Source organism: Brevibacterium sp. FME37 (assembly GCF_014897485.1).
Classification (GTDB): domain Bacteria; phylum Actinomycetota; class Actinomycetes; order Actinomycetales; family Brevibacteriaceae; genus Brevibacterium.
This window is the reverse complement of the sequence record NZ_JABUYE010000009.1, coordinates 57,062-114,732: the sequence shown is the minus strand read 5'-3', so window position 1 is coordinate 114,732 and position 57,671 is coordinate 57,062. Positions and strand designations below refer to the sequence as shown.

The window sequence follows — 57,671 nt, the reverse complement described above, 5'->3', positions numbered from 1 at the left end:
TCGTATCGGCTTTCCCCGCCGCGTTCCGTCTGCGAAGAGTTCATCCGCGCGCTCACCTGCCCACCTGTCGTTCCACAAGGAATTCTGCACTCCGACCAGCACCTTCACGACCATCTCCCTGACCACCCCGGCGTCTCATATTCGCGTCTGAGCAGCCGTGCGGCTGGACTGGCGACGGGCACCGGAACCGTAGAGTTAAGAGAGCTGACAGTGAAGAAATCCACCACAATTGTTCAGCGGTTCGGCCGCTCGACGCGTTCAGCGCCACGGTGCGAGGCGCGCAGTTGATCGCCTATGACGCGCTATGACATCATATTTCGCCGGAAGCGAACATGGATTGTTGAGCAACCATCTCGGGAACAACAGCAGGTGGCGGGTGGTTATGATGGTGTCGAACCGTCTCGGTCCACGAGATGAGATCAGCAGCTGAAGCCTTTGGGTGGTGGTTGAGTGACGTCTTCGTCACAGCCCTCACTGCCGGGCGAACAATTAAGCGTGAAAGGACATGTCTTGACCATCTTCAACAATGTTTCCGAACTGGTCGGCCGCACACCGCTGATTCGTGTGAACAAGGCCAGCGAACGCTCCGGTGCGGAGATCGTCGCCAAGCTGGAATCCTACAATCCTGCGAACTCGGTCAAGGACCGCATCGGCGTCGCGATGATCGATGCCGCCGAAGCTTCGGGAAAGCTCAAGCCGGGCGGAACGGTCGTCGAGGCTACGTCGGGCAACACCGGTATCGCATTGGCGATGGTGGGCACTTCGCGCGGATACAAGGTTCTGCTGACTATGCCGGAGTCCATGTCGAAGGAACGCCGCGCCCTGCTGCGTGCCTTCGGTGCCGAGCTCGTCCTCACCGACAAGGCCCAGGGCATGAAGGGTGCTGTCGACAAGGCTGAAGAGATCGCAGCAGATGGTGCCGTCCTCGTCCGCCAGTTCGAGAACCAGGCCAACGCTGACATCCATCGCACCACCACCGGCCCCGAGATCCTCGCCGACACTGACGGCAAGGTCGACATCTTCGTCTCGGGCATCGGAACCGGCGGAACCATCACCGGTGCCGGAGCCGCACTGCGCGAGGCGAACCCTGACGTCAAGATCGTTGCCGTCGAACCCGCTGCATCGGCACTGCTCTCCGGTGGTAAAGCCGGCCCGCACACCATTCAGGGACTGGGCGCGAACTTCGTCCCCGGCGTGCTCGACACGAAGATCTACGACGAAGTCGTGACCATTGAGAACGATGACGCCTTCACCCGCGCCCGCGAGGTTGCGAAGGAAGAGGGGCTGCTCGTCGGAATCTCCTCCGGTGCCGCACTCGTGGCAGCCGAAGAGCTGGGTGCACGCCCGGAGAACGCAGGCAAGCGCATCGTCGTGATTCTGCCCGACTTCGGTGAGCGCTACCTGACCACACCGCTGTTCGCCGAGTACATGGACTGAACAGAGGAATTTGGACTGGGCACTGCCTGAGGCGGATGCCGATTCCGCGGTGTGAGGGCGTCAAACACATGTTTGGCGCCCTCACGGCATAGAGGATTGACGATCACGAGCACGAAGGACTGTTGAGATGAAGGCACTGTGGACTGCAGCTGCTGCGGCGATCGGCGCGGTCGCCTATGGGCTGAGCCGCCCGGGGGTGCGCGCAACTCTGCGCGAAGACCTCGATACCGTGCGCAGGCGTGACCCTGCGGCCACCAGCGATTTCGTCTCGCTGGTCTCCTATCCGGGCATGCATGCGATCTGGGCGCACCGCGGTTTGCACCGACTGTGGCAGAACGACACCACGAAGGTGCCGGCCAGGCTGATGTCTCAGGCAGTGCGGACCCTGACGGGAGTGGAGATCCACCCCGGCGCGCAGATCGGGCGACGCTTCTTCATCGACCACGCCAACGGAGTCGTCATCGGCGAGACCTCGGAGATAGGCGACGACGTGATGCTCTACCATCAGGTCACCCTGGGCGGGACGTCGATGGAGCAGGCGAAGCGGCACCCGACCATCGGCAATCACGTCCTCGTGGGAGCCGGTGCGAAGATCCTGGGCCCTGTCGTCGTGGGCGACAATTCCTCGGTCGGCGCGAATGCTGTCGTCGTCAAAGACGTCGCCGCCGACTCGAGTGCGGTCGGAATCCCCGCGAAGGTCAGGCCGTATAAGAAGTCCACCGGCGCCGAGGCGGTCGCCACGGAATCCGGTGACACCGGTTCCAGGCACGCCGACTTCGAACTGATCGACCCCGCCATCTGGATCTGAGCCAGAGGCCCACTCACCGAGGCCACCCGTCACCACTGCCACCCGCAGCAGCAGTCATCGCCGGGTCCACCCAGCCGACATCCCTGGAGGATTTCGACTGGGAGGGCCTGGCGGTTTTCGACTCTGAAGGGTCGGCGATTGCTGTGTCTCGGCTTCCCCGAATCTTGTGTGACAGGGCTCGGGAATACTTCACGCATACTGTCTGTTAAACTTTCAACTAGTTACTTCAAAACTGAAGCAATTCAGTTCGACGAGGGTTCGCGAGCGGCGAGAAGAAGGAGCAGACATGGAATTAGGAATCTTCACCATCGGAGATGTCACCACCGATCCCACCAATGGGTCCACGGTGTCTGAGAATCAGCGGATCAAGAACACTGTCGAGATCGCCAAGAAGGCCGAGGAAGTCGGCCTCGACGTCTTCGCCACCGGTCAGCACCACAACCCGCCGTTCGTCGCCCCCGCGAACCCGCCGGTCCTGCTCTCACACATCGCGGCACAGACGGAGAAGCTGCGTCTGTCGACAGCCACCACGTTGATCACCACCACCGACCCGGTGCGCATCGCAGAGGATTACGCCTATGCTCAGCACCTTTCCGATGGCCGCATCAGCCTGGTCATGGGACGCGGCAACACGGGTCCAGTCTACCCCTGGTTCGGCAAGGACATCCGTTCGGGCATTCCACTGGCGGTCGAGAACTACAACCTGCTCTACCGCCTCTGGCGTGAGAAGAACATCGATTGGGAAGGCAAATTCCGCACGCCTCTGGGCGGTTTCACCGTGACACCGACACCACTCGATGACGTTCCACCCTTCGTGTGGCATGGCTCGATCCGCAGCCCCGAGATCGCTGAACAGGCCGCGTACTACGGTGACGGATACTTCCACAACAATATCTTCTGGCCCGTGTCGCACACTGCCCGCATGGTCCAGCTCTACCGCCAGCGCTACGAATACTACGGACACGGCGCGGCGCACCAGGCGATCGTCGGACTCGGCGGTCAGGTGTTCATGCGCAAGAACTCGCAGGACGCCGTCAACGAGTTCCGTCCCTACTTCGACAACGCACCGGTCTACGGGCATGGACCCAGCCTCGAAGACTTCTCGACGCAGACCCCGCTGACCGTGGGATCGCCGCAGCAGGTCATCGAACGCACACTGAGCTTCCGCGACTGGGCCGGGGACTACCAGCGTCAGCTCTTCCTCATCGACCATGCGGGACTGCCGCAGAAGACGGTGCTGGAACAGCTCGACCTCCTCGGCGAGGAAGTCGTGCCGGTCTTGCGGAAGGAATTTGCGAAGGACCGTCCGGCCGATGTCCCCGATGCGCCGACACACGAATCACTCGTCATCCGCCACCGCGAGGGTCGGGATCCTATCCCCGGCGGTGGCCCCGGATCGCGTGCCTATGCCGATCGTCAGGCCAGGGCAGCGGAGCAGACTGCTACGGAAGGAGCTGATCGCTGATGCGGATTCTCAGCATCACGACCTCGTTGAGCGAGGACTCAACCACGCTGAAACTGTCGAACAAGATCATCGCAGCGGCCACTTCGGCGGCAGACGATGCGGGATTGAGCGCGGAGACCGAGCACATCAACGTGCGCAATCTGAGCTCGGACCTCACCGACATGGCGCTGACCGGATTCCGCTCGGAGAACCTCGAAGAGGCATTCGCCAAGGTTGCCGAGGCGGATGTGATCGTCACCGTCGCACCCGTGTATAAGGTCGCGCCGGTGGGACTGCACACCCTGTTCTGGCAGCTCATCGACGAAAAGGCCCTGGCGAACAAGCCCGTGCTCATCGGCTCCACCGGTGGCACACCGCGGCACTCGATGGCGGGGGAGACCGTGCTGCGCCCGATGCTGTCCTACCTCAAGGGCATCGTCGTGCCGACGACCATCTTCGCCGCGACCGATGACTGGGGCAGCATCGAGGGCGGCCGCAACCTCAACGCTCGGATCGCCCAGGCCAGCGACGAACTGATCGGTTTGGCCGCGAGCCTGCACAGTGTCGCTGCTGATTCGGCTGCCGACAACGCAGACAAGCCCGACGACGCCGGTGCAGCGTCGGCGACGACCGGTGAGTTCGGAAGCCGCGGCGCGCGGCGGGATCCGAGTATCAATGATGAGTTCGATCCCGAGCTCATCACGCCGTTCGCCCAGTTGTTTGAGGGCTGACGATGGTCGACATCAAGCTCGGCCGGGACAGTGACGCACTCGCGCAGGAGTCGTGGCGTGCCTACTTCGAGACCTCACAGCGCATCCGGCAGAACTTGGAGGGCAACCTCAAGGACAGGGCGGGTCTGACCGTCAGCGACTACAACACATTGCTGCTCCTGTGGGAGGAGCCGACCCATCTGCTGACGATGAGCGTGCTGGCCAAGAAGCTCGTGTTCTCGCCATCACGGCTGAACTACCGGATCAAGGTGCTTGTAGACGCCGGCCTGGTGACGAAGACAGAATGTGCGGACGACAAACGGGCACACAACGTCGGCCTCACCGAGGTCGGTGCTCAGGTTTTCCTCAACGCGGGACGCCAGCACCGGGAGAACATCGACGATGTCTTCCTCTCCCACGTCAGCGATGAGGAACTCGAAGTCATCGGGGCTGTGTTCGCACGAATCGGCCGCGCCCTGCCGGAGTGAGACTGTCGCCCTGTCCGAGTGAGACTGTCGGAATAGGTCTGGCGGACAGCCCTGCCCGAGTGGGACAGTTCGTGGGACAATGTGGCTATGTCGATCAAGACCATTGCCTTCCCGGATTCTGAACTCCGCAACCGCGTCATCGCCCGGATTCCGGCGCATCAACGCGCCAACGTCGACCTCGTCGTTTACTCGGATGCCGAGAAGTCGGCGAAGCTGAGCCGAGACGATGTCGATGTCGTCGTGCTCCCGTACCTCAATTCGGGACCGACTATCGAGTTGCTCGACGATCTGCCGAACCTGGGTTTGGTCATCACCCAGACCACCGGCTACGATCCGGTTGCGCACCTGCCTGAGCGTGGCATCGAGGTGGCCACCGCCTCGGGCGTGCACACCGGCGGAACCGCAGAACTTGCGCTGACGCTGACCCTGGCCAGCTTGCGCGGCATCGACGATGCCGTGCGTGCCCAGAGTGCACGCATCTGGAACCACAAACGCAACCGCTCCCTGCAGGACCGTCGCGTCATGATCATCGGCGCCGGTGAGATCGGGTCGGCTATCGCCGATCGGTTCGCACCCTTCGAAGTCGACCTCACGCGGGTCGCGACGAAGGCACGTGAGGACGATCGTGGCCACATCCACGGCGTCGATGATCTGCCGAAGCTGCTTCCTCACACCGAGGTGGTCGTGCTCATCACACCGCTGACCGAGTCCACGAACAAGCTCGTCGACAAGGACTTCTTGGCCCAGCTGCCCGACAACGCTCTCATTGTCAACGTCGCTCGGGGCAAGGTCGTCGACACCGAGGCACTCGTCGCCGAACTGAGCACGGGCCGTCTCCATGCCGCTCTCGACGTCATGGATCCCGAGCCGCTGCCGGAGAACCATCCGCTGTGGGGGACACCGAATACCCTCATCACACCTCATGAGGGAGGCGACACCTCAGCGTTCGAACCACGGGTGGTGCAGATTCTGGCCGAGCAGGTCCGCCGCCTCAACGATGGCGAAGCGCCGCTCAACCTCGTCTCGACGGAGTGATCGCAGCAGTTCTCGATCTATCGCTCAGCGGTTCTTCTCGAACCGCTGGGCGGTTCTCGTTGCACTGCCTCATCAGTTCTAGCTGACCGGTTCAAAACTAGTTCCAACATGCGAGAACTTGGCCTATACATGGTGGACTCCGGCGTAGAGTGCCTGCATGAGCATTGATACGAATTCCACCACCCCAGACATCAAACCACGTTCTCGCGACGTCACCGACGGTCTCGAAGCCACTGCCGCACGCGGCATGCTCCGGGCCGTCGGCATGGGCGACGACGACTGGGTCAAGCCACAGATCGCCATTGCGACCTCGTGGAACGAGATCACCCCGTGCAACATGTCCCTGCAGCGCCTCGGCGCGGCCGCCAAAGAAGGCGTGCACGAATCAGGCGGATTCCCCCTGGAGTTCGGCACCATCTCCGTCTCCGACGGCATCTCCATGGGCCACGAGGGCATGCACTACTCGCTGGTCTCACGCGAGGTCATCACCGACTCCGTGGAAACCGTGATGAGCGCCGAACGACTCGACGGATCCGTCCTCATGGCCGGCTGTGACAAATCGATCCCGGGTATGCTCATGGCATCGGCCCGCCTCGGCCTCTCCAGCGTCTTCCTCTACAACGGTTCGATCATGCCGGGCACCGCGAAGATGTCGGACGGGTCGGAGAAGGAAGTCACCCTCATCGATGCATTCGAAGCCGTCGGTGCCTGCCGCGCCGGAACCATCACCCAGAATGACGTCGACGCCATCGAACGCGCCGTCTGCCCAGGTGAAGGCGCCTGCGGTGGCATGTATACCGCTAACACCATGGCCTCGGCCGCCGAGGCGATGGGCATGTCCCTGCCCGGTTCGGCCGCACCGCCGGCCATCCACCGCGATCGCACGATGTTCGCGCGCAAATCCGGTGACGCCGTCGTCAACCTGCTGCGCCAGGGAATCACGACGAAGGACATCATCACAAAGGAATCGCTGCACAACGCGATTGCCGTGGTCATGGCCTTCGGCGGATCGACCAATGCGGTCCTCCACTTGCTGGCCATCGCCCACGAAGCCGGAGTCGAACTCGCCCTCGATGACTTCAACCGCATCGGTGACAAGGTTCCGCACCTGGGCAACGTCAAGCCCTTCGGACAGTACGTGATGAACGATGTTTTCAAGATCGGCGGCGTGCCCGTGGTCATGAAGGCTCTGCTCGACAACGGCCTGATCAACGGTGACTGCATGACCGTGACCGGCAAGACCGTGGCCGAGAACCTCGAGCACATCAATCCGCCGGACCCCGACGGCAAGATCCTTCGTGCGATGGACAACCCGATCCACGCAACCGGCGGTCTCACCGTACTCAAGGGCTCAATGGCTCCCGAAGGTGCGGTCGTGAAGTCCGCAGGCTTCGATGCCGATGTCTTCGAAGGCACGGCCCGCGTGTTCAACCAGGAGAAGCCGGCCATGGACGCCGTCCTCAACGGTGAACTGAAGAAGGGCGACGTCGTCGTCATCCGCTATGAGGGGCCCAAGGGCGGGCCAGGAATGCGCGAGATGCTCGCCATCACCGGGGCGATCAAGGGCGCAGGGATCGGCAAGGACGTCCTGCTGCTCACCGACGGTCGCTTCTCCGGCGGATCGACCGGTCTGTGCATCGGTCACATTGCACCCGAAGCGGTCGACGGCGGCCCCATCGCGCTCGTCGAAGACGGGGATAAGATCACCGTCGACATTGCGTCCCGTTCGATCGAGCTCGATGTCTCCGAGGAGGTCCTCGCGGAGCGTCGCAAGACCTGGACGATCCCCGACAACCACCGCCTGACCGGTGTGCTCGGCAAGTACGCGAAGCTCGTGCAGTCGGCCTCCACCGGAGCGGTCTGCTTCTGAGCAGAGAACACTCGATGATCTGATCATCGAGGAGCTGACCCACCTCTGCGTGGGGGAGTGAGCCATCGCCGAGGCGATGCGGACAAATGTCCGCACCGCCTCGGCGTTTCTATGCCTGAACAGGCGAAATACCACCTGTTGTTACCTAACTGTAACCACGGCGTGTCGCCCGAGAATCTGCGGTCCGAGCGAGTCAATGAAAAGAAATTGAGCAAGGTTCTTTGTGCGGAGGATCACACGTGGATACAGTTCAACTTACGTTCAGTTGTTTGTGACGGTTCATGGAGGAACTGTGCAAAGTCGCTGAACTGACAACACTTGACGCAAAGGAACTTTGATTGCAGATGACTCGTAACCCCCTCGAGATTCGCAAAGAGATCTACTCCCTCATCCCCGGGCCGATGCATCAGTCAGAGACCGATCACGGAAGCTCTCGCGCCGCGGCTATTTAGGTCTGGGCATGGGCAAATACGTTCTTCGACGCTTCGTCAACTATTTCATCCTGGCGTTCATCGCCACGGTCACCGCCTACATCACCTCGAGTGCGTTCATGGATCCGGCCGCCCGATATCGGGGCCAGAACCCTCCGCTGTCGGACGCCTCGATCAAATCCATTCTCAATGGGCATGGGACCAATCCGGATGTTCCGATCATCGAACGCACGTGGTCATGGCTGACGAATATCTTCCTCCACGGAGACTTCTCGACGACGGTCCACAACAATCCTGTCTTCCAGGAGATCATGACTCGGGCAGGTGTCAGCCTCAAGCTTCTACTCATCGGTTCCATCCTCGGCGCCATCCTGGGTGTCGTCCTCGGCGTGTGGGGTGCCGTTAGGCAATACAAGGCCTCCGACCAGGCCGTGACTTATGCGTCCTATCTGATCATCGCCACACCGACATTTGTCATCGGTGTGGTACTAATGATCATCGCCACTGCTTTCAACGGTCTCATCGGCACAAGTCTTATTCGCTTCTCGGGCGAATACACGGCGGACATACCGCCTGGCGTCTTCCCGTGGTTCACCGATCAGCTCTCTCATATGCTGTTGCCGACTTTGGCATTGGTGATGATGGGCGCTGCCACATACTCGCGCTATCAGCGGTCGGTCATGCTCGATGTGTTGGCCTCCGACTTCATCCGCACCGCACGCTCGAAGGGACGCACCCGCAAGACCGCCTTGGTCAAACACGGTGTTCGCGTGGCTCTCATCCCGATGTCTACTTACTTCGCTTACGCCTTCGGCACACTTGTCGCGGGTTCGGCGATGCTCGAGGTGGTGTTCTCCTGGCACGGCATGGGTGAGTTCACCATCAACTCGATCCTGCAGTCCGATATCAATGCTGCTGCCGGGTCCGTTCTTTTCATCGCAGTGCTGACTCTGATCTCTTCGACTCTTTCGGAGGTTCTCTACGCTGCCCTCGACCCGAGAGTGAGGATCTGACATGGCCACCGATCTTCCGATCTCTACGACTCCCGACACCGAGGTTGTGCCTCGTCGTTCGAAACCCACCTCCCGTCTGGCCCTGGTCTGGCGCCGACTGCGCTCGACTCCGCGCTTCTGGGTCGGCGGCATCATGCTCGCCTTCTTCGTTCTCTTCGCGCTCTTCGGCAATTCGATCAACATTTACACGCCCACCGACCAGGACATCTACGCACTCAACAAAGCGCCGAGCGCACAGCACTGGTTCGGCACGAACACCATCGGCCAGGACATCTATGCCCAGACTGTTGCAGGCCTGCAAAAATCTCTGCTCATCGGCATCATCGCCGGGCCTGCAGCGAGTCTTCTGGCAGCGATCATCGGTTCGACAGCAGGCTACTTCGGCGGCCGCATCGAAGTCGTCATCGTGTGGTTCATCAACCTGCTTCTCGTCCTGCCCTCGTTCTTCATCCTCGTTCTCCTGGCGCCGATGCTGCGCCAACTGTCGTGGATGGCGATCGTCGTCTTCCTCGCCCTGTTCGGATGGATGATCATGGCCCAGGTCGTGAGGAACCAGACGAAGGCCATCAAGGACCGTGACTTCGTCAAGGCGGCACGGTACATGGGGGTCTCCACTCCACGGATCCTGAGTCGGCACATCATTCCGAACGTTGCGTCGATCCTCATTGTCGATGCCACTTTGGGCGTGGTCTCGGCGATCCTGACTGAAACCTCCCTGAGCTACTTCAACCTCGGAATCCAGAAGCCCGATGTCTCCATCGGCACACTCTTGGCCGAGGGGTCCGGGGCGGCTGTGACCCGACCGTGGCTCTTCGTCTTTCCCGCCGGCGTCCTCGTTCTCATGCTCTTCGCCATCAGCTTGATGGCTGATGCACTCCGTGACGCCATCGATCCCACCTCAGGAGCCAATCGTGACTGAGACTCTCAGCACCAACCGATCCACACCACCTGCACAGGCCCCGATCCTCGAGGTCCGGGACCTGGCCGTCACCTTTCCCAATCCGAAGGGGGATGTGCAGGCGGTTCGCGGAGTCAACTACGAAGTCATGCCGGGTGAATTCCTGGGCATCGTCGGAGAATCAGGCTCCGGCAAATCCGTGTCGTCGATGGCTGTGATGGGGCTGCTTCCCTCCACCGCCCAAGTCAATGGCTCTATCCGATACCGCGGACGATCACTGTTGGACATGGACGACCATGCGATGTCGAAGTTGCGCGGTTCCGAGATCGCCATGGTGTTCCAGGACCCGCTGTCGGCACTGACTCCGGTCTATTCGATCGGCGAACAGATCTCAGAGGGTCTACTCCTCCACGATCCGAGCCTGTCGAAGGAGGCAGCGCACAGCAGGGCGATCGAACTTCTGCGTGTGGTCGGCATTCCAGGACCCGAACGAAGGGTCAGGGCATACCCTCACGAGTTCTCCGGAGGAATGCGCCAACGAGCCATGATCGCGATCGCGATCGCCAACGATCCTGACCTCATCATCGCCGATGAGCCGACCACCGCACTCGACGTCACGATCCAAGCCCAGATCCTCGACGTCCTGCAGAAGGCGCGTGAGATCACTGGAGCAGCTATTGTGCTCATCACGCACGACCTCGGCGTGGTGGCAGGCAATGCAGACCGCATCGCCGTCATGTACGCCGGTCGCCTCGTCGAGACGGGGCCGGTCGAACAGGTCTTCGCTCGACCACAGATGCCCTATACGACCGGGCTGCTGCGTTCGGTGCCGAACCTGGCGACGGCCGGAACCCAGCGACTCGTTCCCCTCGAAGGGAAGCCGCCTTCGCTGTCGAATATGATCCCGGGCTGTCCCTTCGCTCCGCGGTGCCCGATCGCCCTCGACATCTGCCATGAGGTCGAACCCGAACTCGTCTCACACGGCACACCCGATGTTTCCGCCGCCTGCCACCGGGCCGATGAGATCGCCTCGGGAAGCCTGACCGCCGGCACGATCTTCCCCCGACCCGAGCCGGTCGAGAAGCGGGTGAAGAACAGCGAAGCCGAACGGGTCCTCGAAGTCACCGGGCTGCAGAAGCACTTCCCGCTGCTCAAGGGAGCAGTCTTCAAACGGCAGATCGGAACCGTGCGAGCCGTCGACGGCATCGATCTGGAGATCAGAGAAGGACAGACACTCGGTCTCGTCGGAGAGTCCGGCTGCGGCAAGTCCACGACCATCGGTGAGGTCCTGGAGATGGTGGCGCCTCAGAAGGGACAGATCGTCATCAACGGCGTTGACGTTTCTGAGCTGTCAAAACGAGAGCGTTTGGCGATGCGCAAGGATGTCCAAGTCGTGTTCCAGGATCCGATGGCCGCGATCGATCCGCGGTTGCCGATCGGCGAGGTGATCGCGGAACCACTGACCGTTCACAAGGTCCCGGCCAAGCAGCGTCATGACACCGTCGCAGAGATGCTCGAACTGGTGGGCCTCGACGCGAACATGGCAGATCGGTATCCGCACGAATTCTCCGGAGGCCAGCGCCAGCGCATCGGCATCGCCCGGGCACTCGTGACCAACCCGAAGCTGTTGGTGCTCGACGAACCGGTCTCCGCCCTTGACGTGTCCGTACAGGCTGGTGTCATCAACCTGTTGGAGGACCTGCGCGACTCACTCGGGCTGTCCTACCTGTTTGTCGCCCATGACCTGGCGGTCGTGAGACAGATCGCCGATCACGTTGCGGTGATGTACTTGGGCCGTATCGTCGAATTCGGCTCCTCTGAAGATCTCTACGACAACCCCCAGCACCCCTACACCAGGGCGCTGATGTCGGCGATTCCGGTGCCCGATCCGAAGATCGAACGATCGCGTGAGCGAGTGCTGCTCTCCGGTGACCTCCCGAGCCCGACCGACGAGATCTCCGGGTGCAGTTTCCGCACTCGGTGCCCGCTCTTCTCGCTGCTGCCCGAGAGCGAGCAGCACAGATGCACGCACGAGGATCCCCAGCCTCGGCGGGCGGAGGCGACCCTGGTGGCCTGCCATTTCTCCGAACGTATCGGCGAACTCGAACGCTCGGACTGAGCGAGCCCGACCCAGCACTCACCCATCGATTCCCACACAGAGAACAGGAAAGAGGAACTCATGAAGATGAGGAACAAGGCGACAATGGTTGTCGCCGCGACCGCGGCATTGGGGCTCGCCCTCTCCGGCTGCCAACAGGACAACAAAGACTCAGCAGGAGTCGACAGCGACAAAGCGAACGAGGAGATCGCGGGATTGCCGTCTGTCGATTACCAGAAGGCAGACTATGACGAGATTGACGATGGTGGAACCCTCACCTATCCGATGACCGAGATCCCGGCCAGCCTCAATTATTACCATGCTGACGGTGCACACGTGGACAATAACAATCTCTACAGCACCTCGCTGGGCGGACCGGTCAAGATCAAGGAAGATGGTAGCTGGGAAGTCGACAAAGACTATGCAGAGAGCGTGGAGATCGCCAGCGAAGATCCTCTCGTCATCAACGTCAAGCTCAACAAAGACGCAGTCTGGGAAGACGGCACCCCGATCGACGTCGAGGACTATGAGGCGTTCTGGAAGACGCAAAGCGGTGAGAACAAGAAGTTCGAGGTCGCCTCGACCAAGGGCTTCGAGGACATCAAGAGCATCAAGTCCGGTAAGGACAAGTATGACGTCAATGTCACGTTCAAGACCCCGAACATCGACTGGCCTAACTACATCGGTGCCTTCATCCCGAACGAGATCGCGGAAGATCCCAAGACATTCAACAAGGACTACGTCAAGAAGGTGCTGCCCTCGAACGGGCCGTTCAAAGCCAAGAAGGTCGATAACAAGTCTGGCGTCATCACCATGGTCAGGAACGACAAGTGGTGGGGTCAGGAACCCAAACTGGATAAGGTCGTCTTCAAGGTCGTCTCGCAGGCGCAGCAGGCCCAGGCCTATGCGAACAAGGAGATCGACCTCGTTGACATCGGCACCGACGGCGACGCATATGAGACGGCTGGCAAGCGCAAAGACGGCGAGATCTTCAAGACCCAGGGCATGCAGTGGACGCACGTGACCATGAACGCAGAGAAGGGCGCCCTCAAGGAGCAGGAAGTCCGGGACGCGATCGGTCACGCCATCAATCGCGAGGCCATCGCCCAGGCAGCCATCGGCCCCGTCGAAGCACCGGTGACACTGGTCAACAATGTCACCTTCATGCCGGGCCAGGACGGTTATCAGGACAATACTGACGGCAGTCTCGACTTCGATCAGGATGCCGCGAAGAAGATCCTCGACGATGCAGGCTGGAAGGCCGGCGATGACGGGGTGCGTGAGAAGGACGGTGAGAAGCTCAAGTTCAATATCGTCGTCCCCGCAGACACCGCCTCCAACGCCCAGCGCGCGGAGCAGATCATGAAGGATCTCAACGAGGTCGGCTTCAAGATCAAGATAGAGACCGTCCCGGTGGCTGCGTATTTCGCCGATCACGTGCTCAACGGCAACTTCGACATGGCCACGTTCACCTGGGAAGGCACAGCTTTCCCGATCTCGTCGGGGTCGAACCTGTTCTACCCGGCCGATTCCGAGCAGAACCATTCGAAGATCTCCAGCGATGCGATCGGTGAGAAGTTCAAGGCCGCAACGAAGACCCTCGACCCGGACGAGGCGAAGAAGCTGGCGAACGAGGGTGATGCCGAAGTGCTCAAACTCAAGCCTCTGATCCCGTTCTATCCGACCCCATACGTTTGGGGCGTCAAGGACGACATTATGAATCTCGGGCCGCGTCAGCTCGAGACTCCCGATTGGACGAGCATCGGCTTCAAGAAGTGATTGTGAGGCTCACCATCTGATCAATCCACGTGATCAAAACGATCACCCTCAATCGCCGGCCCCGTGTACTCACGTTCTCCCACGGGGCCGGCTCCATTGACCCACACGTCTACAGGCTGCCGAAGACGACAAGCAGGATGAGGACGAGGCAGACTCCCAGGACGCCGAGGTTCCACACCGTTGTGGTGGTGCCGGGGGTGTTGGTAGGTTTCGCGAGATTCGAACCCTGGTGATTGTTCTCCCAGCGGCGGAGCAGTTCGAAGGCAGGGTGGTTGTCGACGGACTCAGGGCGTGTGCCGCCGGTGAGCCCCGAGTCGATCTTGCGGCGGGGCATCCCGGGCGCATTCCACGGGCGGTATGTGCGGGTGGTCCCATTCGGTGCGATGGCCATGATGGAGACGACCGTGCTCAGCCGGATGTCAGTGATGTCGGCAAAGGGCACAGTGGTGGTGCGCAGGATTTCACGAATCACGACATGCTCGGATTCGACGATGACTGCTGGCCGCCACAGGAGCATGAAGACGAGCCACCCTACCAGAGCTAGGGGTGGAAGGAACGTTCCCACGGTGTCCCAGGAGCCGCGCACGATCGCATCAACCAGAAGCAGGGCAAGGAACGCCCATACGATGATGGTGATGATGGGGCCGCTGCGTTGTCTGAGGATGATCGGTGCGCTCACGGGCCCAGCCTATCGGTTATACGATGAAAGACAGGGTCGTTTGCAAAACCCCGCAACCTCCGAGGAAGGACAGACATGCACATCGTTGTGCTCGATGACTACCAGAATGTGGCGGCCGGCTATGCGGATTGGCAGGCGTTGGGGGCTGAGATCACATTCGTCTCCCGCCCGATCCGCGACACCGAGGATTTGGTGCAGGTTGTAGCTGGCGCCGAGGTTGTCGTTGCCATGCGTGAGCGCACCCTTTTCTCCGCCCACCGACTTTCGCAGCTGCGGGATCTCAAACTCCTGGTAACAACCGGCAGAGTCAACGCATCGATCGATTTGGATGCGGCCCGAGGGCAGGGGATCACGGTCTGCGGAACCGAATCGACAACCTCGGCGACTCCAGAGCTGACCTGGGGACTCATTCTCTCAGTGCTGCGCAGCATCCCGGTCGAAGACGCCGCCGTGCACTCCGATGGTTGGCAGTCCACTGTGGGCGGTGACCTCTTCGGTCACAGGCTCGGTGTGATCGGACTGGGCAGGCTGGGCACCCAGGTTACTCGTGTCGGGGCGGCATTCGGCATGGACGTCGTGGCCTGGAGTCAGAACCTCGATGAGGCGCGGGCCGCTGATGTGGGGGCACACGCTGTGAGCAAGGAAGAACTCTTCGCGACCTCCGACGTCGTGACCCTGCACTACAAGCTCAGCGAACGAAGCCGCCGGATCGTCGCTGCTGAGGAACTGTCATTGATGAAGCCGAGCAGTATCTTCATCAACACTTCTCGGGCGGGTCTCGTCGACATGGAAGCACTGCAGGACGCGTTGGTGGAAGGTCGCATTCGCGGCGCGGGAATCGATGTGTATGACAGCGAACCGCTGCCGGTTGATCACCGCCTGCGCAGCACGCCGAGGACCGTGCTGACCCCGCATCTGGGCTACGTCACCGATGACACGTATCGGATCTTCTTCATTCAGGCAGTCGAAGACATTGCCGCATGGATGGCGGGGGAGCCGGTTCGTCAGCTGACGTGAGGTCAGAGGCAAGTCGGGAGATGAGGAAAAGGCCCGCCCGGAGCGAAGAAGCTCCGAGCGGGCCTTCACCGTCGTGTTTCGGCGTGAAGCCGACGCGACTCAGGTAGTGCTTAAGGCTCAGTTCACCTCGGCGGGGTCACCGGAGACACGACCGCCGTTTTCCAGCGAATCGATGGATGCCACCTCGGCGGTGGTGAGTTCGAAGTCGAAGACATCGAAGTTCTGGGCCATGCGATCCCGGTTGTTTGACTTCGGGAAGACGACATGTCCGCGCTGCAGGTGCCAGCGGATGATGGTCTGCGCCCAGGACTTGCCGTGGGTTGACGCGATCTCACCGATGACTGTGTCCGCGTAGTCGACCTTGCCCTGCCCGAGGGGGCCCCAGGCTTCGACCTTGATGTCGTGCTCGGTCAGCAGCGGACGAGTCTCGATCTGCTGGAACTGCGGGTGGCACTCGATCTGGTCGACGGCCGGGATGATCCCGGTGTCGAGAATCTGGGGCAGGTAGCGGTGGTCGAAGTTCGAGACACCGATCGAAGTGGTCAGACCCTGATCACGGTAGGAGGGGAAAGCCTCCCAGGTCTCGACCGAGTTGTTGTTCTCAGGTGTCGGCCAGTGGATGAGGTAGAGGTCGACGTGGTCGAGGCCCAGTTTCTCGAGGCTCTCGCCCAGGGCGCGTTTCGATTCCTCGGCACCGTGGCGATCGTTCCACAGCTTGGTGGTCACGAAGAGTTCATCTCGGGCGATGCCGGAGTTCGCAATGGCGCGGCCCACGCCCTCTTCATTGCCGTAGACGGCAGCCGTGTCGATGTGGCGGTAGCCGACCTCGAGCGCATCGGTGACGATGCGCTCGGTCTCCTCGGGGTCGACCTTGAAGACGCCGAAGCCCAGCTGGGGAATGGTCTTGCCGTCATTGAGTGTGAGTGTGGGAACCGTCAAGGTGCCGCCTTTCGTCACGGGTAATGGTCTGATGTGGTGCAAACGCAGGGCACCGCGGTGGCGGTGCCTGTCCGAGCCTATAACGCGCCGACCGCTGAGTTGTATTCCCAGTTGCCAGGCACAGCTTTCAGACTGGAAGCGCGATCGTTGACTCAACAAGTGCACCGACCGCGGGTCCTGGACCGGGTGTGACGGAACTGCCACAGTCCGGATGCGTCGATTAGGAGAAGCCCGGTTAAGTTGAGAATATGCGCACCACTACTCCGGCATACAGGGTCACTCTGGTCATGATCGCCCTCGCAGCGTTGACCATCGGATTGTCGGGCTGCATCGGTCGGCCGGATCTCAGCGATCGTGCAGACGAGATCGAGGGTGCGCTCTCTGCACTGCCTGGAGTAGAGAGTGTCAGTGGCGAATATCAGAACAGTTTCGAAATAGGGCGGCGGCTGGTCTATAGGGTAGATATGGCGCCAGGAGCGACCGACGATGACCTGGTCAATGTGGCCGAGACTTTGAACAGCGAGGCCGGGGACGATTTCGTCGACTATGGGCGAGATCTGACGTTGAGGTTGCCGCACATTTCTATTGCCCTCAACGGCAAACCGGACCTCGACGAGTTGAGACAGCAACTCCCGCGACTCAGGAGCCTGGCGTCAACGCTGAACGCAAAGACGCTGAGCTGGGAGGCCAACAACGACAATGATCTCGATGATTCGCTGTCGATTTGGGATACCGACGGAAACGCATTCACCGTGATGTCTGCTGTCAGAGATGTGTTCGGGTCGCAAGAGATGCGAGTGAGTTTCGGAAACTCTGGGACCACGGAATGGAAGGTGGCATTTCCCTATTCTCTGCAGGCACAGGACAAACTGGCTACCGCGTTTCATCCGGGCACCCGGGAGCTGGACAGGATCGAGATCCACGATGACCAGGTGACATTTGCCTCCGCACATCTCACCGACGAGGTGAATGCCACGACGAAGCTCACGACGCTCATCGATCAGATCAACGACGGCACGTCAGAGCCATGGAGATTCACCTGGTGGGCGGATCAGCCCGAAGGACGTCAGCACAATAAGACGGCAGGAGGAACGGTGAGCGTTGGTGCCTGCACCTATAACAAGAACAGCAACGGGGAACGGGAACCGGCTGAATATCGGACCTCGGCGGCGCTGAAGATCCAAGACACCTTGCGCGCGAAATACGATACCTGCCCGTAGCTGACTGCTGCTGGCCCAGACTGACTACTCCTGGCCAGTGAGGTGTTTCAGTCTGTGAAGACGGTGTGCACATCACCGGTGATAGCTCGTCCGCCGAGCGCCTCGAGCTCAAGGACGACTGCCGAGCCGACCACCTCCGCGCCGAGTTCCTTCACAAGAGCCTGCGCAGCGGACAGGGTGCCGCCAGTGGCGAGGATGTCATCGACGAGCAGAACGCGCTCGCCCTCTTGGAGCACATCGGGGCCCTCGATCGTTGCAGTCCCGTATTCGAGTGAGTATGACACCGCTGCAGCCGGGCGGGGGAGTTTGCCTGCTTTGCGGATCGGCAGAATGCCCACACCAGTCATTGCCGCGATCGTTCCCGCGAAGAGGAAACCGCGAGCCTCCAGGCCACCGACGATGTCGAACTGTCCTTCAAAGGGTGCGATGAGCGCCTCGGTGACTGCACGCAGCGCGGGACCATCGGCGATGAGCGGTGAGATATCGCGGAAGCTGACTCCCGGCTGGGGGTAATCAGGGATCGAGGTGATCAGGGTCTGCGCGCGTTCGAGGTCGGTATTCGTCACGGGTCAACGATACTCGGTTGGCGGTAGCGATATCGGGTGGGGGAGTAGCGTAGATGTCACAGCATTGGAGGATTCTATGGCATCCGATCGACAAGCTGACTCACTCGCCGAAGCCTTCGCCCAGGTTCCTCGCGAGCTGTTCCTGCCTGCTAAGGAACGAGGCTTCGCTTCCAGCAATGTGCCGCTGCAGATCGGCGATGGGCAGACTAACTCACAGCCGAGCACGGTCGCCGACATGCTGACGCTCCTGGGCCCACGTGAGGGTGACCGGGTGCTCGATCTTGGGTCCGGCTCGGGATGGACGACGGCTCTCCTCGGCGTGCTGGTCGGAGGACGCGGTCGAGTGAGCGGAGTGGAGCGCTACCGTCGGCTCATCGACGGCGCGCGGGCGTCCCTGAGCGAAATTGATCCGGACGCCGTCGACCTGGGTAGTGTCGAGATCATCGCAGCGACCGAGGGAGTGCTTGGTTTGCCGGAAGCCGGCCCTTTCGACCGAATTCTCGTTTCGGCCGGGTCTGAATCGCTTCCGTATGAGCTTGTCGAACAGCTCAGCATCGGAGGTGTTATGGTCATCCCCGTCGGTGGGGAAATGCTGAGAGTTGTGCGCATCGGATCCGCAGACTCGGGAGCTGACGCAGACGCGGGCATCACCGTCACTCGGCATGGCAGCTATCGCTTCGTCCCCCTCATTCGCGATTGACCTGAATCGCGACTGTGCCAGCAGTGTGGCCCGCGCCGCGACTGAGCAATGCTGATCTGAGTCATGTTCAAGGTACTCCGTGATGGGGGCGATGCTGACCAGGTCGAGATCGCTCGTCGCAGTCTGTTCGGCTTTGTAACGCTGATCAGCGTTGGACGGCATCCTTGTGCTGCCGGTTCAGTCTTCTGCGTCGAACGAACCATGCGATTGTGATGACCAGGCCGACGACGGCGAGCGGCATGATCATGTATAGATCATCTGCCTGGTGTTGCGGGGCCTTCCAAGACCACGGCAGCAGAGGATGCCCGAGCTTTGCTTCGACGACGATGAGTACACAGATAGCCGGGAAGAATACGACCGGGATCAACAGGCCTGACAGAGATGTTTTCTCAACCTCGTTGAGGGAAGGCGCGTTCAATCGGACCCCACGCTTGCGAGCATAGCGCTGAGTCGCGACGCGGGGCAGATCGAATGTCGTCACAACGACGACGAGGATGCCTGCCCACCACAATCCTGAAGCGATGAACAGCAGTCCGATGATCATCGCGGTCCATCTAGTCACCTGCTGCCCCCGAGCGATGGCGTCGCCGATGATCCGTCGCTCCTCGGCTATGGTGACGAGCTCGGTCCTGACCGTGGAACCGGCTCCAGCTCCGGCTTGAGTTTCGAGTTCTGGGCCGCCTTCGCTGCCAGCTTCGGCTGCGGCCGCAGGACCGACTCCGTTCTCCGTCTCCGCGTCCATCGGCCTCCTCCTCGTCGAGTCGAACAGTCTGCTTCACAACAATACACGTTGTCGTATGGATTAGCAGTTGAGGATCTTCAGCTCGGTGAACCGGCACCAGCCCGGTACATGAACCGAGCTGGTGCCGGTTCACCGAGCTGAAGAGCGGCAGGTCGTTTGAGCTACCCGAGATCGTTGGGGACGGTCGTATACAAAGTATTGCTGTTTGATGGCGTTTGATGGATTATAGTGTCATGTATCAAGTCTTTGCGACGACGGATCTGATGCGTCTCGGCTACTCGGACCGCGACATTCGTGCCGCGATCGGGTGTTGCCTCGAGCGCGTTGCGCGCGGTCGGTTCGCTGTCACGAGCACGTGTGCGAATCCTCGGCATGTGAAGATCTGGGCAGCTCTCGCGGACGGGGATGCCGACGAACTCGTGCGACTGGGAGATAAGCGTGATGCCATCGAGCGGGTGAAAGTGCTGATCCGAGCTCGCGCCGACAGGATCAACAGGAAGACTACGAAGGGCCCACAAGCGACGAGCGATGTCTTCTCCCACCTGTCTGCCGCATTGCTGTGGCAGCTCGAGGTGGTGCAGATCGAGCATTCCCGGGTGGAAGTCATCAGGCCGAATTCCAGTGCGCGGTTCGCTCAACTGATCGTTCGTAGGCGAGAGCTCGGCACTGTACATGTCGAGCTGCTCGGCGGTATGATGCTGACCTCGAAGCCGCGGACGCTCATCGACGTCGCCCGTGACTACGAGCTTGAGGTCAGTATTCCGATGCTCGATGATGCTCTGCGGAGACAGCTGGTCACCAAGGAGGAGCTCCGCACCTTGCTTGCAACCTGCAAGGAGGCCCGGAACTGTCATCGAGTCGATGCGGCACTCGCCCTGGCCGATGCCCGGCACGAGTCACCGGGAGAATCTATCGTCGCGATCCGTCTGCATGAACTCGGCCTGGATGATATCGAGCCGCAGTTCGAGATCTTTGATGAGAACGGGTTCTTCGTGGCGCGCACAGACTTCATCCATCGGCCGTCGAAGACGATCATCGAATTCGACGGCCGTGCCAAATACACGCTCAACGGTCGTGACCTGCGAAGGGAATTCGACCGCGAGCGTGAACGCGAACGGCGCCTGCGTGCACTCGGGTACCACGTGATCCGTGTCTATTGGAAGGATCTGTGGCATCGGCAGGCGTTTGTCGACATCGAAAGGCTAGTGCGGACACGAACTCCACGGCAGAGAACTCCTCGCGCAGCACCACCAGCTCGGTGAACCGACAGTAGCCAGGTCCATGGGCCTAGCTGGTGTCGGTCCACCGGGCTGATATCGAATGAGGCTGGGTTGGCTGGGTTGGCTGGGTGGCTGGGTTGGCTGGGGCGAGCGAACGCTTCCAGCTACACCAGCGAGTCCCGCCACGCCTTGTGCAGCTGCGCGAACTTGCCTGCCCCTGAGATCAGCTCATCGGGAGTGCCGTCTTCGATGATGCGTCCGGAGTCCATGACGAGGACACGGTCGGCGATCTCCACGGTGGAGAGCCGGTGGGCGATGATGATCGCGGTGCGTCCCTCGAGCACCGTCGCCAACGCTGTCTGGACGAGGCGTTCGGAGGGGATGTCGAGGTGCGCGGTCGCCTCGTCGAGGACGACGATGTCCGGGTTCGCCAGGAACACGCGAGCAAAGGACACCAGCTGCCGTTGTCCCGAGCTGAGCCGACCGCCGCGCTTCTTCACATCGGTCTCGTAGCCCTCGGGCAGATTGCGGATATAGGGATCCAGGCCGACGGCCGTGGCCGCGGCAAGAACCTCGTCATCGCCGGCATCGGGGTTGCCGATGCGAATATTGTCGGCAATCGTGCCCGCGAACAGGAACGACTCCTGGGTCACCATGACCACGCTCTTACGCAGCTGCGCATCATCGAGATCACGCAGGTCCACCTCGTCGATGGTGATTCGGCCTTCACTGGGATCGTAGAAACGCGTGACCAGCTTGACCAAGGTCGACTTGCCCGCACCCGTGGCACCCACGAGCGCCACGATCTCTCCCGCGGGGATGCGCAGGTCGAACCGGGGGAGGACATCGGGGCCGTCGCCGTAGGAGAAGCGGACATGGTTGAGGTCGATCGAACGCCCACTGGGCGCTTGGCCGGACCCTTCCGCCGAGGTGGCACCGGAGTTCCGGTCGGTACTGTGCGCAGGCAGGACCTTCGGGTGGGCCGGTGCGACCACCTCAGGATCGGTGTCGAGGACGGCAGCCATCTTCTCCAGTGCCGCCGAGGCTGATTGGTAGAGGTTGAAGGACTGAACAAGTTCATCAAGGGGACCGTAGAAGCGGCGCAGGTAGAGGATGAACGCCGCGAGAACGCCGATCTGCGTCCAGCCTTCGATGACGAGCCACGCACCGACGATGATGATGACCGTCTGCGTGACATTGCCGACCAGCCTCGTCCAGCCCGCGAACCAGGCGACTCCGCGCAGGGCATCGGTGTTGGCGTCGCGGTACGCAGTGTCCTCGTCCTTGAGCGTGCCCCGGCGATCGGGCTGCCGGCGGTAGGCCTGAACAGCACGGATCCCGCCCATGGTCTCGACGAAGTGGACGATGACCTTGGCGATCGAGGTCCGTGTGCGACGGTAGGCGTTCCTCTGCGAACTGTGCGCAGACTTCGTGATGAAGAACAGCGGAATGAACCCCAGGAAGACCACGAGTGCCAGGGGCACGTCGAGGACGATGAGGGTCACGGCGATGAAGGTCATCTCGAACAGCGCCAGAGCCGTGTCGAAGAGTGAGTAGGTGAGGAACTGCTGCACCGACTCCATGTCCGAGGTCTGCCGCGACACCAACCGGCCCGAGGTCGAGCGCTCGTGATAACCCAGGTCGAGACGCTGGATGTGTCCGAACAGTCGCGAACGGAGACTGTAGACGACCTTCTGCGCGGTGATGCCGACGAGCCTCGTCGAGGCGAAAGCGAGCACCGCCGAGGCAATCGCGGAGATGACGAAGGCAGAGACCGCCCGAATCAGTGGCCCCGGATCACCGGCGACTGCCTGCGGAACACCATTGTCGAGCGCATCGGCGATGAAGATCGGACCGATGACGAGGAACAGCGCGGTGAGCACGACGATGACGAGCAGGAAGATCGCCATCGGCAGGTGCGGGCGGACCAGGGAGAACAGCAGCGCACGGGCCTTCTTCGCGATGTCCGGCGGAAGCTGTTCGACCTCATCCTCTTCAACACGCGGAATGCTCATTGCCCACCTCCTTCAGTGAATTGCTCGGCCGTCGCTTGCCCAGGCGTCGAGTGCTCCGCCGCTGCGGAGGCGCCCATGAGTTCGCGATAGAGCGCTGAGGATCCCAGCAGCTCATCGTGGGTGCCCAGCGCGACGATGCGTCCTTCGTCGAGGACGGCGACCGCATCGGCCAGTGCCGAGGTGGAGGGGCGGTGGGCGATGATCAGCGTCGTCGAATCGGGCAGGATCTCCCGCAGCGCCCGTTGCACCCGATCTTCCGTGTCGACGTCGACCGCGGAGAGCGGATCGTCGAGGACGAGGATCCGGGGTGCGCCGATCACGGCACGGGCCAGGGCCAGGCGCTGCCGCTGTCCACCGGACAAGGACAATCCCTGCTCACCGACCTGGGTATCGAGACCCTCTGGCAGCCGCTCGACGAAGTCCTTCGCCGCCGTGATCTCCAGGGCGTGCCAGATCGCGTCATCGTCGACCCCGGGCGCACCCATGCTCACGTTCTCGGCCACCGAGGTGGAGAACAGGATCGGGTCCTCGAACGACACCGACACCAGGTTGCGCACCTCATTGACGGGCAGCTCACGAATATCAGTGCCATCGACGCGTACGGATCCGCCGGTGACATCCTGCAGCCGCGGAACAAGAGAGGCCAAGGTCGTCTTGCCCGATCCGGTGGCCCCGACGATGGCCAGGGTCTGGCCCGGAGCGATATGCAGATTGAGGTTCTTCAACGTATCGCGGTCGGTGTCGGCGAAATGGAAGTCGACATTGTCGAAGTCCAGTTCACCTTTATAGCGCCCCACATCGGGAGCATCGGCGATCCGACCGTCGGCGTCGGTGATGTCGTGCCTGATGTCGATGACCTCCCAGTACCTGGCAGCTGCGGTCAGAGCCATGAGGGCATCGGCGAGGAGGAAGCCGAGCATTTCGATCGGCATCCGCATCACCATGGAGATCGTCACGCCGGCGACGACGGTGCCGATGGTCATCCAGCCCTGCACGACGCCCCAGGTGCCCACGGCCACGATGGCGGCCTGGGCGAGTGTGGGCAGGAGGATGAGCACACTCCAGAACCACGAGTCGAGCTTCGCCTTGCGCACCTCGAGCCCCTGGAACTTCCGCGACAGGTGGGAGAAGCGCTGCGCGGCCCAGGGGGAGCGGCCGAAGGACTTGAGGATCCTGATCCCCTGAATCGACTCCTCGACCTCGGTGGTGATCTCACCGACCGTGTCCTGAGAGCGTCTGGAGGCTTCCCGGTACCTCTTCTCGAATACCGTGACCGTCGCAATCGTCGGTACGGCCATGATCAGCATGATGAGGCCGAACACCGGATGCAGGAACGTGAGAATGATGGTGCCGATGATGATGATCAGCGGGGTGGTCACAAGGAAGGGAATCCCGAAGGCGAAGAAGCGGCGCAGCTGAGACAGGTCATTGATCGCGCGCGAGAGCAGCTGTCCCGATTCCCAGGAATCGTGGATAGCCACCGAGGTGTATTGGAGCCGGTCGAAGAGACGCGAACGCCAGGTGATCTCCCACTGGGCGACGACCGGCGCGATGAGGAGCCTGCGCGCCCACAGTGCCACCGCCTCGGCGATGCCGATGACGAGAACCCCGAACACTGGCAGCCACAGTCCCGACAGGTCGCGGTGGGCGATGGGCCCGTCGATGATGTGACCGGTGATCAGGGGGATGATCAATTGGATGCCGTTGGCCAGGAGGGTCAGCGCGAGTACAACGATGTACACGCCGATGCGAGAGCGCAGATCGGGCCAGAAACGTAAGAGGGGACGCACCTTCAAGAGCCTAGTCGGGCCGCGTGTCGGAGTCTATGGTTCTCACAATCGGGCTTTCCCTTCCTCTCAAGGCGGAATCGAGTGGGCATCGCAGAGGTCTCACGCTTCAGTCGATAGTCGTCCCAAGTTTCGAGACGATCCATTGCGTCGTTTGACACGCTGATCGCCCGAGGTGAACTATTGAGCCATGACTCACCTTCTTGTCGTCGTTATTACCCAGCGCGCGGATCTTCCGTAGCCTGTCAAAACGACACGTTCCGCGCGCCCCTACCGAAACCGGAGGGGCTTTTTTCATGCGGAGACAAGATGGATCACTAGGAAGGATACGAAACGATGGCAGCCACGCCCTCGGCCCAGTCAGCGGGAACTGGCACCGCGCCCAGCGCAGCCCCGGTGACCGCGACCCCGTCAAGCATTCGACGCAACTCGACCCCTGAGGTCCTCACCGGAGCGCAGGCGATCGTCCGCAGCCTCGAACTCCTCGAGGTCGAGACTGTCTTCGGCCTTCCCGGCGGCACCATCCTTCCGACCTACGACCCGCTGTTCGAGACCGACAAGATCCGTCACATCCTCGTGCGCCACGAACAGGGTGCCGGACATGCGGCCGAAGGCTACGCCGCCGCCTCGGGAAAGCTGGGTGTGTGCATCGCAACCTCGGGCCCGGGTGCGACGAACCTGATCACGGCGCTCGCCGACGCCCATATGGACTCTGTGCCCGTCCTGGCCATCACCGGTCAGCAGAGCTCGAAGCTGCTGGGTACCGACGCATTCCAGGAAGCCGATATCGTGGGCATGACGATGCCGGTGACTAAGCACAGCTTCCTCGTCACCAAGGCAGAGGACATCCCCTCGGCGATCCTCAACGCTCACCACATCGCGACCACAGGTCGGCCCGGCCCGGTCCTCGTCGACGTCACCAAGGATGCACAGACGGGTACCGCACCCTTCGTCTGGCCCGGGGAGCCGCAGCTGCCCGGCTATCGTCCCATCCTCAAGCCCCATGCGAAGCAGATTCGCGAGGCCGTCCGGCTCATCTCGGAGGCTCATCGTCCCGTGTTCTACATCGGCGGCGGTGTCATCCGCTCCCAGGCAGACAAGGAACTGCTCAAACTCGCCGAGGCGACCAATATTCCCGTGGTCACGACCCTGATGGCCCGCGGAGCGTTCCCCGACTCGCACCAGCTCCACCTCGGAATGCCCGGAATGCACGGCAGCGTGCCCGCCGTGACCGCCTTCCAGAAGGCCGACCTGCTCATCACAATCGGTGCCAGGTTCGATGACCGAGTCACCGGCAACCTCGATTCCTTCGCCCCGAACGCGCAGGTCATCCACGCCGACATCGACCCTGCCGAGATCGGAAAGAACCGGGACGTCGACGTCGCCATCGTCGGTGACGCCCGCGAGGTGCTCGCCGAGATGCTCAGCGAGATGCGCGACAAGTTCCCCAAGGCTCTCGACCGTCAGCGCGAACCCTGGTGGCGCTTCCTCAACCGGCTCAAGACGACCTACCCGCTGGGCTACTCCACCCAGGACGAGCTCTGCGATCCGCAGTACGTGATCTCGCGGATCTCGGCCCTGACCGGACCCGAAGCGGTCTACGCAGCGGGAGTGGGCCAACACCAGATGTGGGCCGCCCAGTTTGTCGAGTTCGAGCGCCCCAAGTCGTGGCTGAACTCCGGTGGCCTCGGCACCATGGGCTACTCGGTGCCTGCCGCGATGGGCGCAAAGGTCGCCGAACCGGACCGCGTCGTGTGGGCCATCGACGGTGACGGATGCTTCCAGATGACCAACCAGGAACTCGCAACCTGTGCGCTCAACGGCATCCCGATCAAGGTCGCGATCATCAACAACTCTTCGCTGGGCATGGTCCGCCAGTGGCAGACCTTGTTCTATGACGGCCGGTACTCCAACACCGACCTCAACACGGGCCATCAGACGATCCGGATCCCGGACTTCGTCAAGCTCGCCGAGGCGTACGGCTGCCTGGCCCTGCGTGTGGACAGCAACGATGACGTCGATGCTGCGATCAAGACGGCGCTGGAGACCAACGACCGTCCAGTCGTCCTCGACTTCACGGTCCCGGCGGATGCCATGGTGTGGCCGATGGTCGCCGCTGGTGTCTCCAACGACGAGATCGAATACGCACGCGGCATTCGCCCGGAGTTCGACGGTGAGGGCGAGGAACAGGCCGAGAGCCTGATCGCGGAGGCCGGTACGGAAGAAGACGGCACGGTTCGCTCCGTGGCACAGATCGAAGGGGGCCTGGAATGAATAACCGGCACACACTCTCAGTCCTGGTCGAGAACAAGCCCGGCGTGCTCACCCGCTTCACCGGACTCATCGCCCGCCGCGGCTTCAACATCCACAGCCTCGCAGTCGGGGTGACCGAGCATGATGAGCTCTCGCGCATCACGGTCGTCGTCGACGTCAAGGACGTGCCTCTGGAACAGGTGACCAAACAGCTGAACAAGCTGGTCAACGTCATCAAGATCGTCGAGCTCGAACCGGCCACATCGGTCCGACGTGCCCACATCATCTACAAGGTCAAGGCCAACGCCACCACCCGCCCGCAGGTCGCGGCGGCGGTGGAGATGTTCCGCGCCAAGATCGTCGACGTGGGACCTGACTCCGTCAGCGTCGAAGCCACTGGCGAGCTGGGCAAGGTCGAGGCGCTGCGCGAAGTCCTCGAACCCTTCGGGATCAAGGAGATCGTCCAGTCGGGCACCGTGGCCATCGGCCGCGGCTCGAAGTCGATCACCGACAGGGCCCTGCGCAGCTGAATCCAGTGACGCTGCGCAGCTGACGTCTTCACGTTCCACTTCGTGGAACGAGATCCATCTCAACAAATGAACAGCAGTACCAAACTGTGAAATGATGGGGGAGTACCCCAAACCTCTGAAGGAGCAAGAGAACTATGGCAGCAGAACGCTATTACGACGACAATGCAGATCTGTCCGTCATCCAGGGCAAGAAGGTTGCCGTCATCGGCTACGGCAGCCAGGGCCACGCACACTCACTGAGCCTGCGCGACTCCGGCGTCGAGGTCCGCATCGGCCTCAAGGAAGGCTCCGCCAGCCGCGACAAGGCCGCCGCTGAAGGCCTCGAAGTCGGCACCCCCGCCGAGGTCTCCGAATGGGCAGACCTCGTTGTGATCCTCGCTCCTGACCAGGTTCAAGCCGAGATCTACAACGCAGAGATCGCTCCGAACCTGAGCCCAGGCAACGCGCTGCTCTTCGCTCACGGCTTCAACATTCGCTTCGACTACATCCAGCCTCCTGAAGGCGTCGACGTCATCATGGTCGCACCCAAGGGCCCGGGACACGTTGTGCGTCGCGAATACGTCGATGGCCGTGGCGTGCCCGTTCTCGTGGCAGTCGAAGCAGATGCCTCAGGCAACGCTTGGGAGCTCGTGCTCTCCTACGCCAAGGGAATCGGCGGACTGCGTGCCGGCGGCATCAAGACCACATTCACCGAAGAGACCGAGTCGGATCTCTTCGGCGAGCAGACCGTTCTCTGCGGTGGCACCTCCCACCTCGTGCAGTACGGCTTCGAGGTCCTGACCGAGGCCGGCTACCAGCCGGAGATCGCCTACTTCGAGGTTCTCCACGAGCTCAAGCTCATCGTCGACCTCATGGTCGAGGGGGGAATCGCCAAGCAGCGCTGGTCGATCTCCGACACCGCTGAGTACGGCGACTACGTCTCCGGACCGCGCGTCATCACCCCGGACGTGAAGAAGAATATGGAAGCCGTTCTCGCCGACATCCAGAACGGCAAGTTCGCCGAGCGCTTCATGAACGACCAGAAGAACGGTGCGCCCGAGTTCAAGGAGCTGCGTTCGAAGGAAGAGACGCACCCGATCGAGACCACCGGCCGCGAACTGCGCAAGATGTTCGCATGGCTCAAGGACTCCGATGACGACTACACCGAGGGCACTGCCGCTCGCTGATCGTCACACTCCGAAGCCCCGGACGGCCCTCTGGCTTCCGGGGCTTCGTTGTGCCCGGCCGCTGTGAAGCGACTGATTCCACTTGATTCGGACTCGTAATCCTGGTGATGTGAATTACTGTTGGAAGCGTGACGAATTACAGCTTCGAGAACTTCAAGCCCGGCTTCGACGAGTCCACTGGTGCTCCAGATGAGCGCACACAGGGGTACTTCGCATCGACGAGTGTGGGATTCCATGACGCCAGATCGACTGATGATGCGCTGAAGAACCGTGTCGAGCGGGCCATCGCCGACGGTCGCAATCTCACCGCCGTCTACGCGAAGCAGGAATACGAACACGCCCTCGACGCCAGCGTTCCTGTGGCGACCTTCGCCTGGTTCGAGAAGCTGGTCAACGTCGGTGGTGGGCGTTTGGTACCCGGTCATCTGATCACCTGGGTGACGGTGCGGCCGACCCATCGTCGGCGCGGACTGCTGCGGTCACTGATGACGACCGACCTCGCCGAGGCAAAGGCCGACGGATACCCGTTCGCCGCACTGACAGCGACCGAAGGTGGAATCTACTCCCGCTTCGGCTTCGGTGTCGCCACCTGGTCACACTCCATCGAGGTCGACACCTCGCCCGGCTTCAAGATGGTCCATGAACCCGACCGTCGGGTCGAACTGTGCCTGCCCGGCGAACTGCGCGAACTGGCTCCGAAGATCTACGGAGAGTTCATGCGCACCTCTCCGGGGGCGATGGAACGCCAGCAGACCTACATCGAACGCGCCACCGGAGCACTCAACACCGACACCGGTGAAGCCGACCGCGGTGTGCGTGCGGCTCTGCACTTCGATGAGCAGGGCGAAGCCGACGGCTACGTGTCCTATAAATTCGCCGGCTGGTCGAAGAATCCGCCGACGATCGAACTCATCGACTTCGTCGCGGTCACGGACGCCGCCTACGCCTCACTGTGGTCATTCCTGGCCGCCATCGATCTGTCGACGCGAGTGACCTTCGGGGAATCTGCCGAGGATTCGCCGCTGCCCTGGTTGCTCACCGACTCCCGCCGAGTCCGGACCGTGTCCACAGAGGACAACATCTGGATCCGGATCCTCGACGTCAAAGCGGCCCTCGAGGCCAGGCCCTGGTACGTACCCGGCACACTGGTGATCGAAGTCGATGACTCCCTTGACCTGGCCGGCGGCCGGTTTACGATCACCTCGGATGGGGAGAACGCCGTCGTCGAAACCGCACCCGATTCGACCCCTGCCGATCTGAGCCTGGGCATCGCGGAGCTCGGCTCCCTCTACTTCGGAGGTGCCGACCCGGTGATCCTTGCGCGGGCGGGGCGCATCGACGAAAACGTGCCCGGAGCGGCCGTGCGCGCGAGCTCAATGTTCAACCTGGGTCGGATGCCGTACTCGCCCAACGGCTTCTGAGGTCCTCGCCTAAAGTGAGCCGAGACGCACTTCCCAGAATTTGAGACTTTGTGAAAGCATTCACAAAGTCTCATAAGATGGACGCGTCCCGGACGCAACAGGAGGAACTCAGTGCCCAAGCCCATCGTGCTCATCGCCGAAAATCTGTCACCGGCCACCATCGATGCCCTCGGAGGGGACTTCGAGATCCGTCACACCGAAGGTGCTGACCGCTCTCAGCTCCTCAACGACATCGTCGATGTCGACGCGATCCTCGTCCGCTCCGCCACTCAGGTCGATGCCGAAGCGATTGGTGCCGCGAAGAAGCTTCAGGTCATCGCCCGTGCCGGCGTCGGACTCGACAATGTCGACGTCCCAGCCGCCACCTCGGCGGGCGTCATGGTCGTCAACGCTCCGACCTCGAACATCATCTCCGCGGCCGAGCTCACCATGGCCCATATCCTCGGTTCGGCACGCTACTTCGGCGCCGGCAACACCTCGCTCAAGGCGGGGGAGTGGAAGCGTTCGAAGTACACGGGCGTGGAGCTCTACGAAAAGACTCTGGGCATCGTCGGACTCGGCCGCATCGGCGGACTCGTGGCCGAACGTGCGAAGGCATTCGGCATGCGCCTGGTCGGCTACGATCCTTACATCACGCAGGCACGCGCCGCGCAGATGGGCGTCGAGGTCGTCGACCTGCCCGGGCTGTTGGCCGTCAGTGACTTCGTCACCGTCCACATGCCCAAGACCCCGGAGACGATCGGCATGATCAGCACCGAGGAATTCAAGGCAGCCAAGCCGGGCGCACGGTTCATCAACGTGGCCCGTGGCGGCATCATCGACGAGGATGCCCTCGCCGAGGCGGTCGCAGCAGGAGAGGTCGGCGGTGCCGGCATCGACGTGTGGAACACCGAACCCCCTGAGCACTCGGCGCTGATGGAACTCGACGCCGTCAACGTCACGCCCCACCTCGGCGCCTCGACCGCTGAAGCCCAGGAGAAGGCAGGCGTGGCCGTTGCTAAGTCGGTGCGCAAGGCACTGGCAGGCGAACTCGTTCCCGATGCGGTCAACGTCGCTGGTGGAGCCATCCACGAGGATGTGCGCCCGGGCATTCCCCTGGCCGAGCGGCTGGGACGTGTCGTCAACTCACTGGCAAACTCCTCGGTCACCCACTTCAAGGTCGAGGTCAACGGCGAGATCGCGGACAAGGACGTGTCCGTCCTCAAGCTCTCCGCGCTCAAGGGCCTGTTCAAGGACGTCGTGTCCGATCAGGTCTCCTACGTCAACGCGCCCCTGTTGGCCGAAGAGCGCGGAATCGGCGTCGAGCTCGTGACCGATCCCTACTGCGAATCCTTCCGCAACGTCACACGACTGACCGCGACGACAAGCGAAGGGCAGCGAATCTCCGTCTCGGGTACCGTGACCGGTCCGAAGCTCGTGCAGAAGCTCACCGAGGTCAACGGCTTCGACCTGGAGATTGAACTCACCGACAACCTGCTCATCTTCCGCTACGAAGACCGTCCGGGCATCATCGGACAGCTGGGCCAGGCGCTCGGAGCCAATGCGATCAACATCGCCGGCATGCAGGTCTCGCCCTCTGCCACAGACAATGACGCGCTCTCGGTTCTGGCTGTCGACTCGGCAGTGTCCGAGGAAGTCGTCAAGGCCGTGGCCGGAGCAGTCAACGCTTCGGCATTCAGCGGAGTCTCATTGAGCGAGGACTGACCTTCACCGGTCGTATAGCTGCGAACGGAACCCGTTCACCTCTGAAGTCGAGGTGAGCGGGTTCTTATCGTTATCCAGGTCCACAGTTCGTCGGCGAGGACGGCGGCCGAGATGCCGATGAGGGCCCCGCCGATCGTGTCGGAGAGCCAGTGCACCTGCAGTGCGGTGCGCGACCACATCATCAGCAGAATCCACGCGAAGGCCACAATGATCGACCAGTGGAACCGCAGGCGCACGGGTTCGAGCGGGGGAGTGATCTCGGTCGGAACTGCGTCGGTCGAGGTGGGAGAGGTGAGAGCAGTTTCGGACTCAGTGGGGAGAGTCTCGGCACCGCCGGATAGAGTCGCGGTCTTGTCCTCCGGCGGGATCGCCAACGGGGCAATCGCGCCCACCTCGGCCAGCCGGAGCATGTGCGCACGGGAGACGATGAACGCCAGCCCCATTGCCAGTGCTGCCGCACCCATGGAATGACCCGAAGGGTACGAATAGCCCAGAGACTCATAGAGCTGCTCACTGGGCCGGACCCGGGTGACCACTGCCTTGAGCAGCTCGGACAGGGCGATGCCCACGAGCATGGTGGTGACGAGGACGCCCGCGGCACGGAATCGTCGCAGGAGGACGAAGATCGCAGCCAACAGGCCGGTGCAGATCACGGCACCCGTACCTCCGCCCACCTCGGCGAGGATAACCGCCAGCCAATACCCGGTGGTGTCGGGTTCAAGGCCGACGAAGTTCAGCCAGCCCTGATCAACCGTCGTGGGCCCGGAGACATTGACTCTCAGCCACAGGCCGAAGGCGACGACGAGGAGGACCGCTGGCAGGGTCGACCAGAGGATCCACGAGGGTTGACGGACCGGCATATTAAGGACTCAGACTCAGGCGTTCCAGAGGCCGTAGGTCGACGCCAGGGAGGCGATCTTCTTCGCGCGTGCCAGACGCGGCAGGTACGAACCGTCCGTGATCTCGGACCCGCCTTCTGCAGCCTCGAGCAGCTGACGCGCCCAGTCGCGCTCATCCTCGCTGGGGCTCATCGATTCGTTGAGTGCCACGACCTGGTCGACGTTGAGCACAAGCTTTCCTGTCATGCCCATCATGTGGGTCACCTCGGCGTCCTTGCGGACCTGTTCGTCGCTGGCGGTCGCTGCGGAAGGTCCGTCGATCGCGCCGGGCAGTCCACCCATGCGCGAAGCGATGGTCAGGCGCGACCGGGCATAGGCCAAAGCCATCGGGTCGCCGGAGAAGCCGGTGTCCTTGCGGAAGTCGTTCGTTCCGAAGGCCAGGCGGAAGGTGCCCGGCGCCTCGGCGATCTTGGTTGCGTTCTCCACGCCCATCGCAGATTCCAACAGCGCGATGACCGGGAGTCCGGCCTTCGCGCGCATTGCAGTGTAGGAGACCTGCTCGGGACGTTCGGTCTCCGGCAGCATCACACCACGCAGTCCGGGCAGCATGGCAATGGCGGCCAGGTCGTCGTCCCAGAACTCTGAGTCCATCTTGTTGATCCGGACCCAGGCGGACATGCCGCCTTCAAGAGCACGCACCACGTTGTCGCGGGCTTCGAGCTTCTTATCGTCAGAGACCGAGGCCTCGAGGTCGAAGATGACGGAATCCGACTCGGAGATCTGCGCCTCTGTGAAGATCTCCTCTTTGGCTGCGTTGACCAGCAGCCAGGAGCGGGAGAGCTTGGCGGGGAGGGCGGCGGCTCGTGCGTTGCGGATCGTATCTGTCAATGATCGACTTTCTCTGGGGGTTTCGGGGTGTTCCTCCCATCTTCGACGCTCGGGCCGGGAAATTGTAGTCGGGAAGGAAGTTTGAGACATGAAATTGTGGATGACGGGATTCGGTGAACCTGAGAGCCGAAACGTGTCCGGATAGTAGGACGACCTAGTTGCATCGTGAGATGAGTTCTACTCTGTGACCATGAAGTTTTCAATTGCAGTCATGCCAGGCGACGGAATCGGCAACGAAGTCGTCCCCGAAGGTCTCAAGGTGCTCAAGCGCGCCATCGAGGTCTCCGGTGAGCCCGTTGAACTCGAACTCACGGACTACGATGTCGGTGCCAGCCGCTGGCACGAGACCGGCGAGACCATGACGGACGAGGAGCTGGAGTCGCTGCGCAAGCACGACGCGATCTTCTTCGGTGCCTGTGGTGACCCGAGCGTGCCCTCGGGTGTGCTCGAACGCGGCGTGATCCTCAAAATGCGCTTCGGCCTCAGCCACGCCGTTAATTTGCGTCCCTCGAAACTCTTCGCAGGAGTCACCAGCCCACTGGCGAACCCCGGAGAGATCGACTTCGTCGTCGTCCGCGAGGGCACCGAAGGTTCCTACACCGGAATGGGCGGCTCCGTCCGCACCGATACTCCCTATGAGGTTGCCACCGAGGTCTCGGTCAACACCTGGTACGGCGTCGAACGAGCCGTCCGCGACGCCTTCGAGCGAGCGCAGGCGAGGAGCAAGAAGCTCACCTACGTCCACAAGCACAACGTCATGGTCCATGCAGGTCATCTGTGGCGCCGCGTCGTGGAGAAGGTTGGTGCCGAATACCCTGAGGTGACGTTCAACTACGAGCACACCGATGCGTCCACGATCTACATGGTCACCGATCCCTCACGCTACGACGTGATCGTGACAGACAACCTCTTCGGTGACATCCTCACCGACCTGGCTGCCGCGGTGACCGGCGGCATCGGATTGGCAGCCTCGGGCAACCTGAATGTCGAAGGCACGGCACCGAGCCTGTTCGAACCCATCCACGGTTCGGCCCCGGACATCGCCGGGCAGCAGATCGCCGATCCGACCGCCTCGATCCTCTCCGGTTCGCTGATGGCCTCGCATCTAGGGCTCGAGGTCGTGGCGAAGTCGATCGAGGCCGCTGTTGAGGCTGACTTGGCTGATCGTGATGGAACCAAGCGATCCACCGTCGAGGTGGGCGACGCGATTGCGGCCCGCCTGGGCTGAGGCGGCATAACCGCCTCGGCTGAGGCGGCATAACCGCCTCGGCTGGGGCGACACAAACCACCTCAGCTCAGACGGCACAACCGCCTTCGCGGAATCATAGAATCGCCCCTGTTCGACGATGACAGGGACTTCACCCCGGTGCGCATCGCACCGGGGTGATGTACTACCCTGACAGTGTCACTCATCACAAATGAGAAAAGAGTTCTTATGACTAAGTTTGCCGTTCTCAAGAATGTCCAGCCGCAACCCGAGCTGGTGCGAGAGAACATCAAGAAGGATCCCGGATTCGGGCTCTACTTCACCGACCACATGGCACACGTCAGGTACACCCTTGACGATGGCTGGCACGCTCACGAGGTGAAGCCGTACGGCCCGCTCGTGCTCGATCCTGCTGCTGCTGTGTTCCACTACGCGCAGGAGATCTTCGAAGGTATGAAGGTCTACCGCCACGCAGACGGCTCCGTCTGGACCTTCCGCCCCGAGCGCAATGCCGCGCGCATCAACAAGTCCGCCGAGCGTCTTGCGCTGCCGCAGATCTCGGAAGAGGACTTCATCGAATCGATCAAGGCTCTGGTTTCGCTCGATCAGCAGTGGGTTCCCACCCCTGAATCTGAAGCCGATGAGTCGAGCCTGTACCTGCGCCCTTTCATGATCGCCACCGAGCGATTCCTGGGTGTGCGGTCCAGTCATGAGGTCGACTACTACGTCATCGCCAGTCCCGCCGGTCCCTACTTCTCCGGCGGCATCAAGCCGGTCTCGATCTGGCTGTCGCAGAACTTCAACCGGGCCGGCTCCGGCGGCACCGGATTTGCCAAGTGCGGCGGCAACTACGCGGGCTCGCTTGCCGCTCAGAACGAAGCCGCAGCCCAGGGGTGCCAGCAGGTGCTGTTCACCGATGCTGCAGAGAACAAGTACATCGATGAGCTGGGCGGAATGAACCTCATGCTCGTGACCAAGGATGGCCGCCTTCTCACTCCGCAGCTCGGTGATTCCATTCTTGACGGAGTCACTCGCCGATCCCTGCTCGACCTCGCCCCACAGCTTGGGCTGCAGCCGGAAGAGCGCAAGGTCACCGTCGACGAATGGCGCGAGGGTGCCGCCAACGGCGACATCGTCGAGGCCTTCGCCTGCGGCACGGCCGCGGTGGTCACGCCGATCGGTCGAGTCGTGAGCAATGACTTCACGATCGATCATGGTGAAGAGCCAGGTGAGAAGACCATGGAGTTCCGCAAGACTCTGCTCGACATTCAGTACGGTCGGGCTGAGGACACGAACAACTGGATGGTTCGCCTGGCCTGAGGGCCTGCTGAGCCGTGCAGGCTCAGACCATCCAACATTATGAGGGTCGGGTATCGCGATTTCGTTCGCGGCACCCGACCCTTTTAACGTGCCTTGGATCTTGGCTGGTTTGTCGATGGGCTCATTAGGCTTGGCGAATGCGCGCGAGCACATGAGCTGCCGATGCTGCCTCTGCGAGATCCGAGTCGCTGAGATTGCTGACCAGGCGGTCAGCGGGGATGACCCGACTCAAATCGGTTGCAGCGCCGCCTGAGCGGAGATCGATGGCGGCGAGAGAGCTAGTAGCGATTGCCCCCAGCGGGATGTCAGTTGAGCGGATGCGAAATGCTGCTGTGATCATGAATATGCCGCTGGCGACTCCCAGTACTCCCAGTAGAACCGCGACGGCCAGTCCGACAAGTACAGTGAAGCCCCGAGCACCACCTCTCGGCGGAAGTAGTTAAGCTGGCCGATCTTCTTCGACAACCGGGCAACGCCGGCTTTGCCTAAGACGACTCGAACCGCTCCATTGCCGAACATTGGTCGTGTCCTTCGTGTCGGGTTCTCTTGCCGAAGTTCGCCTGCAGGTTCTATCGCGGACAATTTTACTCACAAATGCGTTAAAGAGGTATTGTGGCCTCGTGCCTACTGCAACCTCGGCGACTACGCCGACCGCTTCCGAAGTCGTCGCAAACCTTCCCTGGCGATGGAGAACCCAAGGTGCCATCTTCATCATCGGTGGTCTGGGTTTCATGTTCGATGCCTGGGATGTTGCCCTCAACGGGTTCCTCATTCCGCTACTCAGCGACTATTGGAGCTTGAGCGCGGGCCAGGCCGCCTGGATCGCAACAGCCAACCTCATCGGCATGGCACTGGGTGCCTTCATCTGGGGCGGCATCGCCGATGTGATCGGTCGGAAGAAGGCGTTCACCCTCACGCTCCTCGTGTTCTCCGTCTTCACAGTCGCCGGAGCCTTCTCCCCGGCATTCGGCTGGTTCACCCTCTTCCGATTCCTCGCTGGATTCGGGCTCGGCGGATGCATCCCCGTCGACTATGCGCTCGTCGGGGAATTCACCCCCAAGAAGCACCGCGGTCGCGTCCTGACTGCGATGGACGGATGGTGGCCGATCGGTGCCTCACTGTGTGCCTTCGTCTCTGCATCATTGCTGGGCGTGGGGGATTGGCGCCTCATCATGCTCGTCATGATTGTGCCCGCTCTCCTGACGGTTGCCGTGCGTTTCGGAATTCCCGAATCACCTCTCTACCTTGCCTCCGTGGGACGGTATGCCGAAGCCGACGCCATCATCACCCGGCTTGTTGAGCGCACCGGCGCCGAGGTGACGACCTGGACCCACGATGTCCCTGCCGTGAGTGGGGACAAAGCCTCCGACACAACCCACGAATCCACCGTTACGACCCAGGTGTCACAGCAGTCATCCGATTCGGCTGGAACGGTCACCTCCGTCAACAAACAGCTGCGTGCAGCCAGTGGCCAGCTTGTGCAGCTGTGGCAGTACTCCGCTAAGACGACGCTCGTGTCCTGGGCCCTGTTCGTGTCCGTCCTCCTTGTCTACTACGCGGCACTGACATGGCTGCCCGGCATCCTGAAGAAGCAGGGCATGGGGGACCAGGCTGCATTCATGGTCACCGGGTCGATGACCGCGGTGGGAATCCTCGGCGTCATCGTCTCGGCCCTGATCGTTGAACGGGTGGGCCGAAAATGGGTGCTCGGCGTGACCTCGATTGTCTCCGCGGTCCTATTGGTGGGTGCAGCAGTGTTCATCGAGGCCTCGGGCTCCGAGCTGACCTTCGCCGCCAAAGCCAGCATCATCGGTTTCGGATTCGTCGTGCAGATCGCGATCCCCACCCTCTACACCTACGTATCAGAGCTGTACCCGACCCGACTGCGAGGTTCGGGATTCGGCTGGGCATCGGCTGCCTCCCGCATCGCGACCGGCATTGCTCCGCTGGTCTTCGGTGCTTTCATGTGGCCGGTGCTCGGACTCACCGTGACGTTCATTCTCACCGGACTGCTCGTGGTCGTGGCGGTGGTGCTGATGGGTCTGCTTGCCAGAGAGACCACAGGCGAAGCACTCGGCTGAGGACCGAATCGTTCGGAACCGTTCCTGATCTGGCCTGACCTGCCGCCTGACCTTGAGTGATGCTTGGCCAAAATCTCGTGTCAGGGGCGACGGCTACTGTGATCGGTATGGGAGCGGGGACGGTTTCAGACGTGATCACCGAGATTCATCGGTGGCGCAAGGCGCTGTCCGATCTGCCGCCAGCGAGCACGGAAGCCGAAGCGATCGACAGAATCACTGCCCTGGAAGAATTGACGTCAGTGAGTGCAGCTGCGCAGGCCAGAGAAACGTTGACCTTCGACATGCACCGTCGAAATCGCGAAGCCGAAGAAGGGGTGCCGAGTCGCAGCCAAGGCAAGGGCCTTGGTGCCGAGATCGGGCTGGCACGGAAGGTGTCTCGGGCCAGAGGGAACAGACTGCTCGGATTCTCTCGCTCGCTGCTGCTGGACCTGCCCAAGACCTATGCCTCGCTGAAGAGTGGAGACATCTCGGAGGAGAAGGCGCGAGTTGTTGCGAAGGAGACCGATTGGCTCCCGAAGGACAAACGGCACCAGGTCGATGACCAAATGGCCGATCGCCTCGCCGAGGTTGGCGTCGGTCGATTGGGCAATGAAGTTCGCGCTCTGGCTCAGCAGCTCGACCAGAAAGCCGCTGTCGACCATCTCGACAGGTGTGTGGAAGAACGTGGTGTCTCGGTGCGGCCAGCGCCTGGGAACATGGCGTACCTGACAGCGCTTCTACCTTTGTCACAGGCTGTGGCGGCATATACCAACCTGTCGAAGTCGGCACAGTCGATCGTCGGGGTAGGACAGTCCGAAGGACGAACTCAAGGACAGGTCATGGCCGATCTCTTAATTGAGAGAACCACGGGCCAAGACTGTGCTGAGGCCATCCCGACCGAAGTCCACGTAGTGATGAATGAAACCAGCCTCTTCGACACAGGCGAAACGTCAGCATGGTTTCCAGGTTTCGGCCCAATCCCAGCAAAGACGGCACGCGATTTCATCGCAGACAACGAAGCCTCAGTCTTCATCCGCCGCTTGTACACACGTCCATCCGACGGACAGCTGGTCCGAATGGACTCGAAGCGACGTGAATTTTCCGGACTGCTTCGCCGTATGGTGGTGATCCGCGACGACGTCTGCCGATCGCCCTGGTGCGATGCCCAGATCAAACACGCAGATCATTCGCAGGCATTTGCCGCCGGCGGTGAGACCAACTGGGACAATGCTTCGGGGCTCTGCGCCGCCTGCAACTTCCTCAAAGAAGTTCCCGGCTGGCGCCATGAGGCCACGGCAGAAGAACTGGTCGTACGAACACCTACGGGGCACCGATATCGGATCGGCACCAGACCGATCGGGACACCGGTGGCCAATTCCCGTGAACGGCCTCGATCCAATCACCCCGATGAGCAGGTGTCGGATGCAGGAGGCGAAGAGTCGCCGGCTCCAGCACGCGAAGAGGCTCCGAATGCAGCAAGTGTCGAGGCACCAGGTGCGCTTAGTGATCCCGACCTGTTTTATGTGAGACTTCGACCGCTTCGAAAAATCGAGGCACCGAAGTTAGAAGGAATACATTCTTCCCTCAAAATAGACGTGTGGGAAAGCTATATTGAACCGCCGAGTCCAGTGGAACTGAACCTAGAGAAACAACTGGCTGAATTCGCCTCCGTGGGGTGATATCCTCAACCAGACTTGTGAACCAGATGCCGGAATCAGACATCTGCTCCAGGCGTCAGGTCTCGGCGTATGTTTCTCAGCCCACTGACGAGAATTTTCTCTGAGTTCAACTGCTCGATTGCTGTTGTCGTTAAGGTGGAAGCATGGTTGAACGTGCCGAGTGTGAAGGACTTGGAACGTCATCTGCAGAGTTCGACGTTGAACTGATGTGGGGCGTACCGGGCGGTCTCGGCTCGAGTTGGGCACCGATGAGTTCAACAGCGGGACTCCCGCGAGCCCTCCCTTCGCCAGCCGAAGTCGAAGAGCTCTATGCAACGGCAGCAGCCGAGCCGCCATTACTCGAAGATCCGAAACATGCAGCGTTGTTCGGGAGCCTCTACGATCTCTCGGTCCGAAACGGTCAGGTACTCGTCGCAGCAGCGCGTTCCGGCGGACGTCTGAGGTCAATCGCCTACGGCCATTACTGGTCCTGGATTGAACAGGACTACGACTGGGCGCACGAACTCCGTGCCACTCTCGGGGACGCCGCTGCAACGATCGAATGGTCGTTCGCGCTCAACCTGTTGGCACGTGACCCTCATTTGCATCAGTCCGGACTCGGCCGGGCCACTCTGCAGACGTGGTTGACCGGCATCAGCGGATACGGCTGCTGGCTGCAGACCACCGACATCGACACTCCAGCACGTCGGCTCTATGAACGCCTCGGCTTCTTCGCCCTCGGCCATGGGCCCCAGGCGCCTAACGGACAACCGGGACTGGTCATGTTCCGACCACCTGCATGAGTCGTGCAGTCCTCGAGCGGTGCTGACCTTGAATCGTGCATCCTCCGGCGATCATTAGGATGGTGGCATGCGCAAAGAAGCTCCGGCAGACAACCAGAAGACCGATCCCTCCAGCGGCGCCACCAAGTCGCGGCACGCTGCCCCCATGCCACACGACGAGAACCTGTGGCTGGAAGATATCCACGGTGATGATCAGATCGCGTGGGTCAAGGACCAGAACGCGAAGACCATCGCACGGTTCCAGGACGACCTGTTTGACTCAATCGCCGGTGATATCCGGACCGCACTGGACTCCGAGGGAAAGATCCCGATGGTGGCTAAACGCGGCGATCACTACTTCAACTTCTGGCGTGACTCCACGAATCCGAAAGGCATGTGGAGGCGAACCACCTGGGACAGCTACGTATCCGATTCCCCGGAATGGGAGGTCCTCATCGACCTCGACGCCCTCGCCGCTGCAGAGGAGACACCGTGGGTGTGGGCCGGAGCTTCGGTGCGTCGCTCAGACAACGCCCGCGCCCTCGTCTCCCTGTCACCGGATGGTGGAGATGCCCACCGGGTGCGCGAATTCGATCTGGAGACCCAAACCTTCGTCGACGGTGGCTTCGACCTGCCCTCGGCGAAGACTCGCTTCGCTTGGCTCGATGACGACACGATCATCGTCGCCACCGACACAGGCGAGGACTCTCTGACCACCTCGTCCTATCCGCGCCAGGCACGAGTTCTCACACGCGGACAGGCTATCGCCGATGCTCCGATCGTCGCCGAAGTTCCCCGCGACCATGTCGCCATCTTCGTGGGCAGCGATGTGGACGCCGCAGACCCCGAGTCAACCGACAGAGCGTTTGCCATCGACGCCATCGACTTCTTCAACACGCAACTCAGCTTCATCGACCTCGACGACGTCAAGGACGAATCCGAGGCAGTGCCCACCGACGCCTCGGCGTGGGAGAAGGCCTGGACCGTCGTCGATGTGCCGACCGACGTCGAAGTCGGATTCGAACGGGACATCGTGCTCTTTCGACCCCAATCCGAGTGGAGGCACGAAGACTTTTCGGTTCCTGCCGGTGGCCTGGCCGTGGCTGGCATCGCCGAGGTGAAGGCCGGGACGATTGCACCGACCGTCATCTTCACCCCAGATGAGCACACCGCCCTGCAATCGTGGACCTGGACACGGGACTACTTGATCCTCGAGCTGCTGGCCGATGTGCAGTCACAATTGGTGGTCCTGATTCCGAACGACAACTTCTCCTCATTCTCGCTGCCTGGGGTCCCCGCCAATCACATGGTCGGGCTCGGAGCCGTCGACAAGCACGATGACGCGACCGCTAATGACTATTGGCTGGTCAGCACGGGATTTCTGACTCCCTCGACCCTGTCGTACGGGAGCCTGGAGCCCTCGAACAGCAGTGCAGAATCCAGCACTGCTGGCAGTCCCAGCACCGTTGGAGACTCCAGCGCGCCCGTCGTCATCAAGTCGGCACCGGCACTCTTCCCAAGCGAGGGATTCTCCGTCGAGCAGCACTTCGCTACGAGCGAGGACGGAACGAAGATCCCCTACTTCCAGATCGCCGATAGCGCGTTGGCCCTCGATGGGAGCAACCCGACCCTCCTGGATGGGTACGGCGGATTCGAAGTCAGCCGGACACCGGTGTATTCCCCAGTGATGGGCATCGGATGGCTGGGCCGCACGACGACGGGGGCCTCAAACGATCCTGCCAACCCACAGCCCACCGCTGCAGCCGAGACCCCGATTCCTGCAGGACGTCGCGGGGTGTATGTCCTTGCCAACATCCGCGGGGGTGGAGAATACGGGCCACGGTGGCACACCTCGGCGATGCGAGAGAACCGGATGCGCGCCTATGAGGACTACGCAGCTGTTGCCCGAGACCTCATCGAACGCGGGGTCACATCCGCGCGCAGCCTGGCATGCGCAGGTGGCTCCAACGGTGGGCTGCTGGTGGGAAACATGCTCACACAGCATCCCGAACTCTTCGGTGCGATCTCGTGCGGAGTCCCACTTCTGGACATGCGCCGCTACACCAAACTCAGCGCCGGCTATTCGTGGAAGGCAGAGTACGGTGACCCCGATGTGGCTGAGGACTGGGCGTTCATCCAGAGGTTTTCGCCCTATCATCTGCTCGAAGATGGCACCGACTATCCGCCCGTGCTGTTCTGGACGGCGACCTCCGATGACCGGGTCGGTCCGGTGCAGGCACGCAAGATGGCTGCTCGGATGCAGAATCGTGGGATTGACGACGTCTGGTTCTTCGAAGACACGGAAGGCGGACACTCGGCAGCGTCGGACAACAAGCAGGCGGCTTTCACCCGCGCACTGAGCTACCGATTCCTGTGGACCTCGCTGACCGGGGAGTGAGCTGACCAGGAAGCGAACCGTCCGGGGAGTGAGCAAACTCATAGCTTCTGAGTGGAGCCTGGGCGTAGCGTTGGGAGCATGACGAACGACATGCACGAATCCCAGCGCTTTCACGCCGAGTACAAGGTCATCGGCGGAAAACTCGTGGTCGCCGATGTGGAGACCGATGGAAAGATCATCACCGAGGTCAAGATCTCCGGCGACTTCTTCCTCGAGCCCGAAGAAGCCTACTTCGACCTTGCACCGGCGCTTGTGGGTGCCAGCGTCACCGCGGACAACGCGAATCTGCGCCAGCGTCTCGACGCAGCCCTTGCCGGGTACGGTTCGGAGTTGGCGATGCATGGATTCTCCACCTCGGACATCGCCACAGTCGTCCGACGTGCTCTGGGGTCGGCTGCGAACTTCACCGACTTCGACTGGCAGGTCATTCGCGGCGAGGTTCTGCCCACGCAGGTCAACGTCGCTCTCGATCAGGTGCTGCTGGAAGAGGTGGCGGCGGGGCGTCGGAAACCTACCCTGCGGTTCTGGGAGTGGGACGATACCGCCACGGTCATCGGAGCTTTCCAGTCCTATGTCAATGAACTTCGCCCAGAAGGCGTTGAGAAGTACGGTGTGCAGGTCGTGCGCCGCATCTCCGGCGGGGGAGCGATGTTCATGGAAGGCGGGAACTGCATCACCTATTCGATGTTCGTTCCCCCTGCATTGGTCGCTGGCCTCGACTACGAGGAGTCCTACGTCTTCCTCGACCAGTGGGTGCTGGCAGCGTTGAAGAGCCTCGGCGTCGAAGCCTTCTACAAGCCGATCAACGACATCTCCTCAACCGGCGGCAAGATCGGTGGTGCGGCCCAAAAGAGAATGCGCGACGGCACACTGCTCCACCACGCGACGATGAGCTACGACATCGACGCCGACAAGATGGTGGAAGTTCTGCGCATCGGCGAAGCGAAGATCTCCGACAAGGGAGTATCAAGCGCCAAGAAGCGCGTCGATCCGCTGCGCAGCCAGACCGGTGAGGCCCGCAAGGACATCATCGACGTTATGGCCGATACATTCGCCGACCGCTACGGAGCACACTTCGACGCATTCACCGACGACGAGCTGGAGAAGGCTCACGCTCTCGTCGCTGAGAAGTTCGGGACCGAGAAATGGACGCACCGAGTGCCGTGAGCCAGTCGCCGCGTGAGCACAGCCCAGCGGGTGAGCAAAGCCCAGGGTGGGAATCCCACCCTCGAACGCTGACTGAAGCGTTGGAACAGTCCACGATCGTTGCTCTCGGCGGTGGCGGCTTCTCAATGCCAGAGTCAGGGCAGTCAGCGATCGATGACTACCTGCTCGAGCGCGCATCCCTGGTGCGAGAGGCACGCGAGACAGACATGTGCAGTACAGACACACGTGACACAGACACACGTGGCACCGGAGCACACCATCACCGAGGTGGTGGTGGCGCTTCGCTGCTTCCTCGCGTGTGCTTCGTCCCGACCGCATCGGGGGACAACCCCGACTACATTCAACGCTTCGAAACAGCCTTCGCCGGGCGGGCCGAGACGTCTGTGCTCTCGTTGTTCGGCCAGAGTCCCTGGAACTACGAGGACCCAACGACGCTGCTGGATGTGGACCTCATCTACGTCGGCGGCGGATCCACCGCCAACCTGCTGAGCCTGTGGCGTCGCCACGGCGTCGACGACATCATGGCAGAAGCCGCGGCGGGTGGCACGATCCTGGCCGGCATAAGTGCCGGTGCAAACTGCTGGTTCGAGGCCTCCTCGACAGATTCCTTCGGCCCATTAGCCCCGCTCACCGACGGTCTTGGCTTCATTTCGGGAAGCGTCTGCCCCCACTATCACGGTGAGCCTGGCCGGGCCGAGACCTTCCGAAAATGGATCGGGACCGGCCAACTGCCGGGTCCCGGACTTGCCATCGATGACCATGCCGCGGTCGTCTTCGAAAACCTCGTGGCCACCTCGGTGATGGTGGAATCAGCGGAGGCAAACGCCTACACCGTCGACTCTCGAAGCGACACACGCCTCGAACTCTGAGGATCAATCTGCCCGGATCATTCGGCGTCCGCCGCAAGCAGCAGACGCCGCTGCAAACAATAGTGGCGGACCATCGACCATCGTTGGGCCTCGTGTCTGTAGGATTGGGAATCAATCAAGCCATACCCTGCACAAGGAGAGCCATGCGCCAGGTCGAACCGTCCGTAGAACTGCTCGCAAAACCCAGCATCGACTGGGAATCGATGAGGACATACCTCGACGAGGTGGGCGGAACTAGCTGGGCGGAACGTGTCGAAGACGCCGATTCTCCCGACGCCGAGGATATCGTCGAGTTCTCCGGACGCATGTGCTACCGCTCGTGGGAGCCGGGACTGAACCCGAACGTGTCCCGCGTGCGCACCGACTCGGCGCAGTACCTGGGCAACGTCATCGCCTCCCAGCACGGGTCGGTCCTCGAACACGCGAACTTCACCTTCGTGCTGCACAATGTGTCCCGAGTGCTCACCCACGAACTCATCCGCCACCGCGCGGGATCGGCGTTCTCGCAGGAATCCCTGCGCTACGTGCGCCTGGCCGACATTCCGTTCTGGTTCCCCGAATGGGCACGCGAAGACTCGGAGCTCATGGAACGCTCTCTCAAGGTCCTCGACACCCTCGAAGAACACCAGAAATGGATGGCAGAGCACTTCGAACTCGACGAAGCCAGCACCAAGTTCTCCCATAAGAAGCACATGACCTCGTTCATGCGCCGCTTCGCACCCGAGGGGCTGGCCACCGGCATCGTCTACACCGCAAACCTGCGCTCCCTGCGTCACGTCATCGAGATGCGCACCGCCAAGGGTGCCGAGGAAGAGATTCGTCTCGTGTTCAACAAGATCGGTGAGGCCATGCTCCAAGAGGCCCCAGCGGTCTTCTCCGACTATGAAGTGGTCGACGGGGAATGGATCCCCGGGACCCGGAAGGCATGACATGGCTGATATCTACAACGCTGAACTGAAACCAGGAAAACTCGACGTCATCTCCGCATGGCTGAGCCAGCAGTCGTGGGCAGCCGGGGCCGATGTGGCCCCGGAGTCGCTGGAATCGATCAGCTCCTACCGGTTTGATGATCCAGCCGGTGAAGTGGGCGCCGAGATTCATATCGTCGCCGCCGGTGATCGCGTCTTCCAGGTGCCACTGACCTATCGCGGTGCAGAGCTGGCTGGTGCCGACAAGCACCTGATCTCGACCATGGAGCATTCCGTTCTCGGCAAGCGCTGGGTCTACGCCGGCATGGGCGACCCGCACTTCAGGCAGCGTCTCGACCATGCGATCGCCACTGCTGGAACGTCGGCCAAACAATACAAAGTCGACGATGAGGGCAACCGCGGTGAAGAGATCACCGACGTGGCTCATGCCTGGGGCACAGGACCGTTGGCCGGTGCCGAAGACGTTCAGATGCTGTATGAACTCAACCTCGACTCTCCCGCTGAAGGTTCCGATGCGGGACTCCTCCTGGGCCGCTGGTCGGGCCAGGAAGCTGCGGTCGTCCTTGCCGTGATGGTGTGATGAGCCGATGAGTCATGATTGCCTGTTCTGCTCGATCATTGCAGGTGACGTCCCGAGTGCGAAGGTCGCTGAGACTCAGTCGACCTTCGCATTCATGGACATTCAGCCGGGCTCCGACGGGCATCTGCTCGTCGTCCCGAAGAGTCACAGCACCGACCTGCGCGACATCCCATCCGCCGACCTCGCCGAGGTGGCTATCGAGTCACAACGCATCGCCAAGCAGGTCTTCGATGCCTGGGATGCCGACGGGGTCAACCTGCTCAACTGCTGTGGTGAAGATGCCTGGCAGACGGTCTTCCATTTCCACATGCATGTCATCCCGCGTTACCGCGACAAGGGCAAGGACCGGCTCAGACTGCCGTTCGAACCCGGTGTTCTTGGCGAGGCTGAATTGATTGAGGGCCTGGCTGGGACGATGCGCTCGGCACTGCAGGAGAGCTGACACAGAGGCACGAGCCCGAGTTCAGGTGTTCATTGGTTCAGGCCTGAATTCACCGGCTCAGGTCGATGATCGTCATTCCCGATCCTGTGTTCGACCGCAGCGCCTCCATCGCGGCAGGAGCCTCTGCAAGGCCGATGACATTGGTGACCAGGTCCTGCGGTCGCAGTTTGCCCTCGATGACGAGATCGAGCATCTCCGGGTATTCTGCAGCGGCCATCCCATGGGAACCGAGGACGCTGAGCTCGAGACCGATGACGCGTCCCAGATCGACGACCGGTGACGTGGCCAGCAGACCGATCTGCACATGGCGTCCCAAGGGCGCCAGCGAAGCGACCCCGGCAGCGATCGTGTCCTCTCGACCCAGGGCATCCACGCTCACGGCCACACCGTCGGGGCACTCATCCGAGAACTGTGCGACCACCTCGGCGGACAGGGTCTCGGGACTCTTGCCAGAGGCGTTGATCGTGTGCGCGGCACCGTGCTCTCGGGCTCGATCGAGGGCAGCATCGCTGACGTCGATCGCAATGACCTGAGCGCCGATGGCGCGCGCGATCATGATGGCAGACAGGCCGACTCCGCCGCAGCCGAAGACGGCGACGGTCTCACCCGCGTGCAGCTTCGCCCGTACCCGCAGTCCGTGGAAGGCGGTGGCGAACCGGCAGCCGAGCCCCACCGTCGCCGAGGCAGGAAGATCGTCGGGGACCGCAATGAGGTTGGCATCGGCGTTGTGGATGACCACCTCATCGGCCCAAGATCCGAAGTGGGTGAACCCGGGTTGGGTCTGGTCCGGGCAGACCTGCGCACTGCCGCTCACACACCACCGGCAGCGACTGCAGCCGCACACGAATGGCACGGTCACACGCTGACCAATACGGAAATCCGTGACCTCGGGCCCCGCCAAGGCGATGCGACCAACCAGCTCATGTCCGGGAACATGGGGCAGGGTGATCGTCGAGTCGTGGCCTGACCAGGCGTGATGGTCGCTGCGGCAGACTCCGGTGGCTTCGACGTCGATGACGACGCCGGAGGCGGGAGCGGAGGGTGACTCGATGTCTCTCAGCTGAGGGAGGACAGAGAACTCTTCATAGACGATTGCGCGCACACGCTGATCCTATGCAGGCTGGTCCCGGCATCACAGCCTGGTCCGCACTGTGTGCACTCGGATGGTCCCAGCACGAACATGGTCCCAGTGCGAACATGGTCCGCCGTTCGGATGAGCCCTACTTGGCGTGAACTCCGACGTAGGCCAGAGCATCGAGCAGCCTCTGCCGCAGAGCCTGTGCCCGTGCGGAGAAGACTCGTTGGCGGTCCATGTATTCTGCCTTGCCCGCGGCGGTTTCGATGGCGACGACACCGTAGCCCCAGTCACGCAGATCGTAGGGGGAGGCCTCCATGTCGAGGGTGCGGATGTCCAATGTCAGGTCAAAGCAGTCGACGACGAGGTCAGAGGGTGCGATAGGTCCGATCTTCATCGCCCACTTGTACAGGTCCATTCCCGCGTGCAGACAGCCCGGCTGTTCATTGGCGACCATGGACTCGCGTGTGGGCTGAAGCGTGTTGCGGGGCCGAGCGGGTTCGGTGAAGAAGCGGAACGCGTCGTGGTGCGAGCACTGGATCCGGTGGCTTTCGACGACGGCGTCGGTGGCCGCATGACTCAAGCGCAGAGGCACCTGCTGGTGGCGACGCTGCTCCTCGGTGAGCTTGTAGACCATCGCCCATTCGTGGATGCCGAAGCACCCGAAGTTCGCTTCCCGGCGCAGGGTCGATTGCAGCAGTGAGGCGATGAACTTCGCCCCATCGCCACGGTCGTCCAACCAGGACTCGACATCCACCTCGGCGATGGTGCCGGCGTGACTTCTCGTGTACCAGCGCCGGTCGAAATAGGTCTGGTCTGCTTCATCAGCCAATTCGAGCTGCACGCCGGGGCCAGGATTCCACTTGGCCAACTGACCCGCTTTGAACGGATAGTAGGTGAACAGGAAATCTTCTACCGGGTGCTTCTCGCCCTTGAGACGGCGGGCAATGTGAGCATCGGTGCGCTCCGCGATCTTCGTAGCGTGGTCATCTCGCAGCGCCCGCCACCTGGGTGCGCTCATCGCAGCACCGGCAGCAGCACAAGCAGCACTGAGAGAGTCGGTGCTGTCGGCAGTCAGGGAGGCGGTAGACGTCACCGCTTCATTGTCCCAGACTGCTTGGTCCCGCGCACCGGGGGAGCCGTGAGCGGATCCTCGGGCCAGGAATGCTTCGGATACCGGCCGCGGTTCTCGGCTCTGACGTGGGAGTACGCATTGGCCCAGAAGGAAGCGAGGTCGCTGGTGACCGCAAGCGGTCGGCGAGCGGGGGACAGGAGGTGGATGACCACAGGGGCCCGGCCTTCACATACGCTCGGTGCCCTCTGCCATCCGAAGCACTCCTGGAGTTTGACGGCGAGAACGGGCCCCGGTTCGGACTCGGAATCCGAATCCATGAGGTCGGGATCGGGGTAGTCGAGGCGAATGCGTGAACCGCTGGGCACCTCGATACTCACCGGCACCAGCTCCTCGAGGCGTGCTGCCTGCGGCCAGGGCAGAAGCGTTCGCAGCGCAGAGACCAGATCGACCCTGCTCGGATCCGCCCCACGTGCGATCCGGTCCAGAGCGGCCGGGCACCACTCGGTCAGCGTCTGCGACAGCCGTGACCAGCGCACATCCGGCCACGGGGCACCATAGACGGCGTGCAGCAGCCCCAGCCGGGAACGCAGCTCCTCGAACGCTTCGCTGGGTCGCAGAATCTCCCGAGCGCCACGCTCACGCACCGACCGTGCGATCGCGAAACGGGCCAGATCTGTACTCGCCTTGATCGGTGTGGCAGTGAGTTCGATGCCGCCGAGGCGGGTCCGGCGCACCGCACGCACCTTCCCCTGCTCGAAGGTCGCCGTCTCCTCTGTCGCCAGCAGCCCGGCACCTGCAAGTTCAGCGGTGTCCTCATCGATGACAGCAGCGGCCCTGATCACAGCGCGCCCACCCGAGAGGCCGACATCGGAGATCGCCAACCAGGGACTGCCCTGCAAAGACGAGTTCCGGGGCAGGGACGCGGCGGTTCCCGAGGCCAGCAGGTATTCCGACGCTGAGGAACTGCGCAGCCGTGCGATCTGGAGGGGGTGGGCGAGTGCAACCACGAGCCCCAGGTCATCGGGGCGCAGGGAACCACCCCGACCCGCACCTCGCCCCGTGCCTCGATCCTCACCCTGGCTTGTGGGTTCGGCGGCGAGTGAATCATGTGTGGTGGAGCTCTGAGGGCCTGAGAATTCCGCGGCCAGTCCGGCGAAGCGTTTCACATCTTGGGTGAAACGACGGTCCTTGCTTCTCCGCAGCTCGCGCAGGGTGGCCACGAGATCGGCGCCCGGGGCACGCTGCTCGGACTCGATGACGGCGATCGCCTCGGCCGCAGCCCCAGGTGACAGCATGGCGGCTCCATCGAAGAGACCGCGAGCCGACCACACTGAGGCTGGAATCCGGGCGATGGCCCGCCCCAGCTCGGTCACGGTCGTTGAGGCAGTCTCGTATGACCCTTCCTCAGCACTCGTCCCGTCCTCGGACTCGGTGAGCTCGAGCGCGCCCAACGCCACGAGATTCTCGACGGCCAGGCGGTGTGGGCCCTCGGGCATCGGCTCCGGCAGCAGCGCAGTGTTACCACCCCACACGGCGACGGTCAGGACCGCCGAGGTGAGATCTGAGGTCGCAATCTCCGCAGGCGTATGCTCGGGCAGGCTCGCCCAATCCGATTCGGAGAGGCACCGATAGGCCGTGCCCGGGCCCAGCCGCGAGGCACGACCGGCACGCTGTGTCCCAGAGGCCTTCGACTCACGGGTCGTGACCAGGCCCGACATGCCACGGCGAGTGTCCAACCGTGGACCCCTGGCCAGTCCCGAGTCGATGACGATGCTCACCCCGGGAACCGTCAGGGCCGACTCCGCGACCGAGGTCGACACGATCACGCGACGCTGACCAACCTCGGCGGGATGAGGTCGCAGAATTGCGTCCTGGTCCTTGGCCGGAGTGCGTCCGAGCAGGGTGTGAACCTCGGTCCCGGAACCAGCAGGAAGGGATCGAGTAATTCGGGCGGCGATCTCCTCGACTTCACGGGCGCCGGGAGCGAAGACGAGCACGTCCCCGTCCGTGTGCGTCGACAATGCTTCGATGCTCGTGCGGGCCACGTGATCGAGGAAGTCCCAGGTCACCCCGCGTGCATCTAAGGGTCGTTGCTTCGCCGGGGCCCACCTGACGTCGAGGGAGTGGATTTTCGCAGCAACCGAGAGCAGTGCGGCAGGTTCGTCGCCACCATCAGTAGAGACTCCGTCGGCACCGTCTCCGGAGCCCAAGCGGCGCGCCCACATCTGGGCGTCAAGGGTTGCCGACATCACGACGAGGCCGAGGTCCTCACGCAGATCGATGAGTTCGCGGCACAGGGCGAAGGTCAGATCGGTGTCGAGCTGCCGTTCGTGGACCTCATCGAGGATGACCGCTGAGACACCTGCCAGCTCGGGATCACGCAGCAGCCGGTTCAGCAGCACTCCCGTGGTCATGAACTCGATCCTCGTGCGCGCCGAGGTCCGTGATTCGCCGCGGACTGTGAAGCCGATGTCCTCGCCGAGGCGGGTCCGGGTCAGCGTCGCCAGCCGCCTGGCCGCTGCCCGAGCCGCCATGCGCCGCGGCTGGGTGACGATGATTCGCCCCTGGGCGGGCGGAGAATCAGCAGAATGTCCGAACTGCGACTCATCTCGGTTCCCAGACACGGTCCCGGTCAGGTGTTCGGCCAGGCGTCCGGCCAGATGTTCGGCAATGAGCGGCGGCACCAGGGTGGTCTTGCCGGTTCCGGGCGGGGCCTCGACGACGAGGCGCGGAAACCTGCCGACGAGGGTGTTCGCCAGCTGGTCGATGAGCGCGGCGGCGGGCAGTCCCACGGCAATGGTCTGCAGATCGAACGGACGAGAATCGGGCATGCCTCAAGTGTCTCAGCCCGAGCGCAGAAAGCCCGTGTGTCAGCGGCCCAGCCGACTGACTAGACTGGGGCACATGCGTATTGCCAGATTTGTGCACCAGGATGAACCCAAATACGGAGTCGTCGAAGGCGACGTGCCGCAGATTGAGGACGGCACGTGGGACACGTCCGGCCTCAGCCTCGCCGTTCTCGACCAGGACCCGTTCTTCGCTCCGGCCCAGTCAACGGGCGAAAGGCTGAAATTCGACGACGTTCGTCTCGTCAGCCCGATCCTGCCGCGGTCGAAGGTCATCGGCGTCGGACGCAACTTCGCCGACCACGCCGCCGAGCTCGGCAATGAGGTGCCCGTCAGCCCGCTGACCTTCTTCAAGCCCAACACCTCGGTGATCGGGCCCGGCGATCCGATCCGTCTTCCCGCCATCAGCGAATATGTATCCTATGAGGCCGAACTGGCCGTCATCATCGGCCGCGTCGCCAAGGGTGTGAAGGCCGAGAACGCCTTCGACCATGTCCTCGGCTACACCAGCGGCAACGACGTGACCATGCGCGACATTCAGAAGTCTGACAATCAGTGGTCACGGGCGAAGGGCTTCGACACCTCCTGCCCGTTGGGTCCCTGGATCGAAACGGAACTCGACGTCGACAATCTCGGCATCCGCTCATGGGTCGATGGGGAGCTGAAGCAGGACGGCAACACCGCAGACTTCATCTTCGACATCCCGACCCTCATCGAGCACCTGTCGGAGACCATCACACTGCTGCCCGGTGACGTCATCCTCACCGGCACTCCCGCCGGCGTGGGCCAGATCGTGTCCGGCAACCGGGTCGACATCGCCATCGACGGACTCGGAGTCCTCACCAATATGGTCATGGACGCCTGAGACCAGCACCGCGCACGACCAGCACCGCGTCACACCGCCACGTCACACCGCTACACAACTCGCAGCACTCAAGACTCGCAGCCAAGAGACCGAAGGATCATAGTGAGCGTCAAAGTTCGTTTCTGCCCATCACCCACCGGCACCCCGCACGTCGGCATGGTCCGCACCGCCCTGTTCAACTGGGCGTATGCAAAGCACACCGGCGGAAAATTCGTGTTCCGCATCGAGGACACCGACGCCGCCCGTGACACCGAGGAGAGCTTCGGCCAGGTCCTCGAGGCCATGAAGTGGCTCGGCCTCGAATGGGACGAAGGCATCGACGTGGGCGGACCCGACGGACCCTACCGCCAGTCCCAGCGCGGCGACATCTACGCGGGCGTGATCGAGAAGCTCAAGGCCGCCGGACACATCTACGAGTCCTATTCGACCAACGAAGAGGTAGAGGCCAGGCACAAGGCCGCGGGTCGTGACCCCAAACTCGGCTACGACGGCTATGACCGTGACCTCACCGCCGAGCAGATTGCTGGTTTCAAGGCCGAGGGACGCGAACCCGTCTGGCGTGTGCGCATGCCCGCCGATGACGTTAAGTTCACCGACCTGGTCCGCGGAGAGATCACCTTCCGCGCCGGCACCATCCCCGACTACGTCGTCGTCCGTGCCAACGGGCAGCCGCTCTACACCCTGGTCAACCCCGTCGACGATGCTCTCATGGGCATCACCCATGTGCTGCGTGGCGAGGATCTGCTGTCCTCGACCCCGCGTCAGGTTGTGCTCTACGAGGCGCTCAAGGACATCGGAGTCGCAGCAGCGACTCCCGAGTTCGGTCACCTGCCCTACGTGATGGGAGATGGCAACAAGAAGCTGTCCAAGCGTGATCCGGAATCCAACCTGTTCCTCCACCGCGACAACGGCTTCATCCCCGAAGGCATCATCAACTACCTGGCTCTGCTCGGCTGGTCGATCGGACCCGACGAAGACGTGTTCAGCGTGAAGGAGTTCGTCGATGCCTTCGACATCCATGATGTCCTGCCCAACCCCGCCCGCTTCGATGTGAAGAAGGCGACATCGATCAACGCCGACCACATCCGGCTCCTCGATGTCAGCGACTTCCGTGACCGTCTGGTGCCCTATCTCCAGGCCGGCGAGGTGCTCCCGGAGAAGCCATCGGAGGCTCAGCTGGAGATCCTTGACCAGGCGGCTCCGCTCGTGCAGACGAGGATGAACCTCCTCGGCGAGGCTCCCGACCTGTTGGCGTTCCTGTTCACCCCCGATGCCGAACTGACCATGGCTGAGGACGGGCTGAAGACCCTGAAGGATTCGGCCCCCGAGGTGCTCGCCGCTTCGATGGAGGTTCTCGAAGGAGTCGAAGACTGGACGACGGACACGCTGCACGAAACGCTGGAGGCCAAACTGGTCACCGAGATGGAGATCAAGCCTCGACTGGCCTTCGGTCCACTGCGCGTGGCCGTGTCCGGCCGCAAGGTCTCCCCACCACTGTTTGAGTCGATGGAGATCCTCGGCAAAGACTCGTCGCTGACCCGTCTGCGGGCTCTTGCAGCCCAGCTGTGACGATGCTCAACCAGCAGACTTGGACGCGTCGGGGACTGCATCTGCGCGATGTGACCTTCGAAGCCCCGTTCGACCACTTCGGTGGTGGAGCGGGGCTGTCCGCAGCGACACCGGGGACCATCGAGGTCTTCGCTCGAATCACCGCGACAGAGGCCGACAGCACCAAGCCCTACCTCGTGTTCCTCCAGGGCGGGCCGGGTGTCGAAGCGCCCCGACCCACCACACCCGTTGGCCAGTCCACTTGGCTAGCTCGTGCACTCGAAGAGTTCCAGGTCGTCATGCTCGACCAGCGGGGCACCGGGAAATCGAGTCCCATCGGTTCCGTTGACGGACGCATCACCGGCCTCGAGGGAGTCGGCGAAGACGCCGCCGATATTGCAGCGGCGCTGAGTCACTACCGTGCCGACTCGATCGTTGCGGACGCTGAGATCCTGCGCCAGGGGCTGGGTGTCGAATCCTGGTCGCTGCTAGGACAGTCGTTCGGCGGCTTCACCGCACTGCGGTATGTTTCGGCGCACTCGGGGTCGCTCAACGAGGTCTACTTCACCGGGGGACTGCCCGCGATCGGAATGGATCCCGCCGCCGTGTACGCCACCACGTGGGAGGGCATGAAGCGGAAGTCGGAGCAGTTCTACCAGGCGTTTCCCCGTGACCGTGAGAAGCTGGCCCGTCTCATCGATCTCGCCGAGGCGGAGGGCGGTATCGCACTGCCCGGTGGGGCACGGGCGACGACGGAACGCATCCGTCTCCTCGGGCACTTCCTCGGAGCCTCCGACGGGCCCGAGAAACTGCACTATCTGCTGGACCAGGACCCTGCCTCGGCGGCCTTCCGGCATGATCTGGCTGCTGCACTGCCGTTCTCGGGACGAAACCCGCTCTACGCGGTAGTTCACGAATCCTGCTGGGCCGACGGCGGCATCACCGACTGGGCGGCTCGGCGGGCAATGCCTGCCGACGTCAAGGCCGATCCGACCCTGTTGGCGGGGGAGCATGCCGGACCCGAGTCACTGAACGAGGATCCGGAGCTTGCACCCTTCGCCGAGGTGGCACAGTTCGTGGCACGCCACGATTGGCCCCGGCTCTACGACGTTGACGCACTGCAGGCCTCACGCGTGCGTGGTGCGGCAGCGGTGTACTTTGAGGACGCCTACGTCCCTGTGGACTACTCGCTGGCGACGGCGGACCTCCTTGCTGGTGTGAAGCCGTGGGTGACGAATGAGTACGAGCACAACGGCCTGCGCGCCGACGGATACCGGGTGCTTGACCGTCTCATCTCCCTGGCCCGGGACTGAGCCTGGTCCTGCAGGAAATGAACCTGGTCGTGCGGGAACAAATCCTGAAGCGCATGCGTCAAATCGTTCGCGCAGGAGTCAATGTTAAGAAGGTCACACCGAAAAAGGGCTTCACGGATTTGGAGCTTGGCGGGGGATTTGTGTAGAGTTGTATCTCGTTGCTCAGGGAAATTCCTTAGGGAATGAGCCTGAATAACATTGGGGTATGGTGTAATTGGCAGCACGAGTGTTTCTGGTACATTTAGTCTAGGTTCAAGTCCTGGTACCCCAGCGAACAGCTTAGGAGTATGACTCTGAGCTGTTTATTGGCCCCCGTCGTCTAGTGGCCTAGGACGCTGCCCTCTCAAGGCGGAAACGGCAGTTCGAACCTGCTCGGGGGTACGGTTGAGTCCCGCATCGAGGAATCGGTGTGGGGCTCGCTCTAATTCACGGCCGTTTTCCGTACATACATTCCGGGTTATAACCCGGGTAATAACCTGCAGCTCGCTCTGGGTCTCAGAGCTCGACTTCAAAGCCGATCCCTGAGACTCAGAGCGAATACCGAAGCTGTTCAGCGTCCGATGGAGTCCGCGATCTTCTTCGTGTTCTCTGCAGTCTTTACGTTGGCCACGATGAGTTCGAGGGCCAGACGGACGAAGATCACCCACAGCGCCGGAACGACCCAGCCGAAGATGATGGCCAGAAGCAGTGGCCACGGGCTGAAGCTCGGCCCGCTGCTCATATAGCTGGTGGCGGCTCCTGCTGCTGCGCCGGTGATGAGTCCACCGATGATGGACGCCAGCCAGGACAGCGCAGCCACAACGATGGCGATGATGTAGATGAATCCCGCCCAGCGAACGGCAATGAAGCTATCGAAGCGGAAGTCGAAGAGCGACTTGAAGAAGCCGCTGTTGCCGCCGGCATTGTGCTGTGCTGCCGGCGGTGGAAAACCACCCGCTGGAGCATGCTGTGAACCGGCGTAATTGGTCTGGTTGTGCGCTGCGTAGTCAGCGCCCTGATAATACTGGTCCTGCTGGGGTGGCTGCCCATACTGGCCGTACTGAGCCTGCGGATTGTACTGACCCCCTTGACTGCCCTGACCGTATTGCTCCGGAGGGCTGTACTGGCCCCCTTGACCGAACTGGTCCGGCTGACCGAACTGGTTCTGCTGATCGAACTGATTCTGCTGGCCGCCGTATTGACCGGCCTGACTGAACTGCGAGCCTTGGCCATACTGGGCAGTGCCAGCATGTGACTGTGTGGCATCGGACTGTCCGTCGACGGCTGGTTCGCCGATGGTTGGTTCGCTGACGGTTGGTTCGCCGACGGACGGTTCGTCGACAGGGTGTTCACCAGCAGCTGGATCCTGCGGCTGACTGAATTCCGGGCTGGCCTGGCCGGTGTCCGGGCGGGTCTGATCGCTCGGGATGTTCTGATTGTTCTCTGCATCCGAACCGGAGTACGGGTTCTGTGGTGTTGACATAATCTTCCTTCGCACGGGTTGAAGTCGATAGATGCAACTTATCAGGGCAAGATCACTTTGCGCTCAGAACTCTTAACGCAGGCTGATGTTCCATTCCACTCGGAGCTCACCCTGTGGTTCGATGACATCGTGGTCGACTCCAGCGGCAAAGGCATTGGGCGGACAGGTCATGGGTTCGATGGCAATGGCGCTGCGGCGCAGCACCGGGTCGAGTTCGTCGCCGGTGCAGACCTGCCAGGCTCGAAAGCTCTCATCCATGCCGACGACGACGGTTCGGTCATCGGCTCCTCTGAGTCGCGCATATGACCATCCGTCGGCTGCGCGGCGCGGTGCACCGAACGCATCGTCGAGGACGCTGTCCCGGATGACACGCAACGC

47 protein-coding genes and 2 tRNA genes (1 of these 49 cut by a window edge) are annotated in these 57,671 nt (G+C 62.1%); 36 read left to right on the top strand and 13 right to left on the bottom strand.

Annotated elements, in window-relative coordinates:
- Positions 1-510: 510 nt before the first annotated feature.
- From cysK to INT29_RS12130, 11 genes are all read left to right on the top strand, one after another.
- Positions 511-1,437, top strand: coding sequence for a cysteine synthase A (cysK, locus tag INT29_RS12180; RefSeq protein WP_193071778.1), 927 nt, complete (start codon positions 511-513; stop codon positions 1,435-1,437).
- A 127-nt stretch (positions 1,438-1,564) separates the two neighbouring features.
- Positions 1,565-2,245 carry a serine O-acetyltransferase EpsC gene (gene epsC, locus INT29_RS12175; RefSeq protein ID WP_193071777.1) on the top strand — a complete coding sequence of 227 codons (681 nt, stop codon included), beginning with the start codon at positions 1,565-1,567 and terminating at the stop codon, positions 2,243-2,245.
- Between the two features lie 286 nt (positions 2,246-2,531).
- Entirely contained in the window at positions 2,532-3,710 is a 1,179-nt protein-coding gene (locus INT29_RS12170; protein WP_101574237.1) for an LLM class flavin-dependent oxidoreductase, read from the top strand.
- On the top strand, positions 3,710-4,420 hold the full coding sequence (locus INT29_RS12165) for an NAD(P)H-dependent oxidoreductase (protein ID WP_193071776.1): 711 nt from the start codon (positions 3,710-3,712) through the stop codon (positions 4,418-4,420). Before INT29_RS12170 ends, INT29_RS12165 begins: the two co-directional genes overlap by 1 nt.
- Before the next feature lie 2 nt (positions 4,421-4,422).
- Positions 4,423-4,887 carry a MarR family winged helix-turn-helix transcriptional regulator gene (locus tag INT29_RS12160; RefSeq protein ID WP_101574239.1) on the top strand — a complete coding sequence of 155 codons (465 nt, stop codon included), beginning with the start codon at positions 4,423-4,425 and terminating at the stop codon, positions 4,885-4,887.
- Positions 4,888-4,974: 87 nt separating this feature from the next.
- On the top strand, positions 4,975-5,922 hold the full coding sequence (locus INT29_RS12155) for a 2-hydroxyacid dehydrogenase (RefSeq protein ID WP_101574240.1): 948 nt from the start codon (positions 4,975-4,977) through the stop codon (positions 5,920-5,922).
- A 157-nt stretch (positions 5,923-6,079) separates the two neighbouring features.
- Positions 6,080-7,792: a dihydroxy-acid dehydratase gene (ilvD, locus tag INT29_RS12150; protein ID WP_193071775.1), complete on the top strand. Its 1,713-nt coding sequence runs from the start codon at positions 6,080-6,082 to the stop codon at positions 7,790-7,792.
- Between the two features lie 460 nt (positions 7,793-8,252).
- On the top strand, positions 8,253-9,236 hold the full coding sequence (locus INT29_RS12145) for an ABC transporter permease (protein ID WP_193071774.1): 984 nt from the start codon (positions 8,253-8,255) through the stop codon (positions 9,234-9,236).
- Position 9,237: 1 nt separating this feature from the next.
- A complete protein-coding gene (locus INT29_RS12140) occupies positions 9,238-10,155 on the top strand; it encodes an ABC transporter permease (RefSeq protein WP_101574243.1) in 918 nt (305 codons plus the stop codon).
- A complete protein-coding gene (locus tag INT29_RS12135; RefSeq protein WP_101574244.1) occupies positions 10,148-12,253 on the top strand; it encodes an ABC transporter ATP-binding protein in 2,106 nt (701 codons plus the stop codon). Before INT29_RS12140 ends, INT29_RS12135 begins: the two co-directional genes overlap by 8 nt.
- Before the next feature lie 60 nt (positions 12,254-12,313).
- On the top strand, positions 12,314-14,011 hold the full coding sequence (locus INT29_RS12130) for an ABC transporter family substrate-binding protein (protein ID WP_193071773.1): 1,698 nt from the start codon (positions 12,314-12,316) through the stop codon (positions 14,009-14,011).
- A 109-nt stretch (positions 14,012-14,120) separates the two neighbouring features.
- Here INT29_RS12130 and INT29_RS12125 read toward each other — a convergent pair whose 3' ends face one another.
- Positions 14,121-14,690 carry a PH domain-containing protein gene (locus INT29_RS12125; RefSeq protein ID WP_101574246.1) on the bottom strand — a complete coding sequence of 190 codons (570 nt, stop codon included), beginning with the start codon at positions 14,688-14,690 and terminating at the stop codon, positions 14,121-14,123.
- 75 nt (positions 14,691-14,765) lie between these two features.
- On the opposite strand from INT29_RS12125, the gene INT29_RS12120 reads away from it, so the two are divergent.
- Positions 14,766-15,707 carry a D-2-hydroxyacid dehydrogenase family protein gene (locus INT29_RS12120; protein ID WP_193071772.1) on the top strand — a complete coding sequence of 314 codons (942 nt, stop codon included), beginning with the start codon at positions 14,766-14,768 and terminating at the stop codon, positions 15,705-15,707.
- A 117-nt stretch (positions 15,708-15,824) separates the two neighbouring features.
- Here the strand turns inward: INT29_RS12120 and INT29_RS12115 are convergent, their stop codons facing one another.
- Complete coding sequence (locus INT29_RS12115) at positions 15,825-16,646, bottom strand: aldo/keto reductase (protein WP_101574248.1); 822 nt, start codon at positions 16,644-16,646, stop codon at positions 15,825-15,827.
- 248 nt (positions 16,647-16,894) lie between these two features.
- Between INT29_RS12115 and INT29_RS12110 the strand changes: the two genes are divergently transcribed.
- Entirely contained in the window at positions 16,895-17,866 is a 972-nt protein-coding gene (locus INT29_RS12110) for a hypothetical protein (protein ID WP_193071771.1), read from the top strand.
- A gap of 47 nt (positions 17,867-17,913) precedes the next feature.
- On the opposite strand, the gene INT29_RS12105 is transcribed toward INT29_RS12110, so the two are convergent.
- Complete coding sequence (locus tag INT29_RS12105; RefSeq protein WP_193071770.1) at positions 17,914-18,432, bottom strand: adenine phosphoribosyltransferase; 519 nt, start codon at positions 18,430-18,432, stop codon at positions 17,914-17,916.
- A gap of 76 nt (positions 18,433-18,508) precedes the next feature.
- On the opposite strand from INT29_RS12105, the gene INT29_RS12100 reads away from it, so the two are divergent.
- Positions 18,509-19,132 carry a protein-L-isoaspartate O-methyltransferase family protein gene (locus INT29_RS12100; RefSeq protein ID WP_101574251.1) on the top strand — a complete coding sequence of 208 codons (624 nt, stop codon included), beginning with the start codon at positions 18,509-18,511 and terminating at the stop codon, positions 19,130-19,132.
- 145 nt (positions 19,133-19,277) lie between these two features.
- On the opposite strand, the gene INT29_RS12095 is transcribed toward INT29_RS12100, so the two are convergent.
- Positions 19,278-19,874, bottom strand: a complete 597-nt coding sequence (locus INT29_RS12095; RefSeq protein ID WP_193071769.1) for a hypothetical protein — start codon at positions 19,872-19,874, stop codon at positions 19,278-19,280.
- 233 nt (positions 19,875-20,107) lie between these two features.
- Here INT29_RS12095 and INT29_RS12090 point away from each other — a divergent pair, with 233 nt between their 5' ends.
- On the top strand, positions 20,108-21,136 hold the full coding sequence (locus tag INT29_RS12090) for a hypothetical protein (protein WP_193071768.1): 1,029 nt from the start codon (positions 20,108-20,110) through the stop codon (positions 21,134-21,136).
- Positions 21,137-21,258: 122 nt separating this feature from the next.
- Here INT29_RS12090 and INT29_RS12085 read toward each other — a convergent pair whose 3' ends face one another.
- Both INT29_RS12085 and INT29_RS12080 read right to left on the bottom strand, forming a co-directional pair.
- Positions 21,259-23,109 carry an ABC transporter ATP-binding protein gene (locus tag INT29_RS12085; RefSeq protein ID WP_193071767.1) on the bottom strand — a complete coding sequence of 617 codons (1,851 nt, stop codon included), beginning with the start codon at positions 23,107-23,109 and terminating at the stop codon, positions 21,259-21,261.
- Complete coding sequence (locus INT29_RS12080) at positions 23,106-24,899, bottom strand: ABC transporter ATP-binding protein (protein WP_308298072.1); 1,794 nt, start codon at positions 24,897-24,899, stop codon at positions 23,106-23,108. The genes INT29_RS12085 and INT29_RS12080 overlap by 4 nt, the downstream gene beginning before the upstream one ends.
- 333 nt (positions 24,900-25,232) lie before the next feature.
- On the opposite strand from INT29_RS12080, the gene INT29_RS12075 reads away from it, so the two are divergent.
- The 5 genes from INT29_RS12075 to serA all read left to right on the top strand — a co-directional run bounded on the left by INT29_RS12075 (position 25,233) and on the right by serA (position 31,970).
- On the top strand, positions 25,233-27,170 hold the full coding sequence (locus INT29_RS12075) for an acetolactate synthase large subunit (RefSeq protein ID WP_193071766.1): 1,938 nt from the start codon (positions 25,233-25,235) through the stop codon (positions 27,168-27,170).
- Complete coding sequence (ilvN, locus tag INT29_RS12070; RefSeq protein WP_096178825.1) at positions 27,167-27,679, top strand: acetolactate synthase small subunit; 513 nt, start codon at positions 27,167-27,169, stop codon at positions 27,677-27,679. The genes INT29_RS12075 and ilvN overlap by 4 nt, the downstream gene beginning before the upstream one ends.
- A 134-nt stretch (positions 27,680-27,813) precedes the next feature.
- Positions 27,814-28,845: a ketol-acid reductoisomerase gene (gene ilvC, locus INT29_RS12065; protein ID WP_101574257.1), complete on the top strand. Its 1,032-nt coding sequence runs from the start codon at positions 27,814-27,816 to the stop codon at positions 28,843-28,845.
- A 128-nt stretch (positions 28,846-28,973) separates the two neighbouring features.
- Entirely contained in the window at positions 28,974-30,266 is a 1,293-nt protein-coding gene (locus INT29_RS12060; protein WP_101574258.1) for a GNAT family N-acetyltransferase, read from the top strand.
- A 111-nt stretch (positions 30,267-30,377) separates the two neighbouring features.
- Positions 30,378-31,970 carry a phosphoglycerate dehydrogenase gene (gene serA, locus INT29_RS12055; RefSeq protein ID WP_101574259.1) on the top strand — a complete coding sequence of 531 codons (1,593 nt, stop codon included), beginning with the start codon at positions 30,378-30,380 and terminating at the stop codon, positions 31,968-31,970.
- Between the two features lie 35 nt (positions 31,971-32,005).
- On the opposite strand, the gene INT29_RS12050 is transcribed toward serA, so the two are convergent.
- Together INT29_RS12050 and INT29_RS12045 are read right to left on the bottom strand one after the other, a co-directional pair.
- On the bottom strand, positions 32,006-32,830 hold the full coding sequence (locus INT29_RS12050) for a phosphatase PAP2 family protein (protein WP_193071765.1): 825 nt from the start codon (positions 32,828-32,830) through the stop codon (positions 32,006-32,008).
- Between the two features lie 15 nt (positions 32,831-32,845).
- On the bottom strand, positions 32,846-33,697 hold the full coding sequence (locus tag INT29_RS12045; protein ID WP_101574260.1) for an HpcH/HpaI aldolase/citrate lyase family protein: 852 nt from the start codon (positions 33,695-33,697) through the stop codon (positions 32,846-32,848).
- Between the two features lie 190 nt (positions 33,698-33,887).
- Here INT29_RS12045 and INT29_RS12040 point away from each other — a divergent pair, with 190 nt between their 5' ends.
- The 11 genes from INT29_RS12040 (at position 33,888) to INT29_RS11990 (ending at position 47,109) form a co-directional block, all read left to right on the top strand.
- Positions 33,888-34,925 carry a 3-isopropylmalate dehydrogenase gene (locus INT29_RS12040; RefSeq protein WP_101574261.1) on the top strand — a complete coding sequence of 346 codons (1,038 nt, stop codon included), beginning with the start codon at positions 33,888-33,890 and terminating at the stop codon, positions 34,923-34,925.
- Between the two features lie 207 nt (positions 34,926-35,132).
- The gene (locus tag INT29_RS12035) at positions 35,133-36,224 is read left to right on the top strand and encodes a branched-chain amino acid aminotransferase (RefSeq protein WP_101574262.1); all 1,092 of its coding nucleotides are present in this window, start codon (positions 35,133-35,135) and stop codon (positions 36,222-36,224) included.
- Positions 36,225-36,844: 620 nt separating this feature from the next.
- Positions 36,845-38,305, top strand: coding sequence for an MFS transporter (locus tag INT29_RS12030; RefSeq protein ID WP_193071764.1), 1,461 nt, complete (start codon positions 36,845-36,847; stop codon positions 38,303-38,305).
- Positions 38,306-38,364: 59 nt separating this feature from the next.
- Positions 38,365-39,963 carry an HNH endonuclease gene (locus tag INT29_RS12025; RefSeq protein WP_319020893.1) on the top strand — a complete coding sequence of 533 codons (1,599 nt, stop codon included), beginning with the start codon at positions 38,365-38,367 and terminating at the stop codon, positions 39,961-39,963.
- A 143-nt stretch (positions 39,964-40,106) separates the two neighbouring features.
- Positions 40,107-40,745 (top strand): GNAT family N-acetyltransferase, encoded by a 639-nt coding sequence (locus tag INT29_RS12020; RefSeq protein ID WP_193071762.1) that lies wholly within the window; start codon positions 40,107-40,109, stop codon positions 40,743-40,745.
- A gap of 67 nt (positions 40,746-40,812) precedes the next feature.
- Positions 40,813-43,122, top strand: coding sequence for a prolyl oligopeptidase family serine peptidase (locus INT29_RS12015; protein ID WP_193071761.1), 2,310 nt, complete (start codon positions 40,813-40,815; stop codon positions 43,120-43,122).
- Between the two features lie 78 nt (positions 43,123-43,200).
- Positions 43,201-44,289, top strand: a complete 1,089-nt coding sequence (locus INT29_RS12010) for a biotin/lipoate A/B protein ligase family protein (RefSeq protein ID WP_101574269.1) — start codon at positions 43,201-43,203, stop codon at positions 44,287-44,289.
- 80 nt (positions 44,290-44,369) lie between these two features.
- Positions 44,370-45,158, top strand: a complete 789-nt coding sequence (locus INT29_RS12005) for a peptidase E (protein ID WP_226841909.1) — start codon at positions 44,370-44,372, stop codon at positions 45,156-45,158.
- Between the two features lie 143 nt (positions 45,159-45,301).
- Positions 45,302-46,087 (top strand): FAD-dependent thymidylate synthase, encoded by a 786-nt coding sequence (gene thyX, locus INT29_RS12000; protein ID WP_101574270.1) that lies wholly within the window; start codon positions 45,302-45,304, stop codon positions 46,085-46,087.
- 1 nt (position 46,088) lies between these two features.
- Positions 46,089-46,667, top strand: coding sequence for a maltokinase N-terminal cap-like domain-containing protein (locus INT29_RS11995; RefSeq protein WP_101574271.1), 579 nt, complete (start codon positions 46,089-46,091; stop codon positions 46,665-46,667).
- Positions 46,668-46,674: 7 nt separating this feature from the next.
- Positions 46,675-47,109, top strand: coding sequence for an HIT family protein (locus INT29_RS11990; protein WP_101574272.1), 435 nt, complete (start codon positions 46,675-46,677; stop codon positions 47,107-47,109).
- Positions 47,110-47,158: 49 nt separating this feature from the next.
- Here INT29_RS11990 and INT29_RS11985 read toward each other — a convergent pair whose 3' ends face one another.
- The 3 genes from INT29_RS11985 to INT29_RS11975 form a co-directional block, all read right to left on the bottom strand.
- Positions 47,159-48,211 carry a zinc-binding dehydrogenase gene (locus INT29_RS11985; protein ID WP_193071760.1) on the bottom strand — a complete coding sequence of 351 codons (1,053 nt, stop codon included), beginning with the start codon at positions 48,209-48,211 and terminating at the stop codon, positions 47,159-47,161.
- Positions 48,212-48,329: 118 nt separating this feature from the next.
- Positions 48,330-49,280 (bottom strand): 3-methyladenine DNA glycosylase, encoded by a 951-nt coding sequence (locus tag INT29_RS11980; protein ID WP_319020892.1) that lies wholly within the window; start codon positions 49,278-49,280, stop codon positions 48,330-48,332.
- Positions 49,277-52,090 carry an ATP-dependent RNA helicase gene (locus INT29_RS11975; RefSeq protein ID WP_193071759.1) on the bottom strand — a complete coding sequence of 938 codons (2,814 nt, stop codon included), beginning with the start codon at positions 52,088-52,090 and terminating at the stop codon, positions 49,277-49,279. The genes INT29_RS11980 and INT29_RS11975 overlap by 4 nt, the downstream gene beginning before the upstream one ends.
- A gap of 73 nt (positions 52,091-52,163) precedes the next feature.
- Here INT29_RS11975 and INT29_RS11970 point away from each other — a divergent pair, with 73 nt between their 5' ends.
- From INT29_RS11970 to INT29_RS11950, 5 genes are all read left to right on the top strand, one after another.
- Positions 52,164-52,970, top strand: a complete 807-nt coding sequence (locus tag INT29_RS11970) for a fumarylacetoacetate hydrolase family protein (RefSeq protein WP_101574276.1) — start codon at positions 52,164-52,166, stop codon at positions 52,968-52,970.
- A gap of 156 nt (positions 52,971-53,126) precedes the next feature.
- On the top strand, positions 53,127-54,539 hold the full coding sequence (gene gltX / locus INT29_RS11965) for a glutamate--tRNA ligase (protein ID WP_226841927.1): 1,413 nt from the start codon (positions 53,127-53,129) through the stop codon (positions 54,537-54,539).
- Positions 54,540-54,541: 2 nt separating this feature from the next.
- Complete coding sequence (locus tag INT29_RS11960) at positions 54,542-55,831, top strand: alpha/beta fold hydrolase (protein ID WP_193071803.1); 1,290 nt, start codon at positions 54,542-54,544, stop codon at positions 55,829-55,831.
- Between the two features lie 199 nt (positions 55,832-56,030).
- Positions 56,031-56,102 (top strand) — tRNA-Gln (locus INT29_RS11955).
- A gap of 37 nt (positions 56,103-56,139) precedes the next feature.
- Positions 56,140-56,212, top strand: a tRNA-Glu gene (locus INT29_RS11950).
- A gap of 169 nt (positions 56,213-56,381) precedes the next feature.
- On the opposite strand, the gene INT29_RS11945 is transcribed toward INT29_RS11950, so the two are convergent.
- Together INT29_RS11945 and INT29_RS11940 are read right to left on the bottom strand one after the other, a co-directional pair.
- A complete protein-coding gene (locus INT29_RS11945; protein ID WP_193071757.1) occupies positions 56,382-57,293 on the bottom strand; it encodes a DUF4282 domain-containing protein in 912 nt (303 codons plus the stop codon).
- A 72-nt stretch (positions 57,294-57,365) separates the two neighbouring features.
- Positions 57,366-57,671, bottom strand: partial view of an aldose 1-epimerase family protein gene (locus tag INT29_RS11940; protein WP_193071756.1) — the 3' end only. Its footprint extends 636 nt past the window's final position; 306 of the gene's 942 nt are visible here — the last part of the coding sequence; its start codon lies beyond the right edge, outside the window; its stop codon occupies positions 57,366-57,368.

Coding starts and splice junctions, on each gene's coding strand:
- epsC (WP_193071777.1), top strand. CDS start 1,565: ATGAAGGCACTGTGGACTGCAGCTGCTGCGGCGATCGGCGCGGTCGCC.
- INT29_RS12140 (WP_101574243.1), top strand. CDS start 9,238: ATGGCCACCGATCTTCCGATCTCTACGACTCCCGACACCGAGGTTGTG.
- INT29_RS12170 (WP_101574237.1), top strand. CDS start 2,532: ATGGAATTAGGAATCTTCACCATCGGAGATGTCACCACCGATCCCACC.
- thyX (WP_101574270.1), top strand. CDS start 45,302: ATGCGCCAGGTCGAACCGTCCGTAGAACTGCTCGCAAAACCCAGCATC.
- INT29_RS12130 (WP_193071773.1), top strand. CDS start 12,314: ATGAAGATGAGGAACAAGGCGACAATGGTTGTCGCCGCGACCGCGGCA.
- INT29_RS11960 (WP_193071803.1), top strand. CDS start 54,542: ATGCTCAACCAGCAGACTTGGACGCGTCGGGGACTGCATCTGCGCGAT.
- INT29_RS12035 (WP_101574262.1), top strand. CDS start 35,133: ATGACTAAGTTTGCCGTTCTCAAGAATGTCCAGCCGCAACCCGAGCTG.
- INT29_RS12050 (WP_193071765.1), bottom strand. CDS start 32,830: ATGCCGGTCCGTCAACCCTCGTGGATCCTCTGGTCGACCCTGCCAGCG.
- INT29_RS12110 (WP_193071771.1), top strand. CDS start 16,895: ATGCGCACCACTACTCCGGCATACAGGGTCACTCTGGTCATGATCGCC.
- INT29_RS12145 (WP_193071774.1), top strand. CDS start 8,253: ATGGGCAAATACGTTCTTCGACGCTTCGTCAACTATTTCATCCTGGCG.
- gltX (WP_226841927.1), top strand. CDS start 53,127: ATGGTCCGCACCGCCCTGTTCAACTGGGCGTATGCAAAGCACACCGGC.
- INT29_RS12020 (WP_193071762.1), top strand. CDS start 40,107: ATGGTTGAACGTGCCGAGTGTGAAGGACTTGGAACGTCATCTGCAGAG.
- INT29_RS12120 (WP_193071772.1), top strand. CDS start 14,766: ATGCACATCGTTGTGCTCGATGACTACCAGAATGTGGCGGCCGGCTAT.
- INT29_RS12010 (WP_101574269.1), top strand. CDS start 43,201: ATGACGAACGACATGCACGAATCCCAGCGCTTTCACGCCGAGTACAAG.
- INT29_RS12075 (WP_193071766.1), top strand. CDS start 25,233: ATGGCAGCCACGCCCTCGGCCCAGTCAGCGGGAACTGGCACCGCGCCC.
- INT29_RS12015 (WP_193071761.1), top strand. CDS start 40,813: ATGCGCAAAGAAGCTCCGGCAGACAACCAGAAGACCGATCCCTCCAGC.
- INT29_RS12090 (WP_193071768.1), top strand. CDS start 20,108: ATGTATCAAGTCTTTGCGACGACGGATCTGATGCGTCTCGGCTACTCG.
- INT29_RS12095 (WP_193071769.1), bottom strand. CDS start 19,874: ATGGACGCGGAGACGGAGAACGGAGTCGGTCCTGCGGCCGCAGCCGAA.
- INT29_RS11995 (WP_101574271.1), top strand. CDS start 46,089: ATGGCTGATATCTACAACGCTGAACTGAAACCAGGAAAACTCGACGTC.
- INT29_RS11990 (WP_101574272.1), top strand. CDS start 46,675: ATGAGTCATGATTGCCTGTTCTGCTCGATCATTGCAGGTGACGTCCCG.
- INT29_RS12085 (WP_193071767.1), bottom strand. CDS start 23,109: ATGAGCATTCCGCGTGTTGAAGAGGATGAGGTCGAACAGCTTCCGCCG.
- INT29_RS11975 (WP_193071759.1), bottom strand. CDS start 52,090: ATGCCCGATTCTCGTCCGTTCGATCTGCAGACCATTGCCGTGGGACTG.
- ilvN (WP_096178825.1), top strand. CDS start 27,167: ATGAATAACCGGCACACACTCTCAGTCCTGGTCGAGAACAAGCCCGGC.
- INT29_RS11945 (WP_193071757.1), bottom strand. CDS start 57,293: ATGTCAACACCACAGAACCCGTACTCCGGTTCGGATGCAGAGAACAAT.
- INT29_RS12155 (WP_101574240.1), top strand. CDS start 4,975: ATGTCGATCAAGACCATTGCCTTCCCGGATTCTGAACTCCGCAACCGC.
- ilvD (WP_193071775.1), top strand. CDS start 6,080: ATGAGCATTGATACGAATTCCACCACCCCAGACATCAAACCACGTTCT.
- INT29_RS12160 (WP_101574239.1), top strand. CDS start 4,423: ATGGTCGACATCAAGCTCGGCCGGGACAGTGACGCACTCGCGCAGGAG.
- INT29_RS12100 (WP_101574251.1), top strand. CDS start 18,509: ATGGCATCCGATCGACAAGCTGACTCACTCGCCGAAGCCTTCGCCCAG.
- INT29_RS12165 (WP_193071776.1), top strand. CDS start 3,710: ATGCGGATTCTCAGCATCACGACCTCGTTGAGCGAGGACTCAACCACG.
- INT29_RS12040 (WP_101574261.1), top strand. CDS start 33,888: ATGAAGTTTTCAATTGCAGTCATGCCAGGCGACGGAATCGGCAACGAA.
- ilvC (WP_101574257.1), top strand. CDS start 27,814: ATGGCAGCAGAACGCTATTACGACGACAATGCAGATCTGTCCGTCATC.
- INT29_RS12025 (WP_319020893.1), top strand. CDS start 38,365: ATGCTTGGCCAAAATCTCGTGTCAGGGGCGACGGCTACTGTGATCGGT.
- INT29_RS11970 (WP_101574276.1), top strand. CDS start 52,164: ATGCGTATTGCCAGATTTGTGCACCAGGATGAACCCAAATACGGAGTC.